General features: G+C 44.2%; 33 protein-coding genes and 1 pseudogene. 11 read left to right on the top strand and 23 right to left on the bottom strand.

Annotated features, from left to right (window positions below; translation table 11 throughout):
* Positions 1–834: 834 nt before the first annotated feature.
* Positions 835–1,194, bottom strand: coding sequence for a CoA-binding protein (locus tag ACKI5J_RS10395; RefSeq protein WP_407429200.1), 360 nt, complete (start codon positions 1,192–1,194; stop codon positions 835–837).
* Between the two features lie 44 nt (positions 1,195–1,238).
* Positions 1,239–2,786, bottom strand: coding sequence for an NAD(P)/FAD-dependent oxidoreductase (locus ACKI5J_RS10400; RefSeq protein ID WP_407429202.1), 1,548 nt, complete (start codon positions 2,784–2,786; stop codon positions 1,239–1,241).
* A gap of 89 nt (positions 2,787–2,875) precedes the next feature.
* Here ACKI5J_RS10400 and ACKI5J_RS10405 point away from each other — a divergent pair, with 89 nt between their 5' ends.
* From ACKI5J_RS10405 to ACKI5J_RS10430, 6 genes are read left to right on the top strand one after another with little or no spacing between them, the layout of a single operon-like run.
* Positions 2,876–3,454 (top strand): LemA family protein, encoded by a 579-nt coding sequence (locus ACKI5J_RS10405; protein WP_407429204.1) that lies wholly within the window; start codon positions 2,876–2,878, stop codon positions 3,452–3,454.
* Between the two features lie 8 nt (positions 3,455–3,462).
* Positions 3,463–3,903 (top strand): TPM domain-containing protein, encoded by a 441-nt coding sequence (locus ACKI5J_RS10410; RefSeq protein WP_407429206.1) that lies wholly within the window; start codon positions 3,463–3,465, stop codon positions 3,901–3,903.
* Entirely contained in the window at positions 3,884–4,714 is an 831-nt protein-coding gene (locus tag ACKI5J_RS10415) for a TPM domain-containing protein (protein WP_407429208.1), read from the top strand. The genes ACKI5J_RS10410 and ACKI5J_RS10415 overlap by 20 nt, the downstream gene beginning before the upstream one ends.
* A gap of 31 nt (positions 4,715–4,745) precedes the next feature.
* Positions 4,746–5,156: a hypothetical protein gene (locus ACKI5J_RS10420; RefSeq protein ID WP_407429210.1), complete on the top strand. Its 411-nt coding sequence runs from the start codon at positions 4,746–4,748 to the stop codon at positions 5,154–5,156.
* The gene (locus tag ACKI5J_RS10425; RefSeq protein WP_407429212.1) at positions 5,149–5,697 is read left to right on the top strand and encodes an NUDIX hydrolase; all 549 of its coding nucleotides are present in this window, start codon (positions 5,149–5,151) and stop codon (positions 5,695–5,697) included. The genes ACKI5J_RS10420 and ACKI5J_RS10425 overlap by 8 nt, the downstream gene beginning before the upstream one ends.
* A 49-nt stretch (positions 5,698–5,746) precedes the next feature.
* Positions 5,747–6,604: a bestrophin family protein gene (locus tag ACKI5J_RS10430; protein WP_407429214.1), complete on the top strand. Its 858-nt coding sequence runs from the start codon at positions 5,747–5,749 to the stop codon at positions 6,602–6,604.
* 78 nt (positions 6,605–6,682) lie between these two features.
* Here ACKI5J_RS10430 and dnaA read toward each other — a convergent pair whose 3' ends face one another.
* The 4 genes from dnaA to ACKI5J_RS10450 all read right to left on the bottom strand — a co-directional run bounded on the left by dnaA (position 6,683) and on the right by ACKI5J_RS10450 (position 10,457).
* A complete protein-coding gene (gene dnaA / locus ACKI5J_RS10435) occupies positions 6,683–8,110 on the bottom strand; it encodes a chromosomal replication initiator protein DnaA (protein ID WP_407429216.1) in 1,428 nt (475 codons plus the stop codon).
* A gap of 92 nt (positions 8,111–8,202) precedes the next feature.
* The gene (locus ACKI5J_RS10440) at positions 8,203–9,141 is read right to left on the bottom strand and encodes a bifunctional metallophosphatase/5'-nucleotidase (protein WP_407429218.1); all 939 of its coding nucleotides are present in this window, start codon (positions 9,139–9,141) and stop codon (positions 8,203–8,205) included.
* Entirely contained in the window at positions 9,138–9,911 is a 774-nt protein-coding gene (locus ACKI5J_RS10445) for a 5'-nucleotidase C-terminal domain-containing protein (RefSeq protein WP_407429220.1), read from the bottom strand. The genes ACKI5J_RS10440 and ACKI5J_RS10445 overlap by 4 nt, the downstream gene beginning before the upstream one ends.
* A gap of 12 nt (positions 9,912–9,923) precedes the next feature.
* Entirely contained in the window at positions 9,924–10,457 is a 534-nt protein-coding gene (locus tag ACKI5J_RS10450; RefSeq protein ID WP_407429222.1) for a hypothetical protein, read from the bottom strand.
* Positions 10,458–10,546: 89 nt separating this feature from the next.
* Between ACKI5J_RS10450 and ACKI5J_RS10455 the strand changes: the two genes are divergently transcribed.
* The gene (locus tag ACKI5J_RS10455) at positions 10,547–10,897 is read left to right on the top strand and encodes a HesB/IscA family protein (RefSeq protein ID WP_407429262.1); all 351 of its coding nucleotides are present in this window, start codon (positions 10,547–10,549) and stop codon (positions 10,895–10,897) included.
* A gap of 113 nt (positions 10,898–11,010) precedes the next feature.
* Here the strand turns inward: ACKI5J_RS10455 and ACKI5J_RS10460 are convergent, their stop codons facing one another.
* The 3 genes from ACKI5J_RS10460 to ACKI5J_RS10470 all read right to left on the bottom strand — a co-directional run bounded on the left by ACKI5J_RS10460 (position 11,011) and on the right by ACKI5J_RS10470 (position 16,329).
* Positions 11,011–11,448, bottom strand: coding sequence for a hypothetical protein (locus tag ACKI5J_RS10460; RefSeq protein ID WP_407429224.1), 438 nt, complete (start codon positions 11,446–11,448; stop codon positions 11,011–11,013).
* Positions 11,449–11,574: 126 nt separating this feature from the next.
* Positions 11,575–13,095, bottom strand: a complete 1,521-nt coding sequence (locus tag ACKI5J_RS10465) for a RagB/SusD family nutrient uptake outer membrane protein (protein ID WP_407429226.1) — start codon at positions 13,093–13,095, stop codon at positions 11,575–11,577.
* An 18-nt stretch (positions 13,096–13,113) separates the two neighbouring features.
* Positions 13,114–16,329 (bottom strand): SusC/RagA family TonB-linked outer membrane protein, encoded by a 3,216-nt coding sequence (locus tag ACKI5J_RS10470; protein ID WP_407429228.1) that lies wholly within the window; start codon positions 16,327–16,329, stop codon positions 13,114–13,116.
* Positions 16,330–16,656: 327 nt separating this feature from the next.
* Here ACKI5J_RS10470 and ACKI5J_RS10475 point away from each other — a divergent pair, with 327 nt between their 5' ends.
* Entirely contained in the window at positions 16,657–18,204 is a 1,548-nt protein-coding gene (locus ACKI5J_RS10475; RefSeq protein WP_407429230.1) for a PQQ-dependent sugar dehydrogenase, read from the top strand.
* A gap of 115 nt (positions 18,205–18,319) precedes the next feature.
* Here the strand turns inward: ACKI5J_RS10475 and ACKI5J_RS10480 are convergent, their stop codons facing one another.
* The 13 genes and pseudogenes from ACKI5J_RS10480 to ACKI5J_RS10540 all read right to left on the bottom strand — a co-directional run bounded on the left by ACKI5J_RS10480 (position 18,320) and on the right by ACKI5J_RS10540 (position 35,643).
* Positions 18,320–20,602, bottom strand: a complete 2,283-nt coding sequence (locus ACKI5J_RS10480; protein WP_407429232.1) for a family 20 glycosylhydrolase — start codon at positions 20,600–20,602, stop codon at positions 18,320–18,322.
* Between the two features lie 119 nt (positions 20,603–20,721).
* Positions 20,722–20,811: pseudogene (locus ACKI5J_RS10485) on the bottom strand (short-chain dehydrogenase); the annotation flags it as partial.
* A gap of 22 nt (positions 20,812–20,833) precedes the next feature.
* Positions 20,834–21,664: an amidohydrolase family protein gene (locus tag ACKI5J_RS10490; protein ID WP_407429234.1), complete on the bottom strand. Its 831-nt coding sequence runs from the start codon at positions 21,662–21,664 to the stop codon at positions 20,834–20,836.
* Between the two features lie 26 nt (positions 21,665–21,690).
* A complete protein-coding gene (locus ACKI5J_RS10495) occupies positions 21,691–22,899 on the bottom strand; it encodes a UxaA family hydrolase (protein ID WP_407429236.1) in 1,209 nt (402 codons plus the stop codon).
* Positions 22,877–23,185 (bottom strand): UxaA family hydrolase, encoded by a 309-nt coding sequence (locus ACKI5J_RS10500; RefSeq protein WP_407429238.1) that lies wholly within the window; start codon positions 23,183–23,185, stop codon positions 22,877–22,879. Before ACKI5J_RS10500 ends, ACKI5J_RS10495 begins: the two co-directional genes overlap by 23 nt.
* 8 nt (positions 23,186–23,193) lie before the next feature.
* A complete protein-coding gene (locus ACKI5J_RS10505; protein WP_407429240.1) occupies positions 23,194–23,580 on the bottom strand; it encodes a RidA family protein in 387 nt (128 codons plus the stop codon).
* A 33-nt stretch (positions 23,581–23,613) separates the two neighbouring features.
* Entirely contained in the window at positions 23,614–24,855 is a 1,242-nt protein-coding gene (locus tag ACKI5J_RS10510; RefSeq protein WP_407429242.1) for an MFS transporter, read from the bottom strand.
* 41 nt (positions 24,856–24,896) lie between these two features.
* Complete coding sequence (locus ACKI5J_RS10515; protein WP_407429244.1) at positions 24,897–27,176, bottom strand: hypothetical protein; 2,280 nt, start codon at positions 27,174–27,176, stop codon at positions 24,897–24,899.
* Positions 27,176–27,916 carry a creatininase family protein gene (locus ACKI5J_RS10520; protein ID WP_407429246.1) on the bottom strand — a complete coding sequence of 247 codons (741 nt, stop codon included), beginning with the start codon at positions 27,914–27,916 and terminating at the stop codon, positions 27,176–27,178. Before ACKI5J_RS10520 ends, ACKI5J_RS10515 begins: the two co-directional genes overlap by 1 nt.
* A 43-nt stretch (positions 27,917–27,959) precedes the next feature.
* Positions 27,960–29,186, bottom strand: coding sequence for a DUF4998 domain-containing protein (locus ACKI5J_RS10525; RefSeq protein ID WP_407429248.1), 1,227 nt, complete (start codon positions 29,184–29,186; stop codon positions 27,960–27,962).
* Positions 29,187–29,214: 28 nt separating this feature from the next.
* Positions 29,215–30,447 (bottom strand): DUF5000 domain-containing lipoprotein, encoded by a 1,233-nt coding sequence (locus tag ACKI5J_RS10530; protein ID WP_407429250.1) that lies wholly within the window; start codon positions 30,445–30,447, stop codon positions 29,215–29,217.
* 31 nt (positions 30,448–30,478) lie between these two features.
* A complete protein-coding gene (locus ACKI5J_RS10535; RefSeq protein ID WP_407429252.1) occupies positions 30,479–32,392 on the bottom strand; it encodes a RagB/SusD family nutrient uptake outer membrane protein in 1,914 nt (637 codons plus the stop codon).
* A 17-nt stretch (positions 32,393–32,409) separates the two neighbouring features.
* Positions 32,410–35,643 (bottom strand): SusC/RagA family TonB-linked outer membrane protein, encoded by a 3,234-nt coding sequence (locus tag ACKI5J_RS10540; protein WP_407429254.1) that lies wholly within the window; start codon positions 35,641–35,643, stop codon positions 32,410–32,412.
* Positions 35,644–35,972: 329 nt separating this feature from the next.
* Here ACKI5J_RS10540 and ACKI5J_RS10545 point away from each other — a divergent pair, with 329 nt between their 5' ends.
* Positions 35,973–36,887, top strand: a complete 915-nt coding sequence (locus ACKI5J_RS10545) for an AraC family transcriptional regulator (RefSeq protein ID WP_407429256.1) — start codon at positions 35,973–35,975, stop codon at positions 36,885–36,887.
* A 25-nt stretch (positions 36,888–36,912) separates the two neighbouring features.
* Here ACKI5J_RS10545 and ACKI5J_RS10550 read toward each other — a convergent pair whose 3' ends face one another.
* On the bottom strand, positions 36,913–38,712 hold the full coding sequence (locus tag ACKI5J_RS10550; protein ID WP_407429264.1) for a beta-N-acetylhexosaminidase: 1,800 nt from the start codon (positions 38,710–38,712) through the stop codon (positions 36,913–36,915).
* A 1,066-nt stretch (positions 38,713–39,778) separates the two neighbouring features.
* On the opposite strand from ACKI5J_RS10550, the gene aspT reads away from it, so the two are divergent.
* Entirely contained in the window at positions 39,779–41,473 is a 1,695-nt protein-coding gene (gene aspT, locus ACKI5J_RS10555) for an aspartate-alanine antiporter (RefSeq protein WP_407429258.1), read from the top strand.
* Positions 41,474–41,509: 36 nt separating this feature from the next.
* The coding region (locus ACKI5J_RS10560; protein WP_407429260.1) for a bifunctional aspartate transaminase/aspartate 4-decarboxylase at positions 41,510–42,433 on the top strand (924 nt) is incomplete at its 3' end.

The following is a 42,433-nucleotide window of genomic DNA, read 5'->3' on the forward strand; positions in this document are numbered from 1 at the left end:
ACGGGCGAAAACAATTTTTAGGGCATGTTTGTAAAGGGTGCCAAAAGGCAGGATAAGGTGGCCATAAGGCTACAGAATGGCCTTTGGGGGTAAGGTTATAGCAAAATTTTCATACTCTGATCAGCCTTCCTTCCTGATTCCGACCCATGCGGCGAAAGAAGGGCATTCCCCTAGTCCGAGCCAAACGGCTTCATTCTATAATGGCAAAACGTAAATAGATCACAAGAAGCTCCAATATATATAAGAGTGTTCCATACTCAATGGTCATTAAGGAGGCAACAATGATCAAAGTAGCGAGACAACCAAACCGCCGCACAGCGAACTCCCAATGCTTTTTGCCACGTCTTGCTTGTTGGAATAAGATATCTTCAGAGAAACCGAAACACCATGATCAGCTTTTGAATCAACTGCGAAAGCATTCCTAGTTTTCATCTGATTGGACAAATCATGTATCGACATACAGAACCTGATCATTGTTCAAATCATCCTTTCTCCAAGCTCCTATCAACCTTGTCCCAGCTCCCTACCAACTTCGCATTTTCTTCGCATTTTCCCGAAGCTGGTACGACGTTGGTACGACCTTGGTACGACGTTGATAGGGCGTTGGTAGAAGGAAGATAGAAGGAAGGTATAAGGATATCTCGTCAAGATATAGCTATACATCTCTATCGGATAGTCTTGATGGGACCATACATGTTGTCGACTACTGAAAACGCTTTACAGTTTCTGTAGGGTTAATAAATAACACAGAAAACACTACAAAATAAAAGGAGGAACTGCACGGTGCAATTCCTCCTTCTTTAACACTTTTTATCAACTGGTAAAAGCTATTCTCTAGTATTGCCCAGTCGACAACATCACCAGTGTACACCCTTCCACCGTTTCTATTCCTCTCTTACGGGCCATTTCCTCAAGTTCATCATTCTCCGTACCCGGATTAAATATGATCCTTTTGGGATTAGTCTCCAGAATATAGTCGTAAAGAGGCGGCTGATTACGGGTACCTACATAAAGCGTCACGGTATCAACATCATGATGAAGCTCCTTTGCCTCCTCAATGGGAACTCCGGCAACCTCTCCTTTCTTGATACCTACATTCACAATTTCGTGCCCATGCCTTACAAGCTTATTCGAAGCAAGATATGCGTAACGACTCGAATCAGGAGTAGCTCCTAGTACTAATGTCTTTTTCATCTTTATATAAATTTATCAGGAAACAGCGTGTCTCCCTTAATTACCTATTTATACATCTCATATACTGCATCTGCACAATTCATGCCATCAATTGCCGCAGAGACAATTCCTCCGGCATATCCGGCTCCTTCACCGCAGGGAAACAGGCCTACCGCATCGGGATGTTGCAAACTCATCTTATCCCGGGGAATTCGAACAGGCGAAGAAGTGCGGGACTCTACTCCTACAAGAATTGCTTCATTGGTGAAATAGCCCCTCATCTTTGTACCGAAAGCTGGCAGAGCTTTCTTCAACCGGGTGTATACGAATTCGGGCAGAACTTCAGACAAATCTGTACTTCTGGTTCCCGGAAGATAGGAGTTTAAAGGAAGATCCATGGAAACCCTGCCTTCAACAAAGTCCACCATGCGTTGAGCTGGAGCTACTAAACTTCCGCCCCCTGCCTCATAGGCCTTCCTTTCTGCCTCCGCCTGAAAAGCGAGTAATCTAAAAGGATCGTCGGGTGATCCGGGGACGTCTTCCAGGTTGATCTGCACCACGGTCCCCGAATTGGCAAAAGGATTATTTCTTTTGGAGGGCGACCACCCATTCACGACAATCTCGTTAAAATCTGTTGAGCAGGGAGCAATGATACCTCCGGGACACATGCAGAATGAGAATACACCACGGTCGTTCACCTGCTCAACCAGACTATAATAAGATGGCGGAAGATAGGGATCACGAACGTCGCAATGATATTGGACTTTGTCTATGAGCTGCTGCGGATGTTCAATACGCACACCCAACGCAAAAGGCTTGGCTTCGATCTGCAGATCATGTTCGCGCATCAGATAATAGATATCGCGAGCCGAATGTCCGGTTGCCAGAATGAGGGCATCTGCTTCGTGATGAGCACCGTCTGCGGTCTTCACTCCTTTTATATGCTGGCTTTTCAAGGTAAAGCCAGTGACTTTTGTGTCAAAGTAGATTTCTCCGCCAGCATTCAGGATAGACTCTCGCATGGCGGTGATGATTTGTGGCAGCTTATTGGTTCCGATATGCGGACGGGCATCTACCAGGATATCTTCAGTAGCCCCATGCGCGACGAAAGCCTTCAGCACATATTGCACATCTCCTCGCTTATTGGACCGGGTGTATAGTTTACCGTCAGAGTATGTCCCCGCCCCACCTTCACCAAAACAATAGTTGGATTCCGGATTGATCAGGCCTTCCTTATTAATGGCGGCCAGATCCCGACGTCTTTGCTTAACATCTTTTCCCCGCTCGAGAATAATGGGTTTCAAACCCAGTTCAATGCACCGCAAGGCGGCAAAGAGACCAGCCGGTCCGGCCCCAACGATCAAAACTGGTTTTTTGTCGCTGACATTCGGGTAATCAACTGAAAAAACTTCAGGCGCGGGAATTTCTTCCAGATAGACCTGCACCTTTAGCCGGTACACCACCTGTTTGCCCCTGGCGTCTATAGATCGCTTATGAATTTTAACGTGTTTGAGCTTCTGGCGGTTAACTTTGAGGGCAGTAGCAACTTTGTTATAAAGTATGTCAGAGTCTGCCGTTTCGTGCGGAAGTAGCACAATTTCAATTTCTTTCATCTCAAAAAGCCAGGTTTTTATCCCGGATGGTAACAAAGGTATGAAATTTGACGTCTTAGATCTGAATCAAAAAATTTAACTTTAACATTATGAGAAAACTAGTCTATACAATTGCAGGTTTATTTGCAGTCCTTTCATTTTCGTCATGCGGCTATAATAGCATGATTCAGCTAGATGAGCAGGTACAATCTCAGTGGGCACAGGTCCAGAACGTATACCAACGACGCGCAGACCTGATTCCGAACCTGGTGAACACGGTCAAGGGAGCAGCTGACTTCGAGAAAGAAACCCTTACTCAGGTAATAGAAGCACGTGCGAAAGCTACATCTGTAAATGTTGATCCGGACAAGCTAACACCTGAAAATATAGAGAAATTCCAAAACGCTCAAGGCCAGTTAAGCTCCGCTATCGGACGTTTACTAATGGTGACTGAAAACTATCCTCAGCTAAAAGCGAACGCTAATTTCCAAGAATTACAGGCGCAACTAGAAGGTACTGAGAACCGCATCACGGTTGAGAGGCAGAAGTTTAATGAGGTAACTCAGCAATACAACTCCAAAATCAGAACATTCCCGAACAACTTGACTGCTGCAATGTTTGGATTTGAGAAGAAGGGCTATTTCCAGGCTGAAGCCGGATCTGACAAGGCCCCTAAAGTCGAGTTTTAACAATCGCTATGAGCAAGAAACCAGATTTATTTACGGAATTGGAACAAGAACAAATCCGTATAGCCATTGAAAAAGCTGAAAAAAACACATCCGGAGAAATCCGGATTTGTGCGGAACGTAACTGTCCTGTACCCAATGCATTTGACCGTGCTGCCAGTTATTTTCTTAAGATTGGAATGGACAAGACATCTCAGCGCAATGGGGTACTGATTTATATTGCAACAGACGACCATAAGTTTGCCATCATCGGCGATGAAGGCATCAATAGGCAGGTACCTGAGGGTTTTTGGAATAGCACAAAGGAACGCATGATCGGCAAATTCAGAACTGGAAGCCTTGCTTCGGGTATCATCGAAGGCATAACAGCGGCGGGTGAACAGTTGCAGAAGCTGTTTCCGGTGCAGGATGGCGACAAAAACGAATTATCGGATGACATCTCGTACATCTGATAAGAGAATGAACAACATGAATCTAAAACAAGGTATTTTAATTGCATTAACCTTTCTTTTAGTCAGCACTGGCGTGTGGGCTCAGGAGCTTCCTCCAAGATCGAATACGCTGGTGACTGATTATACAAACACACTTTCTCCAGATCAGAAGGCGCAGCTTGAGCGTAAGCTTGTTGCGTTTAATGATACGTCGTCTACTCAGATAGCCGTGGTGATGATTAAGTCAGTTGGTGTTTATGACATCGCCGACTATACGGTCAAATTGGCGGAGAACTGGGGCGTTGGGCAGAAAGGCAAAAACAACGGAGTGGTACTTCTGGCGGCTATCGACGACAGGAAGGTAACTATCCAAACGGGATATGGTGTTGAAGGGGCGCTTCCCGATGCAATCACCAAGCGCATTATCACCAATGAAATTAAACCGGCTTTTCAGCGGGGTGATTATTATTTGGGGCTTGATAGGGCAACTGATGCCATTATCTCTTATACAAAGGGAGAATACAAAAGTGAAAAACCTAAAAATCAAAGGTCCGGGTCCAAAGGGTTTCCTGTGGGTTTGGTTATCCTGATCATTATTATCATCGCTGTTCTCAGCCGTAGAGGTGGTGGCGGCGGCGGCGGCCGGGTTATCGGAAGTCGTGGCGGCGCGGATCTCCTGTGGTGGACCCTGCTTTCCGGAATGGCCGGTCGCGGAGGCCATGGCGGCGGTGGCGGCGGATTCGGTGGTGGTGGATTTGGTGGCGGCGGAGGAGGCTTCGGCGGCTTTGGTGGTGGAAGCTTTGGCGGTGGCGGTTCAAGCGGCGACTGGTAGCTTGAACCTGGCGAATTAATATGAATAAGATATGATTAGAAAAGATTTTATTGAAGCCGAGATTCAGAAGCTGGCTCAGGTATTAGCTAAAATACTCGGACTAAAAAACGATGGAAATGTCGACGAAGGGATTGAAGTGGCTTTTGAAACATTGAACGAGTCTTTCGGGTTGAGCCGGGAAGATTTAGAACAGGCTTCCGTAGAAGACTTCCAGAATCAGCTGGCAAGCAAATCATACACTCCGGAAAAACTTAATCTGATGGCCCAGCTGATGTTTGAAACAGTCTACCCTTTTCAGGAGGTGGACGAAACATTCCTGATCCTTCATAAAACAGCTGCAGTGATTAACCTGTTGGAAACTGTTCATCATCAGCAAAGTTTCGAAAACTTGGCCCGTCGCGAGCAGATCACTACGTTTTTAAATAACCGGCAGTATGAGTAAACTGAGATGGGATAAAATATCATCCCGGTATCTGGTAAAAGAAAGATGGGCGACACTGCGTGTAGACACCTGCAAAATGCCAGACGGAACCCTGATTGATGATTACTACGTTCTGGAATATCCTGATTGGGTTAATGCGGTTGCCTTTACCGAGGATGATGAGGTGCTGCTGATCAGGCAGTACCGCCATGGTGCTGAAGATGTCTTTCTGGAGATTCCCGGCGGTTGCATTGATGAGGGCGAAACACCCGAAGAGGCCGTTGTAAGAGAACTATTGGAAGAAACCGGATATGCATTTGATTCGATCGAGAAGGTTGGAGAAGTTTATGCCAATCCGTCAACTGCCGCAAATATTACACACGCATTTATTCTCTTAGGAGGCAAGAAGGTTCAGGAGCAGCATCTGGATGGCCGCGAGGAGATTGAAGTTCTTAGTGTGAGCGTTTCTGAACTTAAAGAGTTGCTGCTAAAGAATGAAATTAAGCAGGCTCTTCATGTAAGCAGCATCTTTTTCGCTCTCTCCAAATTAGGTAAGCTCTAGCTGGCCTTATTCAGCAGTATCTGCATAGACCATATACGTCGTCTCTTTTATGATTAATTACAACCCCAAGGTCTGGTTTCCCTTTATATTCCAATTTAACAAAACAGACACATTTAGAACACTTTTGCCCCTGATGCTCGTAGCTGGGGCTTATTCCTGTCTGATCGCCTATCTGGAACTGGAATACTTTGAGGTTGGCAAGTCAAGCTCCATCAGCAATCTGGGCCTTATGCACAGCGTACTGGGCTTTGTGATATCGCTGTTGTTGGTCTTCAGGACCAACACGGCATACGACCGCTGGTGGGAAGGACGGAAGCAGCTCGGAGGGCTTACGAACAGCGCTCGTAACCTCGCTATCAAGCTCCATAGCTTCCTGAAAGATGAAGAGGACAAACGCTTTTTCAGGCTGATGATCCCGAATTACGCATTTGCGATGAAAAACCACTTGCGAGAGAATGAGGACTACCACGAACTCGACTCGGTATTAGACCTGAAAACGCACCATCATCTTCCAAACCAAATTGCGAGTAAAATCTTCGAGCGATTGAACAGGCTTCGTGAAGAAGGAAAACTAAATAGTGAGCAACTATGGCTCGTGAATGAGGAGTTTAAGTCGCTCACTGATATCTGCGGAGCCTGTGAGCGAATCAAGAACACTCCCATCCCCTATACCTACAGTGTATTTATTAAGAAGTTTATTTTCCTTTATGTATTTACTTTGCCTTTCGGATGGGTAAATAGCATCGGCTATCTGATCATACCGGTGATCATGTTTATTCTGTACGCTTTTGCCAGCTTAGAACTTATCGCTGAAGAAATTGAGAATCCATTTGGAACGGATGCTAATGATCTTCCTGTCGATCAGATATGTCACAATATCCGGAAGCATGTTAGCGAGATAATTTAATTAAACAGGTTGAGGGCATAAAAAAGGCTATCTCCATTAAGAGATAGCCTTTTCGTTTTGGGTAAGATGAGGTAAGCGTTAGCTCATCTTTAATTTCTTTTGAATGTCCTGAACATAGTTCTTGAACTTCTTATCTGTGTCTATAAGATCTTCCACGGTCTGGCATGCGTAGATTACTGTAGAGTGATCACGACCACCAAAGAACTGACCAATAGATTTAAGTGACGTTTTAGTGTGGCTCTTAGCGAGGTACATAGATATCTGGCGTGCCTGTACAATTTCTCTCTTGCGGGTCTTTGACTTAACCATCTCAACAGGAACTTCGAAATACTCGCAAACAAGTTTCTGAATGTATTCCATAGAGATCTCTCTGGAGGTGTGCTTGATGAAGTTTTTGAGCATTGACTTAGCCAGCGCCAGGTCGATGTCTTTCTTGTTCAGCGTTGATTGCGCCAGTAATGACACCATCGCTCCTTCGAGTTCACGGACATTATTGTCTATGTTGTGTGCTACATACTCAATAACCTCACTTGGAAGCTCTATTCCATCAGCATACATCTTTTTCTTAAGGATAGCCATACGGGTTTCCAGATCAGGTACCTGAAGGTCGGCTGAAAGGCCCCATTTGAAACGGCTTAGCAGGCGTTCTTCTAACCCTGCCAGATCTTTAGGTGCCTTGTCAGAGGTCAGGATAACCTGCTTGCCCGACTGATGAAGGTGGTTAAAGATGTGGAAGAAGATATCCTGTGTTTTTTCCTTACCGGCGAAGTTATGCACATCATCCATGATGATAACGTCCATCGCCTGGTAGAAATTCACGAAATCGTTGATCGTATTGTTCTTCAAGGAGTCTACAAACTGCTGACAGAACTTCTCACAGGATACATAGATTACTAATTTGTCGGGGCTCGTCCTTTTAATTTCATTTCCTATAGCCTGACCCAGGTGAGTTTTGCCAAGACCAACACCTCCGTAAAGTAGCAGGGGGTTAAAGGATGTTCCTCCGGGTTTTGCAGCAACGGCATATCCCGCCGAGCGTGCAAGGCGATTGCAATCTCCCTCTATGAAATTCTCGAAACAATAATTAGGATTGAGTTGAGGATCCACCTGTAGCTTTTTGAGGCCAGGTATGACAAACGGATTTTTGATATCCTTGTTCAGGGTAACCGCTACGGGGATGGACTGATACTTTGCTTCAGATCCATTGCCTGTAGAAGGCATGTTAGTCGTATACGGCTTACTGCTTGACGACTTCTCAACAACGATATTATATTCCAGCCTGCCTTCATCACCAAGTTGCTTTTTTACGGTCTTACGTAAAAGGCCAACATAGTGCTCTTCAAGCCATTCATAAAAGAATAAGCTTGGCACTTGTATGGTAAGCACATTTCCCTCAAGACGCAATGCTTTTATTGGTTCGAACCAAGTCTTATAGCTCTGTGTTGGAATATTGTCTTTTATGATCTGAAGACATTGATTCCAAACGTTCGTACCAGTTTTTTCCATGAAGCTTTTTCTTAATAATTTGATTTCCAGACGCTGCAGCGAAGATTTCACTGACCGTTTTGGAACATCGAATATTCGAAAAATTCCTTGCTTTAAGAACTAAAATTTGAAATATATTTAACTGGCTCAACAGCAGAAGCATAGGCTATTTTGCCTGTTTTTTTACTTCCAAAAGCAAAATCGAGACGTCCGAGGTTAATTCCGGCGAAACCAACTTGATTAATGATCACCCGCCCTCCGGCAGCATTTTGAAGCTCCGTAGGGGCTGCTAAAAAGGTGTGTGTATGGCCTCCGATAATCAGGTGTGTATGGTGCGTATTCGCAGCCAACACATGGTCGGAAACCTTATTCGTATCGTATTTGTAGCCCAGATGAGACAGGCATATGATAAGATCACACCTCTCTTCATTTTTTAGCCTCGATTCTATTTTTTGCGCCGTAATTAGGGGATCAAGATATACGGTATTTCCATACTGTTGCTTATTCACCAGACCGTCGAGCTGGATGCCGATGCCGTATACGCCGACCTTGATTCTGCCTTTCTTAAATATCTGATAGTCCTTGGTCTTCCCGTGCAGCGGAGTGTCGCTAAAGTCGTAGTTAGCCGTCAGGAATGGAAAGTTGGCATGAGGAAGCTGCTTGACGAATCCTTCTACGCCATTATCAAAATCATGATTTCCCATGGTACCTGCGTCGTAGCCCATCGTCGACATGAGCTTTAATTCCGGCTCTCCACCGTAGAAATTAAAATAGGGTGTTCCCTGAAATATATCGCCTGCGTCGAATAAAAGAACATGTTCTTCTTCGGCTCTGATCTTCTTAATTAATGCAGCACGGGGAGCAACACCGCCCATACCGGCATAACGTACATCATCGGCAGGGAATGGATCGATCCTGCTGTGTACATCGTTTGTGTGAAGAATAGTAAGCTTTTGAATATCCTCAGAAGCAATAAGATGCTGATGTTCTAAACCTAACGCCAGAATCGCTGAGCCGGTTAGCGCAGTCTTGATAAATTTCCTTCTGTTCATTTGCTGTTATCGTTATCGCTCTGTATCCTGCTATCTAATGCGGAGGTGATCGTTTTTCCCTGAGCCTGTTGCTGCTTAATATAAGCGAGAATGGCGTCACGCAGCCTATATGTACTATCAAACCTCCTGATTGCCCGGGTATATACTTCGGCTTTATCACCTCCGTTGGCCATATAGTCTATGGTGAGCACCGTGTACTCTTTCGACGGATCAAATTTCGTTCCGTTGATTTGTATATCAACCGCTTTGCCATCTTTAATCCTAAACCTCGCTCCCGATACCGGATCGCCGTTTAGCGCGGCAATATAATTAAACAGTTCCTGCACATCTGTTCCCTTCAGGGTGACCGTTACGAAGTAGTTCTCAAAAGGCATCAATTCGTAGATCTTGGAAGCCTTGATAGGCCCGGCGGAGATCGAGTTCCGCAGTCCAAAGTAATTGGTATGTACAAAGTCGAAGCGGAGATCCGTGCGCTTGCCTTCCTGATACATAATGTCTGCCACCAGGTTGTTCAGCAAGCCCTCGGGCTTCTTACGCTCGAGGTTTACAGCGGCCGTACCGATTACCGCGTTCATCTGAGAATCGATGCTCAGTTTGTAAGGTTTGTAGAGGGCCAGCACAGTGGAATCTGCCGGAATATCTTTGATGATATATAAGGCTGCATCCTGAGATGTCTGGTGCAACTTGGGTGAGCAGGCAGAGAGGCCAATCAGTAAGGAGAGGATTGCGATGCCCGACTGCCTGTTTAGGTACGATATTATCGTGTTCATTTGTAAGTTATTTTAAAACAATTGCTGCACGTCGCCTCTGATAACTTGCGCCGCAGACTCATAGGGATTGTTTTCCAGCGAGGTGAGATGATTTAAAATCACCTTGCTTAATTCTATCGCCGGTGCATCCGGAGAAAGTGATTGTGCGGCGTTATTAATCAGCACCAATGTATCTTCCTTTATTTTGCTAACAGTAGACCATGCGGAACCCGATACATAAAGCTGTTGAGTGGTGTTATGCTGAAACTCGTTTCTGATCTCCGCCTTGAGTATGTGTTGATATTCGGCCAGGGCCAGTCCTGATGTATTGGTTCTTAAAAGAAGATTTACGGGGTTGATCCGTTCCACCAGCAGGATCAGGCGCTCATAAGCCTGAAGCCGCAAGGGCAGCAAGGTGCCCTGGCTGTCCTTTTTAATATCAAGCAGACGGAGCTTGAGCTGCTGGTCGAGATAGGGACGTATCACCAGGTAAGCAATGAAAAAAACGCAGATTCCCGATAGGGAATACTTTAATATGTCGAGAAAAAAGAGGGAGGTTGATGACATTAGAATGTTTGTTGTCAAAGCGTCAAATCGCCTATATCTTAACAAAAATGATGAAATTACCTTATATTTGTGTAAATAAAATGAAAGAAATGAGTATGGAGACTACATCACTTATACCGGTTTCTTTGACAGAGGGGGCAGCAAAGGAGCTAAGAAAACTTAAACAACAACAGGAACTGAGCGATGAGTTCGGACTTCGTATTGGTGTTGAAGGCGGAGGATGCTCCGGGATGAATTACATTCTGGGCTTTGATCAAAAGAAAGAAGGGGATCAGGAGTTTTTTCTTGATGGCATAAAAATATACATGCATAAAGCGCATGGTCTGTATCTGGCAGGAATGCAAATTGACTTTCAGGACGGATTGAATTCAAGAGGATTTACTTTTAACAATCCGAATGCATCCAGCACTTGCGGATGTGGAACATCGTTTGCAGTTTAGCCTTTTAGCACCAAAAAAGAGAGGCTGCATCATTCTTGTATGATGCAGCCTGTCTTTTTTGGTGCCAAAAGGATATTTACCTAATCGACGTCCTTACCTGAGAGTCAATAGCGTTATTTTTGTTTGAGATCTGAAAGGAAAGCATCCGACTCCTTAATGACGTCGGCATAAACACTATCCAACCGCTTAATCTTTTTTTCCTCCTCCCTAAAGTAAGCAACTGCTTCGTCATTAGATCTATCACCAAGTTCAGCCTCGAAGGCACGCATCCAGGTATTCATTTGCCCGTCAGCACTATCTAAGCGGGCTTTCAGTGCTGTCATTTTTTGAGAAACAATAGCAGTATCCAACCCTGGCTTTAACAGCTTAAGGCTATCCATTTTTAACGAGAGGCTATCAAGCTTCATCCTGTTCCTGATCGCTTTTTCGCTATCGATCATTACTTTATCATGAAGTTCCAGGACTTCCGCCCTCGCTTCTTTATAGTCAGGCCCTGAACTGCAAGCCTGGATTACAAGCGGCAGCATTACCGCAACAGCATATTTTTTCATTCTATATTGGTTTAATCTGATCTGATGCAATGAAGGTAATCGGAACTTCAGGAAATTGACGAATCTCACTGCAAAAAAATGCGTGAACGGAAGGAGTCCACGCATTTTAATGTAAGTTAACGAATGTTAATAACCGTTATTTTGGGTATATAATCCCTGCCGTACATCCAATTGTGATTGGGGGATTGGATAAATTACATATTCTTTAATGAAGTTCTGCATTTGATTCAGCACGTCTTCCGTTTCGATCCAGGCAGGTATCTTTGTCTCCACCAAGCCGCTTCTCACCAAATCATGCCATCTGTGACCTTCAGCAGCAAACTCCTTCCTTCTTTCTTCCATCAACTGTGCAAGGGTGACGTTAGACAAGGGCGCTAACCCTGCTCTTGAGCGTACCTGGTTTACAATGTCGTCTACTTCGAGCTGCGTTCCTGGTGCACCATGCAGGATACACTCCGCCTTCAGCATCAGGATGTCTGTGTATCGCATGGCTATAAAATTGATAGGCCAGTCGAGCCGGCTGCTGGTTGGCACCCTGGATATGTCCACATACTTCTTGAAAAAGGAGCGTGTCTCTGTTTTTCCGTTAAAGGTAAATCCTGTTTGTATAGAGAAATTCCTTCGTATGTCATTTGCCTCATAAGAATTCAACAAATCTGTTGAAACCGGACGTATAGTTAAACCACCCTGAGTTGTCTTCCCCAAAGACTGAAACCATTCATCGGGCACCAGCACCCATGGGAAGGTTGCTCCCAAAACCGGATTTGCACCAGTAATGTACTGGATGTCAAAAACTACTTCAGCGTTTCCCTCATTGGTATAGGAAAATATATTGCTATAAGCGGCAGTAGAGTTGGCGGTGTTTGCGAGCATAGTGTATCTACCGCTATTGATTATTTCATTAAGGAGATTAAGGGCATTACCCCATTCATTCACCCCAAGCCCCGGGCCTTTTATGCCATAAGTTGGACCTGATCGTGTCATATGTACCAGGGCGAGCAATCCTTTCGCAGCAAATTTCGTTACTCTGCCTTTATCTGCAGAAGCGTACTGTTCAGGTAGGTTATCCTGAGCGAACTGCAAGTCTGATATGATAAACTGATATACCTCTTCAACAGGGCTTCTCCCAACAGAAGTTGCTTCCTCTGCCAGCAATGGTCGCTCAATGATGGGGAGTTCACCAAACCACCTGACCAGATCGAAATAAAAGAACGCCCGAAGGAATCTGGATTCGGCCGATAGGCGTGTTTTTAGATTTTCATCTCTGATAACCGCTCCATTTTTCTCTATCTGATCGAGAACCGTGTTGGCCTTGAAGACGCCATTGAAATTCTCCGACCAGGCTTCTATAATATACGGATTACTTGCAATCGTTTTGTGGAAACTATTTACTCCCTCCCAGTCACGGACACCCCCTTCGGAGGTAGCGTATAGATTGTCAGAACGGGTTTCTGACAAATTTAATTGCCTGTCTGGATATGCCCTCAGACTGGCATAGGTGGCGTTCACTGCTTGTACAAAATCGTCGGGACTATCGTAGAACCGGGCCGTAGAGGCATCCGATATAGGAGCTTGATCCAATTCCTTTTCACACGATGCAAAAAGAATAGAAAATGATATGATAGTGCTAAAAAGTATCTTTTTCATGAGATTAGAATATAAAGGTTAGAAAGTAAAATTGACTCCGAGTATTAAAGACTTAGGTAGCGGAAGACCACCATAATCTCCTGCCTCAGGGAAGGAAGTGCTACCACTTAGGTTTGTATTGGTTGCTTCCGGGTTGAATCCACCTCCATAACTATCGTGCCCGAAGAAGTTTTCAGCGGTTACGTAAATACGTGCGCCCTGCACCTGCTTGGTTTTGATTATCCTTCCCAGGTCATAACCGAGCGTAATGTTCCTTACCCTGAAGTAGTCTGAAGAATACAACCAGTCGGTATTCTTGATTCTTCCGAATGTTGAATAGGCCTTACCGACTTCCCCATTCCCCGGATCAGCCTCAGACCGCCACCTGTTTGCCCATGTGCCCAGCACATTATCCACGAGCCCTGTTCCCGTTCTGTTTACAGAACGACCAAACAAAGAATAGATAGAACCTCCGTTTTGCCCCTGAACCAGTACGCTGAGGTCAAAACCTTTATATCTGAAGTTGTTGGTGATACCCCAGGAATAATCGGGTGTTGGATGACCAACAATGACGCGGTCGTTCGCATCTATTACCCCATCCCCATTCGCATCGACATACTTGGGATCACCTGCTGTTTGCGATCCATATCGGGCAACCTTATTGTCAATATCCTGCTGACTCAAGATACCCTGCTGCTGAACGACGTAGATACTATACATCGGCTCGCCAACTTTCAGAATACTGTGTTCGATATCAAAAGACGAAGGAATCAATATCTGATTTTGTCCGTTGGGCAATGAAACTACCTTATTAGTATTATGGCTCAGATTGGCGGTTGTGCTCCACTGAAAATCACCTGTCAGGTTCCTTGATGTAATTTCAAACTCCCATCCCTGATTTTTCACTTCGCCTGTATTACCCAGCAATGTGGAGAACCCTGTTGTTTGCGGGATCGGAATGTTCAGTAAAAGATTCGAATTGTTCTTGGTATACACATCGAAAGCACCGGTAATTCGGTTACTGAACAAGCCGAAGTCTAAACCCACATCGAAGGTATTCGACATTTCCCAGGAAACATTTGGATTCACGAGACGGTTAGGTGCCTGTCCGATTACCTGCACTCCGTTAAATGTGTAATTATAGTTCGCCAGTGTGGCGATACCGCTATAGTCGCCTACATTATAGTTACCGGCCTTACCCCAGCTTGCTCTCAGTTTCAGATCGCTGATCTGTGGCACTCCCTGGAGAAAGGATTCTTCAGAAATTCTCCAACCGACGGATGCGGAAGGGAACCATCCCCATTTCGTATTCTCCCCAAACCGCGATGATCCATCACGTCTGATACTGGCTGAAAACAGATACTTGGAGTCAAAACCATACTGTACACGCCCAAAATAGGACAACAGAACGTTTTTCGACTCTGTGGTATTACCTGTGATTCCGGCAGCTTTATTTAAAGTAGTCACTACATCATTCGTAAAACCCCCGACAGAATTGAACTCCCCGTTATCAAACTTGTCCGAATTATAAGAAGCCCCAGCCAGCAAAGACAGGTCATGCACTTTGTTGAACTGCTTGTTGTAAGAAAGCGTATTTTCGTTCACAAAGGTCTGTCGTCTATAAGTAGCATAGCTTCCGGATGTATTGGCCGTGAGTTGTGACTGCCGACTGGACAAGGTACCCGTTATTGTATAAGGGATATACCGTTTGAAGTTATTATCCGTATGATCAAGATTCAGCGTAGTCCTGAAGTTCAACCCTTCAATAATTTTATACTCTCCGAATACCGTCGCCAGTGTCCGGAACCGCTTTGTTTGAGCAGACGTATTTTCGAGTTTGCCAATAGGACTATTGGGCGAGGTACTCCAACGATACTGACCAAAGTTGCCGGTGTTGGCATAAACCCCCATAGAATCTTCCTGCACAGGTGTCATACTTACCAACTGGTGGAGAATATTGTCCTTCCCCTCTACGCCCGGATCGTCTGTGATGGAATAGGTAGGAGAGAGATTGATTCCGAACTTCAGTTTGCTGTTAGCATTTACCTCAACGTTTGCTCTTGCCGAGTAAGATCTATAACCCATCCCCTTCACCATTCCCTCTTGATCGGTAAGATTTCCCGACACAAAGTAGTTGACCACGTCCGTTGCTCCGCTTGCAGAAAGCTGATAATTTTGGGTAAGCCCTCTCTGAAATGCTTCATCCTGCCAATCTATGATGCGTAATCCGGGGTAGCCGGCCTGTACCCAACGATCATCAATCATATAGTTCGTATTGACATCGTTCGGTCCGAGCTGCTTGTCGGCCGCCAATCCCGAGTTAAGTACCTGTCTACGTTCCGCAGTAGTTTGCCCGGCCGTCCTGCCAGGTCCCGACGCGACCCATTGTCCATTGATCACCTCAATGGCACGATCGATCCACTCCTCGCCAGTCAGCATGTCCAGCTTCTTACTACGTTCCACCGTACCACCATAGGCATTGAAGGTAATTTTAGGCTTACCTGTCTTACCTCTTCTCGTGGTAATCAAAACAACTCCATTTGAAGCACGAGAGCCATAAATTGCCGCAGAAGATGCATCCTTCAAAACCTGAATAGATTCTATATCATTCGGATTGATATTATCTAATGGGTTGCCAGACGCATAGTTGCCCGAGCCGTTAGGTGCCGCCGGCGCTAACGGAAACCCGTCAATTACGTATAACGGTTCATTTCCGGCCGATATAGAACCGGTACCTCTAACCTGCACGCTCATTCCCTTTCCGGGTGAACCGGTCGTTTGTTTCACATTTACACCGGCCATCTGACCAACCATCGCCTGATCTACCCGCTGCACGGGACGTTCCTCAAGATTGTCCGCATTGAATGTCGCCACAGCCCCTGTAAGGCTTCCTTTTTTCTGCGTACCATAACCAATTACCACCACCTCTTCGAGACTCTTCGTCGAAGAAGTCATTTGCACGTTGATGACAGGATTATTCCCCACAGTAACCTGCTGATCATTGTATCCGATATATTTGAATATCAACACTTGTCCCGGAGATGCGGTTATGGAAAAGCGACCCTGTGTGTCAGTTGCCGTACCACCTGAAGCCCCCTTAATAGTAACAGAAACTCCAGGCAATGTTTCCTTATCACCGGCGTCTGATACCAGACCCGATATCTTCGTCTGTGCGTAAGATTTAAAATTCAGAGAAAAAGCCATGAGTAAGAACAGGCATGCGCCATTCTTAAAAAAGCATAGAATCGCTTTCATAAATGTAGAATTTGGTTAATGATGTAGTAATTATCGGTAAATAAATTGTAGCTGTTTTTTTATTGGTAGCTTATTATAAACATAGTAGATGCATTTTAAAAACGCAACCTGTAGTATCCTGTTCGTGGTGTCAACACTATAAAAGCTTAAGAGGCTTGGACAAAGAGATAGAATTCAAAACCATAAGAATATCCCGCTGTTACTTCTCCATAGCATTCTATAGATCAGTTATCTTTTAAAGAACCTTACCTCAGACAGCAGCATCAAGCCGCTCTATTATGCGTATGTTATAAGAATATTGTTCGGGAATGCTAAAGTATCAGCACTATGAAAAACAGACTGCTCTATCTAATCCCTTTACTGTCGATAAAACTTCTGTCAGTCGAAGCGCAAAGTGACCTGCCTTTGGAAAATGCAGAATTCGAGATTCGCGTAATAGCGGATAAACTTAGTGATCCCTGGGAGCTGACCAACGGCCCCGATAATCATTTATGGATAACGGAATCAAAAGGCTATCGAGTACTACGAATCGATCCTGTAAGCGGAAAAAAGCAGTTAATCGCCGACCTTAGCAAGGAAAGAACGTTTCCCCGCTATGATAAAATACCAGACAGAAATGGAAGAAGCATCCCATGGCCACAGGGAGGACTGATGGGGATGGCGCTACACCCATCATTATTAAAATCTAAGCCATTCGTCTACCTTACTTACATCTATGACTACAAAGGAAATCCTGGCAATGTAGATGGTGGCGTTAACGGAGGCGGACACAAGTTCTTGCAGCGCATCGTCAGGTATACCTACGATTTTGAAGAGGAAAAGCTTGTTCAGCCTATCATACTCTGCGATACCATTCCTGCAAGCAATGATCATAATGGCGGCAGACTACTGATCGCACCGGTAAACGGCAAGCCCTACTTATTTTTCAGTACAGGGGACATGGGTGCAGGACAGTTCTCTAATGGTGCTCGGCAAAATAAGGCTCAGAATCAGAATAGCTACGAAGGAAAGATTCTCCGATTCAACCTGGAAGCAGACGGAGACAACGTGGAAGAGAATCAGTGGATTCCAAACGATAACCCATTTAACGGATCGTGGCAAAATGCAGTATGGACAATCGGACATAGAAATCCGCAGGGATTAGCCTTTGCCGACATAGATGGCGAGAAAATATATTCGGTAGAACACGGGCCTTATTCTGACGATGAAATAAACCTGGTTGAAAAGGGAGCAAACTACGGCCATCCCCTCGTAATCGGATACGACGATGGCAATTATAACGGTCTGGCCGCATCTGTTTCCAACAAGGAAGAGTATCCCGGCATTTGGAACACCAGCTATCCCTTAATTAAAGACGAGAAGCAAAACGCCCGGACAGTTGGCAGCACTTACAGAAACCCGATTACCAGTTTTTACCCAACTGGCAACAATTTACTTTCCGAGCTGTATACAAACATTCAAAAGGGGCATAAGCAAGAATGGCAGTCATTCGCCCCTTCCAGCGTAGAAGTATATCAATCTGATGCCATCCCTGGATGGAAGAACTCATTGCTTATTCCAACGTTGAAAGGAGCAAGACTAATAAGGGTACAGTTGGACAACAAGGGGAAAGTGGCAAACAGCACCGTTTATGAATATGTACGCGGGAATGTACGCTACAGGGATCTAGCCATTTCTAATGATGGATTGAAACTTTATGTGGCAGTAGACAGTGCGTTGGTAAGCTCGGGTCCCTCTAAAGAAGATCCTAAACAGGCCTCATATCGAGGAAGTGTTATAGAGTTGACCTATAAAATTCCCAGCGATCAGACAAGTCACGCAACTAAGCCCGAGACCGCAAAGTTGATAAACGCAAAACGCAAAGAAGAAGAATAGAATACTGCTATATAGAATACCGGATTCAACAGACTTCGTCGTAACAAACAAATTTATACCCCTTTTGGGGTATAATTAGTCATTAGCATTTTGAGAATCTCATACAGTGTAGTTTTTAGTCGGTAAAAAGCCTACCTGTAAGCGGATAGTCGCCCTGAGAGTTACTTACTTTCAGATCCAGGTGCCTCCCTCCTCCTGCATCAAAGTAATGAAGGCGAATTTTGTGGTAGCCCTTTCGCAAGGGCATCGAACCTAAAACTTCCATTGGAGCATGCTCACCGTCGTTATCAACGACCAGTTCATCATCGAGATACAATACCGACCCGTCGTCCGACGTTAACTTAAACGTGTAGATATCATCAGCATCGATTGCGATAAATCCGTCATATATAACTCCAAGCTGAGGCTGTGTAGGAAGGGAGCTGACATTGAAACCCTGAAGCAAACCTCGGGAGCTGGTATCGGATATTTGCATTTCTTTAGCAAGGGAAACTTTATCATTAGATGTCAGATAGCCAATACCATTTTTCAGGGGATTCACTAATAACGCCGGTTTAAATGGTTTCTTAATATATTCCGCAGAATATATTGCGCTCTGTCTTCCCGATCCTAATACAAGCATCACTTTTAATACGACAGGCTCATCATCTTTTAAAGCCAGGAGAAAAGGTTTGGTATAATTTTCGCTTGCGTTTGTTGGGTCACTTCCGTCAAGCGTATAATACACACTTGCTCCTTCTACTGTAGGTGAAAGATCGATTAAAACGCTGCTTTTGGTAGTGATTTCATCTCTCAAATTCAAGGGCTCGGGTATGCGGAAGTTAATTCCATCTTGCTCCATAGCTGCTAATCGCATTTTCAGTTTTTCATGGAAGCGGATATAGTTTTTTGCTGAGGCAGCCGACCATCCTATTTCAGATAAAGCCAGGGCACGTGGGAACAACATGTAATTGGCATGTCGTTCGTCACGGATGTTTTCGCACCATAAGTTTGCCTGCACCCCCTTGATATACTGATGCTGTTCTTCACTGAGGGCATCTGACAAAGGCTCGTAGCTATACACCTTTGACAAAGGCAAAAAAGCAGGAAAAGCAGGAGGCTCTGTTGCGGGATCACCCTGGTAATAATCAAGGTAAAAATAAGTGTAGGGACTCATGATTACGTCATGCCGCTGGCGTGCTGCAGCAATTCCACCAATTTCTCCCCTCCAACTCATTACTGTGGCATTCGGTGCCAGCCCCCCTTCCAAAATCTCATCCCAACCAATAATCTTTCGGCCTTTGCTGTTTACGAATTTCTCCACACGCTGCACGAAGTAGCTTTGCAGCTCATGCTCATTTTTTAGACCTTGCTCTTTCATTCTTTTCTGGCATTTGGGACACTCGCTCCAGCGATCTTTTGGGGTTTCATCTCCACCCACATGAACGTACTCTCCCGGAAACAGCGGGATTACTTCAGTTAATACATCCTGTAGAAACAAGAACGTTGAATCGTTTCCAGCACAAAACACCTCCTTCATTATTCCACCGTGCTGCATCACTTTATAAGGGCCTCCCGTACATCCTAAATTCGGGTAAGCGGCAAGCGCCGCTGTAGAATGCCCAGGCATTTCTATCTCCGGTACTACTGTGATGTGGCGCTTTGCTGCGTAGGCTACCACATTCTTCACCTCTTCTTGTGTATAATAACCGCCATAGCGCCCATCTTTGATAAATTTTGAGTTCCTCACATTATCAACCGGTTCACGCCATGCGGCTACACTTTGCAGCTTCGGATATTTCTTTATCTCTATCCGCCATCCCTGATCATCTGTTAAATGCCAATGAAACCTATTTAGCTTATAATGCGCCATGACATCTAAAAACTGCTTTATGTATGATAAGGAATAAAAGTGGCGGCATACGTCGAGCATCAAACCTCGGTAAGCAAAGCGAGGCTCATCTTTTATCATAACTCCTGAAAATGAGGGAAGCTTATCACTCGCCCCGGGTGCCAGTTGCTGAAGCGTCTGTAATGCATAAAAAAGGCCCGCTATATTCCCTGTTAGTCGTATGCTTCTGTTACGTATAGATAATTGATATCCTTCTGAAGCAGCCTTTCGATCTACCTCGATCCAAATAGCAGAAGCCGACGAAGCGCGCGCAGCTTTCAAAGCAAGCTTATAACCATATTTTTCCTTAATAAATTCTTTTAACAGACCTCCCGCATCTTTTGCAGCCTCGCCCGAATAGAATATGACTGTTTTCGGTGAAAGAGAGAAATGCTCATTGACTGTTTCGACTTCCCGAGGTTCAGGAATAATAGAAAGAGAACTTGAGGGCTGCGCTGCTATCGGAGCAGCCCAATAAAGCAGCAGCCCCATTTGGATCAGGGAACGCATCGCTGTTAGCTTAATCATGTACTCTGTTTTTTGCCAGTTTATCTTCATTGGATTATTTTTTATTGGAACCTTTTCCCCATCTAGCGGTTGGAAACAGCCCTGTCTAGATGCACGTATCCGCCGTCCACGTGCACAAGCTAACCGGTTGTATGACTTGATCTTTCGGATAGTAAAAAAACGGCTGTACTTGCAATTTCTTTGGTCGCCGTCATCCGGTTTCCTAAAGGATTATAACTTGGGCGTGACAATCTAAGTAAGCTTGTAAATACGTATACTATTTTCTCCCCAAAGCTTCCGCTTGTTTTCGGCATTCAAAAATGATGTGCAATGCTCAACCACCTCAACTACTTCGCGAAACGAAGCGGCCAGTGTGCAGACAGGCCAGTCGCTGCCAAACATCACTCTATCCGGGCCGAATACATCGAAAACAACATCCACATATTTCTGGAACTGCTTTGGGTTCCATCGTTTCCAGTGAGCCTCTGTAACCAGTCCGGCCAGTTTGCAACTGACGTTTTCATACACTTTGAACTGTTTGATATGTTCTCTCCAATCATCAATCAACTGATCCTTTATAAAGGGTTTAGCTAAGTGATCGAGAATAAACGTTTGATTAGGAAACCGCTTTACGAACTCCAATGCATACTTTAAATGCTTCGGATATATCAAGATATCGTAAGTAAAGCCGAACTTTTCCAGCCCTGAAATACCGTTGCAGAAGTCTTCCCTTAACAGATAGTCTATCTGTTGTTCTGATTGTACAATATGGCGGAACCCTTTCAGCTTCTTGAACTGATAAAAGTATTCTAAACGTTCCGCGATATTATTAGCCCTGAATTCCACCCAGCCGACTACCCCTTTAATAAAATCGTTCTCATCTGAAAGACGTAGCAGATAAGCTGTTTCAGTTTCGTTTTGATCAGCCTGCACAGCTATGCAACCGTCAAAGCCACTCTCTCTTAGCATGGGCTGGACATCAGCAGGGGCAAAGTCATTTCTAATAACCGCCATCTCATCGTTTATCCAGCTATCCCTTACAGGATCATAATTCCAGAAATGTTGGTGACTATCGATTTTCATGAGCTACATTAGTTGTGTTGAGTTATTCACGGCATACATGCTGGCCCTATTGGTTCAAATGTTTTATATCCCAGAACAAATTCTTCATGCCCTAATCTTTCAGATGAAGTCTGTCCAGAAGAAGCAAGGCTTAAGATCTTAGCAACAATCTCTTCTCCTACCTCATCCAGCGTTGCCTCATCGTACAAGATCCGCCCTGCATTTATATCCATGTTTTCTTCCATTCTTTTGAACGTGTCCGGATTTGCGCATACTTTTATTACAGGAGAGATGGCAGAACCGACCACTGAGCCCCGCCCCGTGGTGAATAGAACACAAAGCGCTCCCGATGCGATAAGTTCAGCAATCTCTGAACTGTCGTTCGGATTAGGAAACCCAAAACGCGGTTCTCCGTCGGGTACGATATCCATCAAAAAAAGCCCCTTTCTTCCTGGTATATCCGCTGGCTTTATCATTCCCGAAATAGGTGACTTTCCAGTCTTGCAATAGGCGCCCATCGATTTTTCTTCCTGCGTAGTTAGTCCACCCTCGGCATTCCCTGGAGCAAAGCTGCCGTGTCCCATTATTGAATAGTAATTTGCCGCCTTATAAAGAGTTGCTCTCAGCTCATGCGCGAGTGCGGGGGTTGCCGCCCTTTCGGCTACCATTTCATCAAGGCCTATCATTTCACCAGTATTTTCAAATATCGCTGTTCCGCCGTTCTCTACTATTAAATCGAAAGCCCGGCCCACAGCAGGATTTGCCGTAATACCGCTCGTGGCATCGCTACCGCCGCACACTACCCCTACCACCATATCTTCTGCATAAAATGACACACGCGGGACCCCTTCAAGGTCTTCTAGTGCCGAGGAAATAAACCTGATACCATCAGTAATCGCTTTTTTGGTCCCGCCTGCTGTTTGTATACCAATAAGTTCCACCGGACGACCGCTCTCCTCAATGGTTTTCTTCAGTCGGTTTCGATTAAAGCTTTCGCATCCCAACGATATCAGCAAGACTGCGCCAACATTAGGATGCGTGCACAAGGCGTTCATCATCTTGTCAGCATAAGCGTTAGGGTAGCAACCGGGAAAACCAATAAGGGTTACAGGCTGATCCCGGAAGTGAGACCTGATTTCCCTGCTCACGTGATGAGCGCACTCCACAAGGTACACAACTAACACGACATTACGTATACCCTTTCGACCATCCTGTCGCAGGTATCCCAGCATTTCAGTTTGAATTAATAAATTCATTATCAAGAGTATAGGTTGATAGATAGTCGCTTTTCAGGTTATGGAGGTGTACATGAGTGCCTGCGGGAATATCCTCGGTAGCCGATCCGATAGAAACTCCGAATTTGATAATCTTTTCACCTTTTACTATTGGTCTTGCGGCCACTTTATGCCCGATTCCAAGCATAATGCAAAAATGAATTTCCTGGTCATCTAGTTCTTGCCTGTCTCCAGGCAAGATAGTCTGACTAACGACGTAAATATTATCCGCAGGGTTAATCTTTATCAGTTTATTTTGTGACTTCATAAGAATGTTTAATTCGTTCTTGCAATACAATCGATTTCTACTTTGATGCCTTCCACTAACACAGATTGCACTGTGGTTCGCGCCGGCTTTACTCCAGAAAAATATTCAGAATACACCTTATTAAAAGCGTCAAAATCGGCGATGTCCTTCAAGTGTACAGTACACTTAACAACACTGTCCATTGTACCTCCGGCATTCTCAATAATGGCCTTAATATTATTGAGGGTAAGACGAGTTTCTTCCTCAATTGTACCAAGAACAAAGGTTGAGGTCTTGAAGTCTACTGGCCCTTGACCGCTAACAAACAGCAGTTCACCCGCTTTTAAACCGTCTGAAAAAGCACCACTTACAAAGTTTTCATCTCTGTTAGGATGATCTATTTTTACTTTAGTCATAATATTTTTATATAATGCGGTAAGGTTCATTGCTTATCCGGACACATAACCTGAAGCATAATCACGGATAGCCCTTTTTTTAGAAATTCGAATCTTGCTCCCATAGAGAGCATAGTAAAGGATATACAAGTATGAGGGCAAACATATTAGATAGGCGTTTTGATAGGTCCACTTATCCGCAAGGAAACCGAAGACGAGCGGTATTATAGCGCCCCCAATAATACCCATCACCAGCAGAGATGAGCCCATTTTGGTAAATTCACCGAGGTCTTTAAGTGCCAGAGGAAAAATAGCCGGCCAGAGAAGAGAATTAGCCAGGCCTAAAACTGCTACAAGGTAGATGGAGATGGCTGGCTGCACCAGCACTATTCCAATCGATGTAGCTAGACCGATCAAACAGGAGCATATCAGAGCTGCGCTTTGACTTAAAAAATGCGGGATAAAATTCACTCCCAAAATATAACCGGCCACCATTCCAAAAGAAGCGTACCAAACGTAGTTCTCTGGCGAGGGCAGCTTTAACACTACCGCATAATCATTAATGGTTCCTAAGGCTATTATTTCCACTCCTATATCAAAGAATATTGCAAGAATGCCTAAAAAGAGATGGGGATATCCGAAAATACTTGTCTTTTGATCGCTATGGCTGGCAACGACATCTCCAACATCTTCTCCCACAGCTTTAAGCTCTTTCAGTGGCGAGAAGTATGATGCTATTCCTATCAGAACAAGAAGACCGGCGATAATATAAAAGGGAGCTATAACCTGGGTGAGGCTCACCGCCGTTAAGTTGATATAAGCTGCTAAAATAAACGAAGCCCCTGCAAAGGCCAGCTTATCTGCTATGCCCATTATACAAATTCTCTTAGCGGCACTTTCATGCGGACCGAGAATAGTGACATAGGAGTTCACCGCTCCGGTAAGCAGGGTTTGACCCACGCCGGATATAAATAGCGCGAGTAAAAATAGAGAGAAACTTGCTATTTGGGCGGCATAACCTACCAGGAAAAAACTCAGAGCTAAAATCAGGAACGAAGTTGTTATTCCTCCTTTATAGCCTGTCCTTTTTATGATTATCCCAGACGGAATACCGAAAACGACATACGCCGAAAAGGTCGCGGTCATAATAAGATATGATGTTGCTGTAGAAACATCAAATGCAGTTTGGACAAACGGAACGAAAAAAGCGTTTATTCCAATCGAGAATCCCAGGATCATATACATTGAGCTTATAATAAGCATCGGCATCAGAGGTGTCTTTTTAGTGTAATCCATTTAGTTTTGATTTTTCATTTAATCCTTTGATCCGTGCTGTATCAGTTTTGTTCTGACTTGATTTCTTGTTCCACAAAATCACAATTGATCACCTTTTCTATGAGATCCTGAGAAGTATAATAATATTGATTAGAAGCTTCAAAGCCGATGCGGGAATCTGCACCAGCCAGCTGATACAACTTTCTGGCTATCCTGATTTCCTCCTGCAGCAGATGAAATATCTGTCCTTTTAGCGAGTCCTTTAGGCTTTCAGAAATATCTGTCCTGCGTAGCCTATCTCTGCAGTCTACAAATTTTGCTTGATTTGCCACTGATGAGAAATGCAGGAGTGCTGCCTCCGCAATGCGAAAGTCTTTTATCGTTGCTGCCTTCCGTGCGTGCGAGCTCAACTCTACCGCTTCCTTATACAAACTTATTCCACTTTTCCAGCGATCAACAAGTTTGTCTAACTGAGAAATGAAAACATGCCGGGGATAATTCCCCGCCCAGCTGTTCAAATCATCATACGGAAGACCTACCATAGTGGCCGAGTAATTGCTTGGCTGGGAAAATAGGAGGTTTGCCGGACCAACCTGAAGAGGCGCTTTATAAATAACTTCCGCTGAGAACGGAAATTCACGGAAAGCTTCGCTAAATGCGGTCCAAGCTTTTCTTACAAGTGGCACTGACTGTGCGTCATAATACTTGTGAGCCAGCCGGTTTAAAACCGTATCAATTTCAGCATATGGCTCTTTCGAGAATGCTTCTGCAACCTCGAGATTGACAGAGGGATATCCCCCTAAAGACCAGCTTAGAAGCACACCATCTACGTCCTGCTTTGCAAGTGCCGAGGCATGACTGGCAACGAGATCAGTAACCGGAATCCAAGGAACGGCCGACAACTCCCAGCTATTGTTAAATTGGACTTTTGCAACAGTTTTAAGTCCGGAGTTCTTAGCAATCCTCCAGTTCGTTTTGGCACGATCACCTGGCCCTGATACTGAAATAGAATACTCCCCAACCGATGCGTTTACTCCCCCCCTTTGAAATGGCGTAGCCCATTCGCTTACTGACATGAACCAGACAGATTTGGGCAACTTGGGTATTATTTCCGCAGCTACATGAGACCAGCCCCAATCCCATACAATAACCTTAGCTGCTGGGTTTCCTTCGTGTACGCCATCTGCGATAGTTTTGTTTACACTGGCTATTATATCCGCATACTCCCGCTTGCTGCATCTTGGACAATTTTGCTGCTGTCCGTGAGAAGCACAGCTCGTTAAATTTTCTGAACCCGTAATAGTAAATACACCTCCAAGTCCGGGTAATTGCTTAAAAATGTACGCAAGAGAGTTATGTATCCATTCATTCACATCCTTGTTACTTGTGCACATTGCCCTCAAGTCTCCTTCACCTACCCCTTCCATTTCCGGCCGTGTTCTAAAGAAGTCAGACGGCATCGCCCGGGGTTCATTCATGTATAGATACACATCAATTCCATACTTCTTCGCTCGCTGAACAATTTTCCTGAGGTTTGCAATACGTTCATGGTGCCCCTCCCCAAATTCTGGAAATTTCGGTCCCCCGGGAGCCATTTGATCCAGAACGACATGCATCCACACTCCCGAAACACCTCGCTCGGCAAGTTTGGCCAGCAGCCCTTCGGGATAGGGGTCGACAGAATTATCAATCAAAGGATCTCCGAAGACGCCAAAATATGAGTAAATAAAACGCAACCCCTTGGCACCCTCATCCATTTTAATGGAATAATTCTTTGCAGGAGTCTTGAGATCTTCTATAAAGCTGAATGGCAGCTCTGCACCTTTTTGAAGTCCATTAAAATACCTGTGAACGAGCTCTCTCATCTCCTTTGCACGCAACAATTCTTTCGCCCCCGGAACTTCATATTTAACAGGTGCACAATTCGGCTTCAGATTACCTAACTTGACGAATAGGAAATCGTCATTCTTTAGAGCGCTGTTAAGCTCTTCTACAGACATATTCAACAAGGTTAATAACTGCTCATAAGGAAGCAAGTGCCAGTTTCGTCTAAGCACGGTTATGTACATGTTTTTCTCATAATCTGCAGGGATCTTCTGCGCCCGAGGCAAACCCATAGCCCGGGCCATCGCAACAACATCCTTCCCTCTACAACCGATCGTTTTTGCTATACGTTCTGGCTCTATCAGATTCCAGTTTCGCCAGACTACAGCGAATGCGCGATTGGGAAAGTGCTTAAAGTCAATTGCAGGCGGGTAACTACCACGAGGCAGTTCTGATTGTGCCAGACCATGGGAATTGACTAAAATCCAGGATAGCAGGATCAAAATAACTCGTCTCATTATTGCTGCAATTTTTCTTTTAAGTCCGTTAAAATCATATCCTTAGCTCTATTCCCATACTTCAGAGAAGCATTCTTTGCAGTCTTTGAGTACCACTTTTCTTCGGAAAACAGGTCCATATCAACGGCCTCAGGACAAAAGGCCATCATTAGTGACGTCTCCTGCTCCCCGGCATGGTCTACCGGAAACTCTTCCCGGGCAGCCTGGGACATAAAAGGATGAATGGATATCCAGTTGAAAGGACTCTGATCAATTGCCTGGTCTTCATAATACTCGGCTGATGCTTCGTTACCCCACCAGCCTTCCCCCTGTTCTCTTTCAATGAATGAGAAAATTTCCTGTTTTGCTGCTAACTTAAAGCTTAGGTCAGTAGGCATGCCATGTTCAAAGTTTTCGCACTGGTGGTGTACGAATACATGTATGTTACGAAAGCCTATACGCAATAGGTTGTAGAAGAGCTGCCGTGCAAATGGCTGCAGAATTTCGGCAGCTACATGTATTGTTCCCTTCCGCTCGGGAGGTTCTACAGCGAAACTGCTCGCTCCGTAAAAAAACGGAGGAAGTATTACCAAGGGGATCTCCTTTTCCAATATATCTAGAGCTCTAATTACTAGAAGAGTATCGACCCCAGGCGACAAATGTTCTCCATGGTACTCCAACACGCCAAGTGCTAAAGCAACCGGAGTATTCTTGTCTATCGCTTCCCGTATCTGAGCCGGGAACATCAATTCGTAACGCATATCAATTGTTAGGTATTTCTTAAATTATTCAGGTGTAACTGCTCTAGTTAAAAACGTCGTAAAACAGGGCTATCTCGCTCATATTAACATTGCTTGTATTTCCGTTGGCAGTCCGTTTAACTCTAATCCGGACATAACGTACAGGAGAGGCATGGCTTTCCAGCTCGAACTTCCTTGGACTGACCCCATCGTCATTTCTAACTACCTCCTTCAAGAGCATCCATCCTTTGGATCTCGCATTTTCGGCCCAAACTGGACTATTTGAAGGAACTGTAGGGATAGCGTTGGTTGTATCAGCAATACCCCATACCTCGAACTCTACCGGATTATGACAACATACACGTCCTGTCTCCTCAATTTGTGTTAACCTGTTATAAACCTTACCAAGATCAACAGTGAGTGTGCGGGGGAGAGAGGTGGCATCATCACTATGAAATATATTAGGATAATCCTGGGGACCGACACTTCCATCCCAAAGTTTTTGGATACCAGCTTCTGGTAAGGCGCCCATATCAAATGGAAGACTTACTAAGCGGAATAGGGATTTGTCGCAGGCAGCATTACCAAACACCTTTGGAAAAACTTCAGTCTTTGCTACGGTAAAAGTATCAAGCGCTCCCTTTACAGGAATGTATGAAGAACGATAAGTAATTTCCGTACCCGACTTGAAATCGGTAATAGTTATTGATGAACTCTCTGCCGGCAAAGTTACTTTCGCCGCTTCTCCTGCCGTATTGGTATAATGAATGGTTGTGCCTGTATTGATAATGTTGAGAGTATCCGGATTTGCGAAATTTAACTTGACATGTCCACTGCTACTCACTTCGTACGGATTATCGGCATTGTAAGGCCTGTTTAATAGCTTACTACCATAGTTGGGGCCGTACACTTTAATGTTATTTATTTCTCTCGGAATTGAGCGGTTCCCTTTCCTATTATATGAATATAAGGTGAAAGAATACGGAAACTCAGAAAGTCCTTCTATGATGGTCCTCACAGAATCTTCTTTGCCGTTAACAACAACAACCTGGGAATCTGCGCGGTTATTATAGTAGACGATGTAACCCGTGATACTTGGGTCAGAGCTCGACTTCCATTTAAGTCCCACTCTCAGGTTGCCGGGCTCAGCCACCACATCCTTGACCGTTCCAGGGTAAACTGTCTCCTTGCCTTCAAAGAAATCTCTGAAACTATCATGCTCACTTTTTTTACAGCTGTGAATGATTATAAGTGCTGCGAGGTTAAATATTAAATACTTGAATTTTCTCATAATTTTCATCTTTTAACTAACGATCGGACTATTGAGCCTGACCGAAGAACGTCAATTCCATAACGTGAGCGAAATCACCTCCCGACCACGACTGAGACACCGAAAGCCGCAAATATCTCGCCCTCGGCGCATCAGAAGGTACAATAAACTCAACTCCTGCTTTTATAAAGGCGTTATCAGCTGCATTTGTGGTACCCGGCGATAAACCAGAGGGAGGATCAGGAAACCGGAAGTTTCCCATGTTCACCCAATCGCCCAAAACTGTACCCTCGGGGGCCGATAAAGGCAATTTGACATCGTGCGGTGAAGCGAGGTTGGATCCCCAGAGCGAGAATACCTTTGGATTACCATGACTGAAAGCATACTGATCAGGCCTCGCATATAAAATAAACCGGCTTAACTTGTGTTCCCCCCCTATACCGAACGTGCAACTGTAAGGTCCCTCATTGCCAAACTGTGTATGCCAACCGGTCGAACTAGCCACAGTTTGTCCGTCCCATAAATGATTTACAGACCACGCGGGATAAATGGGGGTATCCGACGGCAGGGTGAATGGGCTAAATCTTTCCTTGTTCAACATTATCTCTAAAAGCGGACTTATTGTCGCTTTCAACGTATCCGAGATATTCCCGTACTTGTCTGTTACATATACACCAAAATTCCTGGGTGTGGTGTCGAATCCTCGTACGCTGTAAGAAATATTTTCCGATTTGGAATAATACTGATCATAAACTTCTACTTCTTGGGTAGCATTGTTGAAGGAGGTTAGCATTATTCCAATTTCTTTTTTGTCGGGGTTCTCCGCCTTGATATGAACGCCCCCAAAATCAGGTTCTAGTACAAATGTCCTCGCCACATTCTGGTAAACCGGCATCTCAGGGTTAACAGTTACCTTCAGCGGATCTGACATCACCATAGCCCGCGTAACGGTATACAGAACCACTTCTGCCGGTCCGGAATTAGCAAAGCCCTCCACTCTGATGGTATCACTATAGTAGGAAGCTTTTGTTTCCCTGGACACTCCATCCCTGATATTGTATTTTGCTACTACATATAGGATATTTTCTGAATTTGGCAGATCATAAATGATGTTAGATCCACCATTAAAATTCTCAATTTTAACGTTACTGATCTGACCGGGCTTAGTCATGTCTGTTGAGGCAGGCATGTTCAGTCCATCGTCAGATTTACATGACGCAATTAGCGACAGGATCCAAAACTTGAAAAGAAGCCCGTACAAATGTCTGTTTATAATCTTCATACTCTTTGATTGTTATAAATTCATTCAACAATTACCACCCTGGATTTTGAACAAGTTTGTCGTTCACTATGAGGTTATAATCTCGGATAGGCCACAAATAGTCCCTTTTATTGAATACCGGGCTGAACAAAATACGAGGCCTGTAATACATTGCTGGTTCTGTTTCGTAAATATTCCACCCCTGCATTGGCTGACTTAATATATTTTGCAACTTCTTCCAGCGTCGCAGATCCCAGCCTGGCTGGCCTTCGAAAGCGAGCTCGATACGGGTCTCCTGATGAATAATCTCCCGCATTCCACTCTGCGATGTAAATTTGTCGGGGTAAAGGGAAAAATTTGTCCAGGCATCAACTACTCCAGCTAGACCTGCTCTTTTCCTTACTCTGTCTATGTATTCCACTACCTCCAGGTAGGGTTTACCTTGTTCGTTTAATATTTCGGAATACAGCAGGTACAAACCAGCTAGTCTGATAACCGGTAGACGAAAATCAGTCAATACATAACCATCATCCTGAACAGACAGATAATTCACCAGCTTTTTAGGCCAGTAACCGGTAATATTCAAACGAATCCTATCCTTTGGTCCGGCAATCGCAGAATTACCCCGGGCCTTTACTACATAAGCACTATTCTGGTTTACTACACCATTACCGAACCAAACTCCACCGTCAAAGGCAAGGTCGGCATAGAATCTCGGCTCTCTGTTAAAATGCGCTTTGACTGTTTCATAACCATTTTCTATATAGAACCTACTTGCGTTATCACCAACTCTCAAGCTGTACCGATTTGCGTAGTCCCATGTCCGGTCTTCATTGATAGGGACCCCATGTTCAGTGTAGAATAGCTCCTGCTGCGCAAGGGGAACAGCAAGAGTCCCGGGATACTGCCTCTCAGATAGTACAGAGGCAGCAGTCAAACGAGGTCCGGAATATGGCTGATACGGAAACACGGGATTTAACGCCCATACCAGTTCGCTGTTAATATCCCACTTTTCAGTAATGGCAGTCTGTAACGTTAGAACTGTCATTAAAGAATCAGAAAGGGTAGTGATATTAGCTGGCGGAATAAAGGTATGCAGCTTAAGTCCAATGGTTTCGCACATTTGGATAGCTTCACGGCAAGCTTGTTCGGCCCTGTCCCATTTCATAGGATCTACGGAAGTACTGAATAACTGCGTGCCTTCATAATCTTTAAAATCGGAATAATCAGGGTTTCCGTTATAAAGCGGGCTGGCTGCTGTAGCCAAAATCTGAGCTTTTACAGACAGCGCGATTGGTTTTGTGATACGACCAAGCTCCTTCGCCTGATCCTGGATGATTAGAGGAAGCCCTGGCACAGCTTCATCAAGTAGTCCTATCATGTAATTAACCACCGAGTCAACCGGAACTCTCTTCACCATAACCTCATCTTCCGAACTATTGATAGGTAGATTAATGTCTATAATCGGTATCGGACCGTATAGCTTAAATAAGTAAAAATGATAATAAGCCTTAAGAAACTTGACTTCTGCGATCCATCGCTCCTTCTCGTCCTGACGAAGATCAACAGGCTTGTCAATATTTTCTAACATGGTATTACATCGTCTGATTGCTCTGAACATGGCGAGCCCGCCCGTCAATCCATCCCAGTAATTAAGCCCGGGCGCAGAGCTGGTTTGAGTGCCCCTGATAAGGTTGAATCCTATCGGCGAAAATCCCTGGTTGTCTGTGAGGTCGTTTGGAAATATTATTTCACCGGACGTTGCAAAACCTACGTCCCATTGGGTATTTGCGAGTTGCTGCACCGTAGAATAACAGCTATAAAGGTAATTCTCAGCCTCATTACGATTTCTAAAGGCATAATCTATCGTTCCGACATTTTCTGGAGTTACATCTAGATATTTCTTACATGATAGAGAAGAGATAACCAGCACCGCCACGCAGATATATTTATAAAGTGATTTCATTTTCAGATTCCGTTAGATTATAGGTTTACGTTAATTCCGACATTAAATACTTTCTGGATAGGATAGGCAAAGCCATTTCCCCCTACTTCCGGATCCCATAGTTTGAAAGGACTGAATGTTAACAGATTTAAGCCATTGAAGTAGATCCGCATCTTTTTTATATTTAATTTTTGGGATACAGATGCAGGCAGAGAATAGCCCAGCTCCACCGATTTCAAACGTAGAAAACTGCCATCACGTAACCACCACGTGCTGGTTTGAGTATTATTTTCGATAGAACCCGCTTCTGCCCCTAGTCTTGGATACAATGCGTAGAGGTTCTGGTTATCTTCAGACCAGTGGTTATCAGCAAATGCTTTCAGGAGCTGAGTGTTTCCTATAAACTGATTGTCGGGACTTTGGATAAATGGAGATGTCCTTGCCGGGTCAATAAAGAATGACACCCTTGCCTGCCCTTGAAAAAATCCCGAGAGATCAAAGTTTTTATAGCCAGCAGATAAACCGAAGCCATACACAACTTGCGGTATGTAGGGATTTCCCAGGAAGGTCTTGTCAGCATCATCAATCCGTCCGTCATGGTTTAAATCGCGGTACTTAATGTCTCCACCTTTTGGTGCCACACCACCAGAACTGAATATTTGTGCCGGAGAATTTGCTGCTTCATTGTCGTCAACAAAAAGACGTTCTGCCAAATAACCATATCCCCTGTTCAGCGTCTGACCTACATTGTACCGATACGCTTCGCGGAAATTAGGTTCTTCGTATTTTTTAAACTCATTTCTGCTATAGGTCAAGTTCCCTCTTGCCGAAATCCAGGATTGGCTATTAAGTGTGTGTCTTCCATCTACCGAAATATCAACCCCTCTCGACCGGACTTTTCCGAGGTTGGCAGCAATAGAAGCTTCGAGACCCATCGTAGTTGGTATAGATGCCCGGCTCTGTAGTATATCAAACTTATCATTTTGATATACCTCAGCAATTACGTTAAGTTTTCTGAGAAACGTAAATTCCAAACCAAGGTTCACCTGCCTTGACGTCTCCCATGTAACATCGTTATTTTCATAGTTATTGATACTTACACCTGGCCTGTAGTAAGCGTTATTAACTCCAAAATACGCATAGTTACCGCCTGCCAGGTTTACATCCGATACGTAAAAGAAGCGTTGTGCACCGATTGCATCATTACCGACCATACCATAGCTTCCACGCACCTTAAATCGCTCAAAGACATTAGCCATGTCTCCCCAGAACTTTTCTTGAGAGACTATCCAGGATGCTCCGATTGTAGGGAAGAAGCCGAACCGATGGTGTTTCGAAAATCGTTCTGAACCATTATAGCCGAAATTAAATTCAAGAAAATATTTGTTCTTATGAGAGTAGGTTGTTCGTCCTGCTAGGGTCAGATTTCGAAAGGGTAAAGCGTTGAGTAAAGTAGGGGCATTAGCATTCAGCGATTGTTGCCTGGTACCAATCAAAGACGCACTTATATTATGGTTTTCCCCTAAAGATCGATCATAGTTTAGAACCCCTTGTAAGTAAACGAATGTACTGAGTGTGCTGGCACCGGGAGAATAACTCAGATATTCCTGAGCCTGTCCTGGCTGACTATTCAGCCAGACTAAAGAGTATTGATTTGTTAGCTTATCATAATTAGCGTGAGTGTAGTAAAACGGATTATAGTACATTTGAGACTCAAACCGGGAATACCTGTTTGTGCTAAATATCCCATGAAAATTAAGACCTTTTGTCAGAAAGTCGAATTTCTGATTTAATTCGAGTTGGGCAAGCATTCTTGATTCAGAATAATTCTTATGACCCGAAAGCAGATAAGCGTAAGGATTGACATAACTGGTTCCGTTAGCACCGGCCACATTCCCAAATAAAATATGGTTGGTATTCCGGTTGGCCTCATCCGGTAAATGGTAAGCAGGGAAGGCTACCGGACTAGTATGCATAGCCAGATTGTATAGATCTGTTGAAAATGAAGCATCGCCGGTACGCGGCCCATTGTATTCATTAAATGTTCCAGATAACCTGACCACAAGCTCCGTCGATTTAGTAACGTCGATGTTTACATTCGAGCGAAGCTGGTAATTTTGAAATTTAATATTGCTGTTGTTATTGTTCCGAGAGTCCGATTTCAAAATCCCGTTATCATTGCTATATGATCCAGCCACGTAATAGCGTGCTACACCGCCACCGCCCTGAACACTTAGATTAGCTCTCTGCGTGCTTGTCTGATCTTTGAAAAGCATGTCCATCCAATCTACCGCGGGATATATGTAAGGATTGCTTCCAGGCGCCCCATTGAGGGTAGCTTGGGTGTTTAAAATCTGGTTCTGTGTATATGGTAAAGGATTTAGTGAATTCCTCGTTTGTGTAGCCTCATTGTGAAGTCTCATGTAAGTGATCGGATCTGCCAGTTCGAGATTCTTTGCTGATTGCGACACTGAATTTTCCAGCCGGAAATTAATTTGGGCACGTCCTGTTTTTCCCTCCTTGGTCTTCACCAGAATAACCCCATTTCCCCCTCGGGCACCATATAAAGAGGTAGCACTGGCATCCTTTAAGATAGAGAAACTCTCTATGTCATCCACATTTAAGCGTGCCAGATCTGAGGTCGTCAGCTCAACGTTATCAATCAGGATTAAGGGATCCTGCTTGTAACCAAAGGTTGTCACACCTCTGATGAAAAAGCTGGCATTGTCCTGCCCTGGCTGTCCACTCGATTGATATGCAATCATACCAGCAACCTGGCCAGCTAAGGCTGTGGTAAGGTTGCTGGCTGGAGTTTTCAAGTTCGACGGACTAACAGTAGTTACTGCACCTACCAAAGATTCCCGTGTCTGTTTACGGCTATAAGCCGTAACAACAACCGAGCTTAGCTCAGTCAGCGACTCTTGTAGAACCACCTTAATTGTACGTTCGACTGCGGGGACCTCCACTCGTTTTTCGACATAGCCAATAGACGTTATCCGAAGAAAACTCCCTGGTATAGCCTCCAGGACAAATTTTCCGTTCGCGTCCGTAGCAGTGCGGGGGCCGTTCCCGTCTACAGGTCCGACTGCAGCTCCAATAACGCTTATACCAAGAGAATCGGTAACCGTTCCTACAATATTTACTTTCTCCGATTGTGCCAGGGCTTGCTCAGCAAAAACTTCAAGCACCCCGATAATAACCAATTGAGCAACCCACTTGACAGAATACTTGTAAATCAGAAGGCGCCCGAAGGTTTTGTAGAGTTTTCTCATAATTCGTGATGATTGGTATTTTAAAAGTTATTATTGTCCTTACTGCTTTGTTATTGATAAAGCTATCCACTTGAACGGACGGATAAAATACACGATACATCTAGAAAAATACACTATTCGATTATTTACACATAGAGAAATCTCGCTAGCGCCCACGCTGACAATTTAATTGCGATTCAACTTTTCTTCCATGCATTATTCTATTAATTTAGTATAGAACCATAAGCAGCGATTTCAGAGCTGCGCATTAGAAGTTCTAATGTAATCCTCTACCGCTGTCGGCGGACTTTAAATAAATACGTATAAATAACCAATAATAAATTCGTTGTATGGGAACAGGATCTGACATATATAGAAAGCCGAAAATCAGAGACGGCTTTGAAGGTGAAAAAGTAATTTATATACCAGAAAAAATTGTCAAAGAAGCTAAAGATAAAACACAAGAACTGTTTCATATCTATATAACCCAGATTGGATTCTTTCCAAAAGCCGCCCACCACTTCAGAGAACGGGAAACTGGCTGTCGGGAAAACATCCTTATCTATTGCGTACAAGGAAAAGGTCATTGCATACTAGATAATAAGCAATATGAAATTGGCCCAAATCAGTTTATTCTAATACCTGCAACAAATAAATACGTCTGCTATTGGGCAGATGAGCTTTTTCCATGGACGATTTATTGGCTGCATTATTCAAGCGACAAAATAGAGGTTATCAATAAATCCCTAAACATTGAGATTTCCAATGCGCCCGCCACTATTCCGCCAAACGAAAATTCGATAAGGATCTGGCAAAATATTTACAAAACATTAGAAATGGGCTATAGCCATGAAAACTTGATCAGCGCTTCATTTTCTCTTTCATATTTGCTGGCGACTTTCCTGTTCCCTGAAAGACACGCTGATGATCATTACGAAGGAGACATCATTACGAGAACTATTGAACATATGCGGAAAAACTTACATACCAAGCTTACGGTTGAAGAAATGGCCTCCAAAAACAGGCTATCGGCATCGCACTTTTCTTGCCTTTTCCGGAAAGCCACAGATATGCCACCTATGGATTACTTCATTCACTTGAAAATGCAGAAAGCCTGTCAGCTTCTATATTTGGGAACAGACCATGTGAAGGGAATCTCGATGGAACTCGGCTATGAAAATCCGTACTACTTTTCCCGCATATTTAAAAAATACATAGGAACGTCACCAAAAGAATACCGACAAAAAAACAAGATAATCGGTTAATCTTTTTTACTAACAATACGTTTAGCTATTTTCGCTGCTCCAGTTCCTGAATGCTGATCGATATCATCTTCCCGATAGGTTTGTTATCCCGATAAGAGATCGCCCTAAACAAATCCGATCCGCGGGGAATCGCTAATTGACTGCCATACTTAGAAGACGACATATCGGGATAGCTGCCATCAAATGTGTAGTAAATATCAAGGTTATTCACCTCTGACGACAGATCGATCTTAATCGTACCGGGCCATGGCATCTTGACGGATTTAATTATCGGATCGTACATACTGGTAGCGTAGTTTACACCAGCAATATCGAACCGTTTAAAATTCCGCTCAACCCTGGAAACAAAATCATCCCAGTTTTTTGCATCTTTCTGCGACCAGAAGGTTTCTGCCAATGCAAATGCTCTTGGCCATGTCATATACTCCGCATGGCGGGAGGTTGGAACCGATTCAGTCCACAAGTTGCCCTGCCCCCCAAGTATCAGCTGGGGATTAACTCCTTCAGGAACCACCTCGAGGTCATAAGAAGTCTTCAAACGAAGCATGGAATAAGTAGGTGGCTCCACAACAGGATCTCCTTGATACAAATCAAGGTAGCAATGGCTTTCCGGACTCATCACAACATGATGATTCATTTTCGCAGCTGCCGTACCACCTTCCATTCCCCGCCAAGACATCACTGCCGCTTCCGGTGCAAGTCCTCCTTCTAGTATCTCATCCCATCCCATTAACTTCTTTCCCTTTGCTTTCACGATCTTTTCCATGCGCTTAATGAAGTAGCTCTGCAGCTCATCGGTGCTTTTCAGGTTTTCGTCCTTCATTTTTTTGATACATTTTTCACAGTCTGCCCAAAAACCTTTATAGCATTCATCCCCTCCAATGTGTATATATTGACCCGGAAACAATTCAGCTACTTCCGAAATCACTTTATCCATAAATAAATAGCTCGATTCATTGCCAGCACAAAGGGCATTATCTTCCAGAGTATAAAACTTGTTTCCTACATTCACCCTGAAATTTCCACCCGTACAGGAAAGTTCAGGGTAAGCCGCCAAAGCCGCCATACTGTGACCGGGAACATCAATCTCAGGTAACACAGTGACGTAACGCTTAGATGCATATTCAACAATATCTTTCACATCTTCCTGGGTATAGAAACCGCCGTAGCTGGCTGCTTCTCCATTATACTGGGGATCTCGCGTCCACCATTTTCCCATACGTGCTGCCCGCCAAGCTCCAATCTCTGTAAGTTCAGGTAAATTTTTTATTTCTATCCGCCAACCTTGATCATCTGTAAGATGCCAGTGAAAAACATTCATTTTGTATTTTGCCAGCTGATCGATATACTTCTTTATAAACTCTTTAGAAAAGAAATGACGGCTGACGTCGAGCATAAGGCCGCGCCAGCTGAACCGAGGGTAATCAATTATCTGAGCACAGGGGATAGACCAATCCCTGACTACCGTTGAGCCACTCTCTATTTCCTCAGGAAGCATCTGCATTAAGGTTTGCATGCCATAAAACAGGCCGGCAGGCTCATTAGCCAGAATGCTTATACGGCTAGGTGAGATTGCAAGAATGTACCCTTCCTTGTTTAATTCTGAAACAGGCTTAGTATTTAGAGAAAGTTCAATAGTAGATTTTCCTGAACCCGTACTTTTAAAAGTATAGCCAGTCGGAGACTTTAGCATAGTTGCAAAAAAGCTTGCAACATCATTGGAGGCATTGCAAGTACCTTTAATTACAGTAGAAGATAATAACTTAAATATACCGGAACGCACCTCGACCTTAGCAGGTTGTGGGATTATCTTAACAGGCAGCACCGTCCCATAAACCGATGAAGAAACAAGCGTAAGACAGAAATAAAATACTAGGTTAAATTTGAATTGATGCGCGGACATATGAGCTATTTCCATTTTTAAGTTCATTGATTCGTCAGTAGAATATCTTTGACCCGTTCCAGAAATGCTAAGGATATCTACCACCTGATACGGTAAAGCTAGCCGATTAGAAAGAGCATTTGAATACACAAAACCACTAAAAAACTACATTATCTTATTTTCTGTTAGGCCAGAAGTGAGTTATGGAGGTATTTGAAACTTACTGCTAATGCATGAAGAGCCTCAAAATTGCAATCTAATTATCTCAAAACAAAGTGTCAGATAGTTTGAAAACGTGACGGGCAAACACAATATTTTATGGTAAGGAAGAGCTCTGATTAGTTCCAAAAAAACGTAGCGGCTCAACATCAATGTACTATTGCCACCCTGATACCCATGATAAAGTAGGTGGGTTGATGAGCAAGTCGACTATCAACACATCTCCCTCAGCTATCTCCACTTTAAACTACTAAGAATATTTTTTTATTAATAATTTCTGCATTAACCTACTTTTTTGCTTACATTGTCACTTATTAGTTACTCACTCAGAAAAATTGGTTTTACTTTAAAGAGGTAGTCACATGGGAAAGGTAAGGTCTAAAAAATCACCAACCGGGAAATCCGGTGTTAGTGTAGGTAATTACTCAAGTAGCAATATGGACGGCAAACGACACGACGAAATTCCTTAAAACCTATGAAAATAGACTAACGCTACTCTAAATAGAATTACTCTCTATTTAACTTCTGATTCAAAATTTCTTCAACAAAATCGAAATGCACTTATGAATCATTGTCTATTTATTGAATAAATTCCCGAATGACTTGACCCAAAATAGATGTAATGGTCAACATTTGATTTTCAGTAAATAAACAACTCATTCCTCTCTTCCTGTTTCTGTTCTATTATTCTCTGTACAGGCATTTCGACAAGCGTACTCCAGCACTGCTTTGATGTCATCGGGTGTTAGACCCGGGATACGTTCTCTTACGCATTTTAAAATATCGGTCTATGGAATGGATTATTCAAACGTTTAGGGGATATCCTGAACTCGCAGTTTTTCTTACCCTCTCACTGGGTTATTTAATTGGCGGACTCAAGTACAAAAATTTCACGTTGGGAACTGTCACCAGTGTTCTATTGGTTGGAGTGCTGGTGGGGCAGTTTGACATACCTATCTCTCAGGATGTTAAGTCTGTATTCTTTCTTCTATTTCTCTTTTCTGTCGGTTATAGCGTTGGCCCCCAGTTTTTTGGAGGCTTAAAGAAAGATGGTTTACCACAAATGTTTTACGCCGCCATTGTCTGCGTTCTATGCCTGATTTTCCCCTATCTGATAGGCAGATTTATGGGTTACGACATGGGCTTAACTGCTGGTATGCTTGCTGGATCTCAGACTATCTCAGCCGTCATTGGTGTCGCATCAGACACCATTGAGAATATGGATTTACCTGCTGACCAAAAGACAGACCTCATCAACAAGATCCCTGTAGCATACGCCGTTACTTACATTTTCGGGACTGCCGGGTCAGCTTGGATTCTGGCATCACTCGGTCCAAAATTACTAGGTGGCAACCTTGTTCAAATAGCCAAAGAACTAGAAGTTAAGCTCGGAGGAGATGCCGTTGGTGACGACCCTGCGATGACTTCTGCATACGATAGGGTGCTGTATAATGCTTACAAAATATCGGCTCAATCGTATGCGTGTAATAGAACTGTAGCAGAAATCGAGGCGGAACTGGAACGAAGAGGCAGGCGATTATTTGTAGAACGCATCCGAAAAGGCAAGGAGATCTCATATGTAACCCCCGACACCGTTGTCCACGAAAATGACGTGATTGCTTTAGGCGGCCGCAGGGAATACATGATGAATTACGTGGCGGTGAATGAAACAGAAATACTCGACTCGGAACTTCTGAATTTTCCTGTCGAGGTCCTCAGTGTAATGATCGTGAAGAAGGAAGTACAGAATAAAACGCTGGGCGAGCTCACTGCAATGGGATACATGCATGGCGTGGTCATCCGAACTTTAAAAAGGTCAGGTATTGAAATGGGGGTGTTGCCTAACACTAAACTTTATAAAGGAGATATGATCGAGTTGGTTGGTCATAAACAAAACGTTGACCTGGCCGCAGCTAATATTGGCTACCCAGACCGTCCCACCAATACCACCGATATGATCTTCGTTGGCATGGGAATCGTGATTGGCGGACTTGTTGGCGCTCTTTCATTAAGGGTCAGTGGGGTTCCTATTAGCTTAAGCACGAGTGGCGGGGCGTTAATTTCCGGACTGGTCTTTGGTTGGCTCCGGGGTCAGCACCCTACGTTTGGCCGGATTCCTGAGCCGGCCTTATGGGTTATGAATAATGTGGGCCTGAATATGTTCATTGCGGTTGTTGGCATTACTGCAGGACCAAGTTTTGTAGAGGGCTTTAAGGAGGCTGGCTGGGGACTGTTTATTGCAGGCGCGCTGGCAACCTCTTTACCGCTAATAGCAGCAATTCTCTTAGGACGGTATGTTTTTAAATTCAATCCCATTATCACACTAGGCTGTGCAGCCGGGGCACGTACCACTACAGCTGCTATTGGAGCTATTCAAGACGCAGTACAAAGCAAGACCCCGGCGTTAGGCTATACCGTCACTTATGCCGTTGGTAACACCCTCCTTATCATATGGGGAGTAGTCGTGATTATCCTTATGAGTTAGGCCCTTAATCAAATATTATTTTAAAACACCTATGTTATGACAACAAACATTTCTAAAATCAAGATCTCAAGGAGCGCTCAGAAAGAGCTTGAGAGCATGAGCCCTTTCGAGATTAAAAATGAACTCATCCAACTTGCCGATGAAAGTGCACAGAAATCGACGGGAATGATGCTCAATGCAGGCCGGGGAAATCCGAACTGGATTGCTACCGTACCTAGAGAAGCCTACTTTTTATTCGGGCAGTTTGCGTTGGATGAATGTAGAAGGGTAATGGACGTAGCAGGCGGAATGGCCGGTATTGTAGAGGAGAAAACAGGAATCGCCAATCGGTTCGAATCATTCCTGGCGGAAGTCAAAACTAGTCCCGGTCGTGACCTATTAAAAAAGACATATGAATATGGCATCAAGCAGCACCAGTTTGACCCTGATGCATGGGTAAGGGAAATGGTGGAGTCCAGTATGGGATTTAATTATCCTGTTCCTGATCGCATGCTTTCGCATATGGAGCCTATAGTACAAGATTACCTCTTACAGGAAATGTGCGCCGGCAAACCGCCGAAAGGAAAATTCGACATCTTTGCCGTAGAAGGCGGAACTGCTGCTATGTGCTATATTTTTGATTCCCTGGTCAAGAATTTTTTGGTCAAAAAGGGAGAAAAGATAGGCCTGCTGGTACCCACCTTTACGCCTTATATCGAAATGCCGCACCTCGATCAGTATAACTTTGAAGTCGTCAATATTATTGCCTCAACGACTGCCAAGAACGGATTTCATACCTGGCATTATCCGGATTCTGAACTCGATAAACTGAAGGATCCTGATATAAAGATCGCTTTTGTGGTCAATCCAAGTAATCCACCTTCAACCGCACTTCCGGCAAAAAATTTAAAACGTATTGCAGACATCGTAAAAAATCATAACCCGGGTCTGATGGTGGTTACCGATGATGTATACGGTACT

Source organism: Arcticibacter sp., assembly GCF_045629565.1.
Classification (GTDB): domain Bacteria; phylum Bacteroidota; class Bacteroidia; order Sphingobacteriales; family Sphingobacteriaceae; genus Arcticibacter.

Excerpts from the sequence above, each read along its gene's own strand:
- ACKI5J_RS10395 (WP_407429200.1), bottom strand. The coding sequence starts at position 1,194 with ATGAAAAAGACATTAGTACTAGGAGCTACTCCTGATTCGAGTCGTTAC.
- ACKI5J_RS10400 (WP_407429202.1), bottom strand. The coding sequence starts at position 2,786 with ATGAAAGAAATTGAAATTGTGCTACTTCCGCACGAAACGGCAGACTCT.
- ACKI5J_RS10405 (WP_407429204.1), top strand. The coding sequence starts at position 2,876 with ATGAGAAAACTAGTCTATACAATTGCAGGTTTATTTGCAGTCCTTTCA.
- ACKI5J_RS10410 (WP_407429206.1), top strand. The coding sequence starts at position 3,463 with ATGAGCAAGAAACCAGATTTATTTACGGAATTGGAACAAGAACAAATC.
- ACKI5J_RS10415 (WP_407429208.1), top strand. The coding sequence starts at position 3,884 with ATGACATCTCGTACATCTGATAAGAGAATGAACAACATGAATCTAAAA.
- ACKI5J_RS10420 (WP_407429210.1), top strand. The coding sequence starts at position 4,746 with ATGATTAGAAAAGATTTTATTGAAGCCGAGATTCAGAAGCTGGCTCAG.
- ACKI5J_RS10425 (WP_407429212.1), top strand. The coding sequence starts at position 5,149 with ATGAGTAAACTGAGATGGGATAAAATATCATCCCGGTATCTGGTAAAA.
- ACKI5J_RS10430 (WP_407429214.1), top strand. The coding sequence starts at position 5,747 with ATGATTAATTACAACCCCAAGGTCTGGTTTCCCTTTATATTCCAATTT.
- dnaA (WP_407429216.1), bottom strand. The coding sequence starts at position 8,110 with ATGGAAAAAACTGGTACGAACGTTTGGAATCAATGTCTTCAGATCATA.
- ACKI5J_RS10440 (WP_407429218.1), bottom strand. The coding sequence starts at position 9,141 with ATGAACAGAAGGAAATTTATCAAGACTGCGCTAACCGGCTCAGCGATT.
- ACKI5J_RS10445 (WP_407429220.1), bottom strand. The coding sequence starts at position 9,911 with ATGAACACGATAATATCGTACCTAAACAGGCAGTCGGGCATCGCAATC.
- ACKI5J_RS10450 (WP_407429222.1), bottom strand. The coding sequence starts at position 10,457 with ATGTCATCAACCTCCCTCTTTTTTCTCGACATATTAAAGTATTCCCTA.
- ACKI5J_RS10455 (WP_407429262.1), top strand. The coding sequence starts at position 10,547 with ATGAGTATGGAGACTACATCACTTATACCGGTTTCTTTGACAGAGGGG.
- ACKI5J_RS10460 (WP_407429224.1), bottom strand. The coding sequence starts at position 11,448 with ATGAAAAAATATGCTGTTGCGGTAATGCTGCCGCTTGTAATCCAGGCT.
- ACKI5J_RS10465 (WP_407429226.1), bottom strand. The coding sequence starts at position 13,095 with ATGAAAAAGATACTTTTTAGCACTATCATATCATTTTCTATTCTTTTT.
- ACKI5J_RS10470 (WP_407429228.1), bottom strand. The coding sequence starts at position 16,329 with ATGAAAGCGATTCTATGCTTTTTTAAGAATGGCGCATGCCTGTTCTTA.
- ACKI5J_RS10475 (WP_407429230.1), top strand. The coding sequence starts at position 16,657 with ATGAAAAACAGACTGCTCTATCTAATCCCTTTACTGTCGATAAAACTT.
- ACKI5J_RS10480 (WP_407429232.1), bottom strand. The coding sequence starts at position 20,602 with ATGATTAAGCTAACAGCGATGCGTTCCCTGATCCAAATGGGGCTGCTG.
- ACKI5J_RS10490 (WP_407429234.1), bottom strand. The coding sequence starts at position 21,664 with ATGAAAATCGATAGTCACCAACATTTCTGGAATTATGATCCTGTAAGG.
- ACKI5J_RS10495 (WP_407429236.1), bottom strand. The coding sequence starts at position 22,899 with ATGAATTTATTAATTCAAACTGAAATGCTGGGATACCTGCGACAGGAT.
- ACKI5J_RS10500 (WP_407429238.1), bottom strand. The coding sequence starts at position 23,185 with ATGAAGTCACAAAATAAACTGATAAAGATTAACCCTGCGGATAATATT.
- ACKI5J_RS10505 (WP_407429240.1), bottom strand. The coding sequence starts at position 23,580 with ATGACTAAAGTAAAAATAGATCATCCTAACAGAGATGAAAACTTTGTA.
- ACKI5J_RS10510 (WP_407429242.1), bottom strand. The coding sequence starts at position 24,855 with ATGGATTACACTAAAAAGACACCTCTGATGCCGATGCTTATTATAAGC.
- ACKI5J_RS10515 (WP_407429244.1), bottom strand. The coding sequence starts at position 27,176 with ATGAGACGAGTTATTTTGATCCTGCTATCCTGGATTTTAGTCAATTCC.
- ACKI5J_RS10520 (WP_407429246.1), bottom strand. The coding sequence starts at position 27,916 with ATGCGTTACGAATTGATGTTCCCGGCTCAGATACGGGAAGCGATAGAC.
- ACKI5J_RS10525 (WP_407429248.1), bottom strand. The coding sequence starts at position 29,186 with ATGAGAAAATTCAAGTATTTAATATTTAACCTCGCAGCACTTATAATC.
- ACKI5J_RS10530 (WP_407429250.1), bottom strand. The coding sequence starts at position 30,447 with ATGAAGATTATAAACAGACATTTGTACGGGCTTCTTTTCAAGTTTTGG.
- ACKI5J_RS10535 (WP_407429252.1), bottom strand. The coding sequence starts at position 32,392 with ATGAAATCACTTTATAAATATATCTGCGTGGCGGTGCTGGTTATCTCT.
- ACKI5J_RS10540 (WP_407429254.1), bottom strand. The coding sequence starts at position 35,643 with ATGAGAAAACTCTACAAAACCTTCGGGCGCCTTCTGATTTACAAGTAT.
- ACKI5J_RS10545 (WP_407429256.1), top strand. The coding sequence starts at position 35,973 with ATGGGAACAGGATCTGACATATATAGAAAGCCGAAAATCAGAGACGGC.
- aspT (WP_407429258.1), top strand. The coding sequence starts at position 39,779 with ATGGAATGGATTATTCAAACGTTTAGGGGATATCCTGAACTCGCAGTT.